This is a genomic window from Actinoplanes couchii, assembly GCF_016862075.1.
Taxonomy (GTDB): Bacteria; Actinomycetota; Actinomycetes; order Mycobacteriales; family Micromonosporaceae; genus Actinoplanes; species Actinoplanes couchii.
On the sequence record NZ_BOMG01000023.1, the window covers coordinates 1 to 57671 of the forward strand.

Genomic DNA, 57671 nt, shown 5'->3' on the forward strand with positions numbered 1-57671 from the left:
ACCTAGGACCGCGCAAGGCTAGGACCGCGCAAGGCTAGGACCGCGCGGGAGTGGGTCGGGGGCGGGTGGGGGAAGGGGGCGTGGTCAGGGCGCCTGGCGGGGGCGGGACTGGTGGTGGGCTGTGTAGGCCTCTCGGCGTTGGGGGTCGGTGGCCAGTGTCACCGCGGTTCGGGCCAGCAGCTTTGCGGCGTGCAACAGGGCCTCGTCGGCCTGTGGGGTGGCCGCCTGGGTCGTGAACTCGTGGGTGTGGGGCATTGCCGTCACTCCGCGTAGGGCGATCATCGGGTGGATCGACGGGACCACGTGGCTGATGTTGCCCATGTCCGTCGATGCTGTTGTCAGGCCGCCGGGCAGGGGCACCGGGGTGCGGCCGAAAGCGGGCAGGTGGGACGCGTACGCCGTGATCAGCCAGGGGTCGTTGTGCAGGTTCAGGTAGTCCGGTTCGGTGCGGCGGAACTCCACGGTGGCGCCGGTGGCCAGGGCGCCGGCCTCGAAACAGGCCCACACCCGGCGGCGCAGGGCGGTCAGGTCGGCGGCTTCGGGGGTTCGTACCTCGTACTCGAGAATGCTCTGCTCGGGAATGATGTTGGTCTTCTCGCCGCCGGAACGGACGAAGCCGGCGATCCGGTGGTCCGGCGGGATCTGCTGGCGGAGCAGGCCCACCGCCACCTGCGAGACCACTGCCGCGTCGGCCGCGTTCACCCCGTCCCAGGGTGCGCCGGCCGCGTGCGCCGGACGGCCCCGGAACGTCACCTCGAACCGGGTGCACGCCTGGGTGGTCTCCCCCGGCGCGGCCCGGTCGGCGGCCGGGCCGGGATGCGCCATCATCGCCACCGTCACGTCGTCGAACGCGCCGCGCTCCAGCATCAGCTGCTTGCCGCCGCCGCTCTCCTCCGCGGGGGTGCCGAGCAGTTTGATCCGGAACCCCCACCGGTCGGCGGCCGCCCGCAGTGCGACAGCGGCACCGGCCGAGGAGGCGCAGATGATGTTGTGGCCGCAGCCATGACCGATTCCGGGCAGCGCATCGTATTCAGCGCAGACACCCACGGTCAGATCGCCTTCGCCGTACGTCGCGGTCAGCGCCGTGGCCAGGCCGCAGGCGCCCTCCTCGACGGTGAACCCGGCCGACCGCATCAGCTCCGCCAGTTTCGCCGCCGAGGCGTGCTCGGCGAACGCGACCTCGGGCTCCGCATGCAGGCTGTGACTGAGCCCGAGGAGCCGGGCCTGCCACTCGTCGACCGCGGCGTCGGTGTCGGGTTCCACACGACCGAAACTATCAGCGCCCGGCGCCGGAACGCCGGGCGCTGACATCGGGATCAGCGGTTCGACGGACGCCGGCGGCGGGTGACCAGCAGGGCGATCAGCCCGGCCAGGATCAGGCCACCACCCGCCCAGCCGTAGGCGGTCACGTTCGCACCGGTCAGCGCGAGCGTGTCCCGAGCCGGAGCCGGGGCCGGATCGGCGACAAGCGTCGGAACGTCGATCGACCGGCTGACCGACGGCGACGGCGTGTCCCCATCGGGAGTGCCGTTCGGGGAGTCGCCATCCAAGTCCGGAGAATCCGAATTGTCCGAGTCATCAGGAGAAGAGTCATCAGGAGAAGAGTCATCAGGAGAAGAGTCGTCGGGAGAATCGGCGTCGTCCTGATCGCCGGAAGAGGTGTCCTGGTCGTCGTCGTCATCACCGGGGAAGGGCCGCGGCCGATCCCCACCACCGGGCCGAGGCCGATCCCCACCGGAAGCAGGCCGATCCCCGCCGACACCCGGCCGGTCACCGCCACCGATCCCCGGCCGGTCCCCGCCGGTGCCAGGACGGTCCCCGCCGCCCTGCCGAACCGCGTCCGGCGCACAGGCCTCGACCACGAGACTCCCGAGCGCCACATCGAGCAGCCGGCTGCCGCCCAGGCGTACCTCAATCCGCAGGGTTTCCGCCTCTGCCTTGACCTGCAGACCCTTGACCTTCTGCCGAACCCCGCCGAGCGAGACCCGAGCCTCCAGAGGCGACGGCTTCCCGGGTTCGAGACCGCCGAGCAACCCCACCGAGACGTCGGCCCCGGCATCCTTGAGCAGCCGCGCGGGCTTGCCGGCGGCCTTCACTTCGAGAACCGCCGGCCGGTACGTGACCGCGGGCCGCCCCCGCTCCCCGCCGGAGATCGCCTCCAGGGTCGGCTGACTGACCACCCGGATCGTGACCTGCTGCGCAGTGCCGGCGAAGAGGGCCAGCTCCGTGAGGGCGACACCGGCCCCGGATCGTACGCCCAGTCGCCCTCGTCCGAGATCGATCAGATCGGTGGCGCTCTGCGCGGAGCCGGCCGGCCCGATCCGCAGGAGACTGGTGCGCTGACCACCGGCGTGCATGCCGTCCAGGATCGACAGTCCGGCGAGCATGGTCGCGGACCGGGTGAGTGGTCCGGTGCGCCCACAGCGGTAGTCGTCGTCCCAGGTGGCGTGGGCGGTGGACCGGCCGGTGCCGGTGGTGGCGAGCCCGGCGGCGCGGAAGCTCGCGAGGTCTTTGGTGGACGGCGCCTGGCGGCTGGGTTCGCCGTGGAAGGCGCCGGCGCCGCCGGAGGGCAGGCCGAGGACGCGGGCGTCGGCGTGCCGGCCGCTGGCGACGCTGCGGTACGGCTGGGCGTCGCTGTCCACGGTGCCGGTGGCCGACGCGAGCCGGACGTCGGCGAGGGCGGGCAGTCCCCTGGTGAGCGGGCCCGGGTTGAGGACCGCGATCCGGGCGAGGTCGGCCTGGGAGTGTGCCGTGAAGTTCCCGACGGCGCAGTCGCGGGGCGTGGCGGCGGCCGGCATCGCGGGTGCGGCGGGGATCGTCAACGCTGCGGCCAGTAGGCCGTATAGGACGGTCGGCATGAGGTCCCTTCCGGGGCGTGGAATGTCCGACCTTTCATCGCAACGCACGCTTTATCAGCTACGGGGCCCCGGAACCTCACTCACGATGAGCACGTACGCGCAAAGCCGACAACCAGCGCTTTAACCTCAGACCTCAACGATCGGAACGATCCTCCGGATAGCTCGCGCCACCTGTGGATTCGCTGGTGAGCGGCCGCGCCCCGCCCTCCGGCGGCCCGGCGGCCGACTGTCCACCGGCCGCCAGCTGTGGAAACTTCTCGTCGAAGGCGGGCCGCTCGGACCGGATCCGCGGCATCCGGTCGAAATTGCGTAGCGGCGGCGGACTCGACGTCGCCCACTCGAGCGAATTGCCGTGACCCCACGGATCGTCGAGAGCCGTCACCTCGCCCACCCGGTACGACTTCCACACGTTGTAGAGGAACGGCAGCGTGGCCGCGCCGAGCACGAACGAGCCGATGGTGGAGAACGTGTTCAGGAAGGTGAACCCGTCGGCGGCCAGATAGTCCGCGTACCGCCGGGGCATGCCCTCGTTGCCCAGCCAGTGCTGCACCAGGAAGGTGGCGTGGAACCCGAGGAACGTCAGCCAGAAATGCACCTTGCCGAGCCGTTCGTCGAGCATCCGCCCGAACATCTTCGGGAACCAGAAATAGACGCCGGAGAAGACCGCGAACACGATCGTCCCGAACAGCACGTAGTGGAAATGGGCCACCACGAAATAGCTGTCGTGCACGTGGAAGTCGACCGGCGGCGAGGCCAGCAGCACCCCGGTCAGCCCGCCGAGCAGGAACGTCACCATGAACCCGACCGCGAACAGCATCGGCGTCTCGAACGTCAGCTGCCCCCGCCACATGGTGCCGATCCAGACGAAGAACTTCATCCCGGTCGGAATCGCGATCAGATAACTGAGCAGGCTGAAGAACGGCAGCAGCACCTGGCCGGTGGCGAACATGTGGTGCGCCCACACACTCATCGACAGCATGGTGATCAGAATGGTGGCGGCGACCAGTGTCTTGTAACCGAAGACCGGTTTACGGCTGAACACCGGCACCACCTCGGTGATGATCCCGAAGAACGGCAGCGCGATGATGTAGACCTCGGGATGACCGAAGAACCAGAACAGGTGCTGCCACAACATCGGCCCGCCGGTCGCCACGTCGAACACCTGCGCGCCGAGCACCCGGTCCGCGGCCAGCGCGAAGAGCGCGGCCGCCAGGAACGGGAAGACCAGGATGACGAGTACGCTGGTCAGCAGGATGTTCCAGGTCATGATCGGCATGCGGAACATGGTCATTCCCGGCGCCCGCAGGCACAGGATCGTGGTGATCATGTTGACCGCGCCGAGGATCGTGCCGACACCCGACAGCGCCAGCCCGACCACCCACATGTTGCCGCCCACCCCCGGCGAGTGCTGCCAGGTGCTCAACGGCGTATAGGCGGTCCAGCCGAAATCCGCGGCCCCGCCCGGCACCAGGAAACCCCCGAAGGCGATCAACCCCCCGAAGAGATACAGCCAGTACGCGAACCCGTTCAGCCTCGGGAACGCCACATCGGGCGCGCCGATCTGGATCGGCACCACGAAGTTGGCGAAGGCGAACACGATCGGCGTCGCGAAGAACAGCAGCATGATCGTGCCGTGCATGGTGAACAGCTGGTTGTACTGCTCCGGCGACAGCATCTGCATGCCCGGCCGGGCCAGCTCGGCGCGCATCACCAGCGCCATCGCGCCACCGATCACGAACCAGGCGAACGCCGTGGCCAGATACATGATCCCGATCTGCTTGGCGTCCGTGGTGCGGATCGTCCGGGCCAGCCAGGAACCTCTGACCTGTCGCCGCGCCGGCCAGGGCCGCGCTTCCACCGGGCGGGGGCTTACAGCGGTCATCGAATGTCCTCCCTGGACGTTCGTACCGCTGTCCGGCGAGGTTCGCAGTCCGGGCGAAGGGTCGTGCATCATCCGCACAGTCCCGCCGCCGTTCTTGCGCCGCCGCCGGGACTGTGCCCACCCGGTGATCGACATTGAGGGGCGGTGTCACCCTGGCCCCACACGGTTGGGGGGCCGTCATGCAGATCATCGAATTCACCGAATGGGGCGTACGGTCGGCGGCGCTGCGGTTGCGGCGGCCGGGGACGCCGATGAGCTACGTGATCTATCCGATGATCCATATGGCGGAGGTGTCGTTCTACGCCGACGTGAGCCGGCGGCTGCGTACCGCGGACGTGATCGTCACCGAGGGCATCCGGGACGACGACGGAGTTTGCGCGACCGTGACGAGCGGCTGCTGCGGACCCTCTGCCGCTTGCACGAGGAACGCGGCGGCGAGGACATCGAGGTCGCGGTCGTCTACGGGGCCGGCCACGTCGCGGCGATCGTCCACGGCCTGTGCCACCGCTACGGGTACCGGCCCCGCTCCGCCGAGTGGCTGACCGTCGCGTCCCTCTGACCCCGAACCCCCGCCCCCTGACCTTTGTCCCTGACCTTTGTCCCTGAACCGGAAACGACCGGCGAGGCCGGGGCGGTAGAAGGATGGAAGATCTGGAACCACTGACATGCGTGGGGAACGGCATCGAGGATCAAGCGCATGACATTCCGCGGGCTGACCGGCGCGGCCATGGTGATGGTGCTGGCCACGGCCGGCGCCGCCTGCGACCACGACGACGGTGCTGACGGCGGCGGCGGTGAGCCGGCGACGGTGCCGGTGGTCGGGGCTCGGTCGTCGGCGGCAACGGCGGTCGGGGGGCGGTCGTCGGCGGCGCTGGAGGTCCACGCCGCGTGGTCGTCCTGCGCCGAGGAGCCATCGGTGCGGTTCGGCGACGAGGCCGGCGCGGAGCTGCTGACGCTTCCGTTGCTCGACTCCGCATACCAGGCCTCGGCAGTCGTCTTCTGCCGGCAGCGACCGGCCGAGGACGGAAAACCGGCCGGGGACGGTGGCGGTGGACTCCGGCTGGTGGTGCGTGAGGAACGCACCGGGTACGTCACCGCCCTGGTGCGCGCGATGCGGACACCCGACGAAACCGCGGCCGGGACGCCGGGCCTCGCCGGTGGGGCGGTGCCGGCGCAGTGCGACCTGGTGAAGGTGGACGTGCCGTGGATCGCCGTGGTCGGTGCCGACGGAGGATGGGTTCACCCGGGTCTGCCCAGGGACACCTGCGGCTCGGTGCCGCACGCGGTGATGGCGGAGATCCGGGGCGCCCTGTTGCACAGCACGGTCATTCCGGACCGCGGTCCGCCTCCGACTCGGAAGACGGGATGACCCAGTCGGGCGGGTCGGCGGCCTGCAAATGAGGGTCGTCGACGAAGAACGTGCGGACCCTGCCGATCGGGGTGTTCGGCCCCTCGAAACGGACCGTGACCCGCCCGATGCCGCTGCCGTGCACCCATCCCGTCCCGTGCTCGTCGTGCCGCACGTCCTGCCCCGGCCGCCACACCCGCACCGCCGCGGAGGAGGTGGCGAGGGAGGAAGGCCCGGCGGCGAGGGAGGCTCCGGAGAGGGCGGGAGGAGCAACGGAGGAAGGGCCGGAGGAGAAGGAGGTCTCGGGCGACGAAGCCGAACCCGAAGAAGGGGCGGGTGCGGAAGGCGACGTCGCGAGCGCGGCGGAGAGACCGGGCGAGGTGGACGAGTCAGCGGGCGGGAACGGGGTCGGGTCGTCCGGGAAGTCGAGGGTGGGTGGGTCCTCGCCGGCGGCGGTGAAGAGGTCGTCCTGGGCGAAGTCGTACAGCGTGGAGACTCCGACGCCGAGCAGGCGGATGCCTCCGTACGTCGGGATCTCGGCCAGCAGGCGGCGGGCCTGGGCGGCTATCAGCTCGCCGTCGTCGGTGGGCTGGTCTCTGGTGAGTGCCCGGGTGACCGTGGTGAAGTCGGGGTGGCGAACCTTGATGTTGACCGTGCGGCCGGTCAGGCCGGAGCGGCGCAGCCGGGCCGCGACCCGGGCGGAGAGCAGGTCCAGCTCGTGGATCAGCCGGGCCGGGTCGGTGACGTCGATGTCGAAGGTCTCCTCGGCGGACACCGATTTCGTCTCGCGCGAGCTGACCACCGGGCGCGGGTCGTCGGCGCGGGCCAACCGGAACAGGCCGTGGCCGTGTGCGGTGCCGAACCAGTCGACCAGATCCTCCAAGGGGACGGCGGCCAGCTCGCCGACCGTGCGGACGCGGGCCCGGTGCAGGCGCTGCTCGGTGGCCGGGCCGACCCCGCCGAGGCGCCGGACCGGCATCGGGTGCAGGGTGGTCAGCTCGTCACCGGGGGCGACGACGGTGAGCCCGTCGGGCTTGTTCAGATCCGAGCCGATCTTGGCGAGGAGTTTGCTGGAGGCGGCGCCGATCGAGCCGGTGACACCACCGGTCGCGGCGGCGATGTCCGCTTTCAACCGGCGGGACAGAGCGGTGATCCCGGCGACGCTGAGGTCGTGGTCGGTGGCGGCCAGGTCGACGAACGCCTCGTCGATGGAGACCTGCTCGACCAGCGGGGAGACGCCGGCCAGCAGCTCCATGACGACGGCGCTGGTCCGCTGATAGGCCGGGAACCGTGGCGACAGGTAGGCGGTGTTGGGCGGGCACAGCCGCCGGGCCTGGGCCATCGGCATCGCCGAGTGCGCGCCGAAGGCCCGAGCCTCGTAGGACGCGGTGGACACCACGCCCCGCCCGGCCACCCCGCCGACGATCACCGGCTTGCCCCGCAGCGAGGGTTTGTCGCGCTGCTCGACGGCGGCGAACATCGCGTCCAGGTCGACGTGCAGAATGCTGGCTCTCCCCCTCACGATCCGCAGCGTAGGCGCGGGGTACGACAAATGTGCCGTGGGAGCGCTACCAGGAGCAGGTTTACAGCCGGCGAAACACTGTGCCACCATCGGCTCGCGCTCCGGCGGAACACGACGCCGGTCGATGCACGTGAACGACGCCGAGCGGAGGAAGCGGACGGTGCCGGAGAGTCGGACCGCGGTCGTACATGCCGTCCCGGGGCTGGTCCGGGACGCTCAGCGGGGTGACACCGGCGCGCGGGACCGGCTGTTCGCCGACCACCTCCCGCTGGTCTACGACGTCGTCGGGCGGACGCTGCCCGGGCACCCGGACGTCGACGACCTGGTGCAGGACACCATGCTCCAGGCGATCAACGGGCTGGCCGGCCTGCGTGACCCGGAACGGTTCCGGTCGTGGCTGGTGGCGATCGCGTACCGCCGGGTCCAGGCCCATCTGCGGACCCAGCGGACCGCCCGCCGGCGGCGGCACCACGCGGAGCCGGTGGACCTGCCCGACCCGGACGGCGACTTCGCCGAACGGACCACCGCCGAGATGGTCGTCACCGGCCAGCGGCGTGAGCTGGCCGAGGCCACCCGCTGGCTGGAGGACGCCGACCGCGAACTGCTCGGGCTCTGGTGGCAGGAGGCCCGCGGCGACCTGTCCCGGGCCGAGCTGGCCGACGCCCTGGGGCTGCGCCCGAACCACGCCGCGGTACGGGTCCAGCGGATGAAGTCACGACTCGAACTGGCCCGTGGGGTGGTGCGGGCGCTGCGGGCCCGGCCGATCTGCCCGGAGCTGTCCAGCACGATCCGGTTCTGGGACGGCACCGTCGACTCGGTGTGGCGCAAACGTCTCTCCCGGCACGTGCGGGACTGTCCGAAGTGTCACGTCTACCAGGCCGGGATGGTCTCCCCGGAGCGGCTGCTGCTGGGCACCGTCGCGTTGCCGGTGCCGGTCGCGCTCTGGGCCGGGATCCGGACGGCGGCCGAGGCCGGAGTGGCCCCGCCGGTCGTGGCGGTGGGCCGGACGCTGCCCTGGAAGGCGGTCGCGGCGATGGTGACGGTGGCGGCCGGGGGCGGGCTGATCTTCGCGGTGCTGCACGACCCGGCTGCCCCGCCGGCCCCGGTGGCGATCGATCCGCCGGTGGCCAGCGCTCCGGCCCGGCCGTCCCCGACGGTGGGCGCGAGCGTGAGCCCGGCCGCCGAGAGGACGGAGCGGGTCGCCGGGAACGCCACGGGAAGCCGCATCGTGGTGGCGCCGGACGGCTCGGACGACGGTGACGGCAGCCTCTCCCACCCGTACCGGACGATCAAAAAAGCAGTTGATCTGGTGAAACCGGGGCAGAGCATCGTCTTGCGGGGCGGAACACACCGTCCCACCTCGACGATCGAGATCGACACCGACGGATCGGGAGACAACCGGATCACGATCAGCGGGTACGACGGGGAACAGGCGGTCATCGACGCCTCGGGCATTCCGGCGGGACAGTGGGCGATCGTCCAGCGGGGCTCCCACTGGACCGTCCGCGATCTCGAGGTGACCGGCGCACGGGCCGCCACCTGGACCTGTCTGGCCTGTGTGGACAACGTCTTCCAGCGGCTGAACCTGCACGACAACGCGGGTGTCGGGCTGATGCTCCGGGATCCCGGAACCGCCGGGAACCAGGTGCTGGACAACGATTTCCGCGCCAACCAGGGCTCCGGGCTGTCGGTGCAGTTCGGGTCCGGGGACGGCAACCTGGTCCGGGGCAACCGGGCGTCCGGCAACGCGCGCGACGGCATCGATCTGGGCGCGTTCCAGAGCCGGGTGGCGCTGGAGTACAACTGGTCGTACCGCAACGGTGGCAACGGGTTCGCCCTCGGCGGCGGTGATCAGAAACTGCACGCCACCCATCATCTGCGGCACAACGCGGCGTGGCTCAACGCCGGAGCGGGATTCACCGACGAGGGGAACACCGCCGGGATCGAACTGGGCAACAACACCGCGTACGACAACGAGGGTCTGGGTTTCGCCTTCCGCACCGCCCCCGCGGTGATGCGCAACAACGTGGCGATCGACAACGGCCGGGGTGAGCAGAGCCTGTCGACCGCCGCGAGTCAGAACAACAACAGCTGGCAGGAGCCGGGGGTCACCCTGCGGTCCACCGATCCGGCGGAGGCCGAGGGGGCCCGCAACGCGCGTGGTGGGCTGCCCGGGACCGCGTTCCTGCAGACCGGCAACGGGATGGGCGCGTCGATGGCGGGGTCTTCCTGAAGCCCGGCTGAAAACGGATGGCCGGGCCGGACCACGAACGCCAGACTGTCCGACCCAACGCCTCAGGTGACGCGCCAGTCGGGCCAGGGTTCGTCCTCGGCGGCTCGGTGGGGGCCGCCGGCCGCGGTGGTGCGCAGCAGCAGGGAGGTGCCGTCGGCGCAGACGATGCGGAGGCCCCGGGGGGCCTTGCCGCGTTCGCCGGGTGGGCCCAGGTCGGCCAGGGCGACCAGCTGCCAGGCCCGGAGGGCGGGCGGCCGGTGTGCGTCCAGCAGCATCGCGGCCAGGACGGCCAGGCGGTCGGGGCGGCGGCCCGCGGGCGGCGGCAGGCGGTCCGGCACGGGCAGGTCGGTCTCGCCGGGCCAGATCGCGCCCCAGAGGTAGGCCAGCGCGCCGTCGGTGTAGCGGACGCGGATGCCGGCCGGGGACGGTCCGCCGGGTGCGGTGTCCGTTCCGTACCGTTCCACCGCCTCGATCTCCGGGTGTCCCGAGGCCGTGAGCAGTGTCTCTACGACGTCGAGTACCTGGGCCAGCTGCACGAAGCGCTCCGATCACTCTCTGTGAAACACAGTGAGTCAATCGTCTTTCGGAGCGTGCCTGCCGCCCCCGCTGTGCGACGCACGGTAGGTTCTCGGTCATGGCTCGTGTACGCGCCGCACTGTACCTGGACTTCGACAATGTGTTCAGTGCGTTGATCCGGCAGGACCCGGACGTGGCGATTCAGTTCGCCGAGGAACCGGGTGCCTGGCTGTCCCGGTTGACCACCTCGCTGACCGTCGACGGTCCGCGACGGTGGCTGATCCTGCGCTGTTACATGAATCCGGGCGGCTGGGTGCCGCATCCGGATCCGGCGAGCGGCCAGCAGCGGTTGTACTACTCGCGCTTCCGGCCGTACTTCGTGAACGCCGGTTTCGAGGTGATCGACTGCCCGAGGCTGACCCACACGAAGAACGCCGCGGACATCCGGATGGTGGTGGACGCGGTCGACGCGCTGGCCGATCCGGTGACGCACGAGGAGTTCGTCATCGCCTCCGGCGACTCGGACATGACCCCCCTGCTGGTACGCCTGCGCCGTGCCGACCGCCGCACCACGATCGTCTCCCCGGCCGACGCGGCCCTCGCCTTCACCTCGGTCGCCGACCGGCTCATCGTCAGCCAGGAGCTGCTGGAGCTGGTGCAGGGCGAGCCGGTGGAGAGCGACGAGGACCAGGTGGTGGTCAATCCGCCGGGTGAGGAGCACGCCGAGGCCTCCTACGACCAGTTCCGTGACCTGGTGACCTGGCGGTTCACCGCGGCGCCGAGTCCGCTGAACCTGGCGTCGCTGGCCCACGATCTGCGGCGTCAGCTGGGCACCGGCGTGGACGAGTCGAACTGGTTCGGTTTCGGCGGGTTCGTGCGCGCGCTGGAGAGCCTTCGTCTGCCGTACGCCAAATTCTCGAATCATTTCGTCTGGGACGACAGCCGCCATGGCCCGCCGGAGACGACCGGCACCACCGGTCCGGCCCCGGAGCCGATCGTGCGGCTCAGTTCCCCGCTGGGGCTGCCGCGGCTGCCGCGGGAGATGTGGCCGCCGGTCTACCGGGCGCTGGCCGACTATGCCGCGTCGCATCATTTCAACCTGACCGAGGCGACCCGCTGGGCCCGGGACCGGCTGGCCGAGCAGGGTGTGGACGTGAGCCGTTCGGCGATCGCGTTCGTCACCCGGGGCACGGCGTTCGGCGGGGCCCCGCTCTACCGGCAGCCGTCGCCGGACGCGGACGAGATCGCCGCGGCGTTCGCCGACAACGTGCTGAACCGGGCGGACGCGGCCGCGATCGCCCTGACCGAGGACGAGTGCGCCGAGGTGCGTTTCTGGCTGGGAGCGGTGGACCCGAAGGCCTGAAAGGGCCCGGAATCCGGGGCCTAGAAGAGCCGGGCGGCCGCCGCCTCCCAGGCTTTGACCAGGTCGAACGTCGAGGGTTCACGCAGCCACTGGATCTGCAGGCCGTCCATCATGGCGACGACCTGCACGGCGAGCCCGTGCGGGTCGGTGACGCCGCTGTCGGCGAGCCCGGCGAACTGGTTCAAGGTGGTGCTCTGCCGCAGGCGGAAGTAGTCGTAGGCGGGGTGCCCGGGGGCGAGCGACTCGGCTTCCAGCACCGCGAACAGCCGGACGATCTCGGGTTGCCCGGCGTTGCGCGCGACGACGGCGGTGCACACCTCGGGCAGGGTGATCCGCCCGTCGCTCCAGAGCTGGTGCACGGGCCGCCCGAGTTTCTCGGCCAGCGACAGCGCGTCCTGTTCGTCGCGGTATTCCAGGACGGCCACCAGCAGGCTGTCCTTGGAGCCGACGTGGTGCAGCATGCCGGGCACGGTGAGCCCGCAGCCGTCGGCGACGTCCTGCATCGACAGCCCCCAGAAGCCGCGCTCGGCGATCAGCTTGGTGGTCATCTCGAGGATCTGGCGGCGCCGTTCGGCGGCCGGCAGCCGGGATCTGTCACGTCTCTGCACAGCTCTTTCCTACCAGCAGCCCCTTGCGAGACCCGTTCTGAGCTGGCTATGTTTCGAGGTAGTTAATACCTAGTAGGTACTCAGTAAGGGTGGGGACATGGCACTCACGACCTCGGAACAAGCGGCGATCACCAGCGGCAACGACATGTGGCACACCGAGGCCGTCGAGTCCGCCGGCCTCCCCTCCGTGATCGTCACCGACGGCCCGCACGGCGTGCGGGTGCAGGCCGAGGGCGACGACCTGCTGGCCGGTGTTCCGGCCACCTGTTTCCCGCCGGCCGTGGCCAGCGCCTCCACCTGGGATCCGGAGCTGCTGCACCGGATGGGTGAGGCGCTCGGCGACGAGTGCCGCGCCCAGGACATCGCGGTGCTGCTCGGCCCGGGTGTCAACCTCAAGCGCAGCCCGCTCGGCGGCCGCAACTTCGAGTACTTCTCCGAGGACCCGCTGCTCTCCGGATACCTCGCCACCGAGTGGGTCCGCGGCCTGCAGAGCCGGGGTGTCGGCGCGTCGCTGAAGCACTTCGCGGTGAACAGCCAGGAGACCGACCGGATGCGGATCAGCGCCGACGTCGACGAGCGCACGCTGCGGGAGATGTACCTGCGCGCCTTCCACAAGGTGGTCACCCGGGCCCAGCCGTGGACCGTGATGTGCGCGTACAACAAGATCAACGGGGTGTACGCCAGCGAGCACCACTGGCTGCTCACCGAGGTGCTGCGCGGCGAGTGGGGCTTCGAGGGCCTGGTCGTCTCGGACTGGGGCGCCGTCGTCGACCGGGTCGCGGCGATCGCCGCCGGTCTCGACCTGACCATGCCCGGCCCGGATCCGGTCGGTGACCGGGCACTGGTGACCGCCGTCGAGGCGGGGCGGCTGGACCCGGCGGCGCTGCGGCGCAGTGCGGAGCTCGTACAGAAGCTGGTGGAGAAGGCCGGGGACCGGCCGGCCGGGACCTATGACGCCGACGCCCACCACGCGCTGGCCCGGGAGATCGCCGGCCGGGCGATCGTCCTGCTGAAGAACGACGGTGGCCTGCTGCCGCTCAACGACCAGCAGTCGGTCGCCGTGCTCGGCGAGTTCGCCCGCACCCCGCGCTACCAGGGCGGCGGCAGCTCGCAGATCACCCCGACCCGGCTCGACGACGCGCTCACCGCGATCCAGGCGTCCGGCGCGCCGGTCCGGTTCGCGCCCGGTTACACCGTCGAGGGCGACTCCGACGAGGGCCTGCTGGCCGAGGCCGTGGCGGTGGCCCGGGAGTCGGACGTGGCGATCGTGTTCGCCGGCAGCGTGCACGAGACCGAGGGCGCCGACCGGGAGTCGATCGACCTGCCGGCCACGCAGCTCGCGCTGATCGAGCGGGTCGCCGCCGCCAACCCGCGGACGATCGTGGTGCTCTCCAACGGCGCCGTGCTCGCCACCAAGCCGTGGGACGAGCAGGTGCCCGCCCTGGTCGAGGGCTGGCTGCTGGGCCAGGCCGGCGGCAGCGCCCTGGCCGACGTGCTGTTCGGCCGGGTCAACCCGTCCGGGCGGCTGGCCGAGACCATCCCGGTGAAACTCGCCGACCACCCGTCGTACCTGGACTTCCCGGGCGAGCACGGCCACGTCCGGTACGGCGAGGGCCTGCACGTCGGTTACCGGGGCTTCGACGCGCGCGATGCCGAGGTCGCGTACCCGTTCGGGTTCGGCCTCTCCTACACCACCTTCGGTTACGGTGCGGCCCGCGCCTCGGCGTCACCGTCCGGCGTCGAGGTGCGGGTCGCGGTGACCAACACCGGCGACTGGGACGGCCGTGAGGTGGTGCAGGTGTACGTGAGCCTGCCCGGTTCCCGGGTGCGCCGGGCGCCGCGGGAGCTGAAGGCGTTCGCCAGCGTCCCGATCACGTCCGGGGACACCACCGAGGTGACGCTGACCGTCGAGCGCGAGGACCTCGCCTACTGGGACATCCGTCTCGGCAGGTGGATCGTCGAGGACGGCGAGTACGTGATCGAGGTCGGCTCCTCGTCCCGGGACATCCGGGCCACCGTGACCGTGCACGTGGCGGGTGACCCGGCCCGGGTGCCGCTGACCGCCGACTCCAGCGTCGACGAGTGGCTGGCCGACCCGCGGGGCGCCGAGGTGCTCAAGACCGCGCTCGGGGCGACCGACCGGCCGCTGGCCCCGGAGATGCTGATGATGCTGGGCAGCCTGCCGCTGAGCCGGATGGCTGTCTTCCCGGGCATGCCGATCACGGTCGGCGACCTGGACAAACTGGTCGAGGCCGCCAACTGAGATCTACGTTCGCGCCCGCGTGAGCAGTGCCTGGATCCGGGACACCAGCTCGCGCGGGCTGAACGGCTTGGTCACGTAGTCGTCCGCCCCGGCGCTGAACCCGCCCTCGACGTCCTGCTCCTGCACCCGCGCGGTGAGCATGATGATCAGCATGCCGGCGGTGCTCGGGTCGGAACGCAGCATCCGGCACACGTCGATGCCCGAGAGCCCCGGCATCGAGACGTCCAGCACGGCCAGCGTGGGCAGCCGGGAACGCGCCGTCTCGACTGCGGTCTGACCGTCACCGACCGCCAGCACTTCCAGCCCGGCCTGCTCCAGCTTGAAGGCCACCAGGTCGCGGATGTCGGCGTCGTCGTCGGCCACCAGGACGGTCGTCACGCGGCTCCCCCCGATCGTTGCACTCTGTGCTCGGACCATATCCCGACATACCCGCCGGGTGGGTGGCTCTTCGGAAAGTACGCCGGTAAGCTTCCGGCCATGCGCGCACAGTTGACCAAGTGGTGGCCCGCCTGACCGGCGGCCCCCTCTCGCGCGTGTGACACCGCGGCCGCCTCCCCGAGGCGGCCGTTCGGCGTTCTCGGTGGGCGGCCCTCTTCTTTTCCGGAAAGAGGACCACATGCCCTACGCCCTGCTGCACCGCGACGGCGCCGACCACGTCGAGGTGCTCACCGGCGACGTCGTCACGGTCGCCCGGCTCGACGACATCCCGCTCGAACCGGGCACCCCGGTGCTCGCGGTCATCCCGTACCGGCAGATCACCGAACGTGGTTTCGACTGCGTCGACGACGCGGCTCCGCTGGAGTGCCTGCTGGTCCGGTCGGTCACGACCGAGCCGCTGAGCGCCTTCCCGCCCGGTGAGCTGACCCTGCGTGACGGCGGTTTCGACCTGTCCGACGACGAGTACGGCGCGGTGGTCGAGGAGGTGCTCCGCGACGAGATCGGGCACGGGGCGGGCGCCAACTTCGTCATCCACCGGGTCTACCGGGCGACCGTCGACGGGGACGTGCCGGCCGCCGCGCGGGCCGCGTTCGGGCGGCTGCTCGCCGGTGAGCAGGGCACCTACTGGACGTTCCTGGTCGACACCGGCAACCGGATCCTGGTCGGCGCCACCCCGGAACGGCACGTCAGCGTGCAGGACGGGATCACCATGATGAACCCGATCAGCGGAACCTTCCGCAACGGCTCCGGCGACATCCTCGACTTCCTCCGTGACCCCAAGGAGATCGAGGAGCTGTACATGGTCCTCGACGAGGAGCTGAAGATGATGGCCACCGTCGCCGAGCACGGCGGTCAGGTGGCCGGGCCGTACCTGAAGGAGATGTCCCGCCTCACCCACACCGAGTACCTGCTCGCCGGGCGGGGTTCCCGGGACGTGCGGGAGGTGCTGCGGGAGACGATGTTCGCGCCGACCGTCACCGGCAGCCCGATCGAGAACGCCTGCCGGGTCATCGCCCGCCACGAACGCCGCGGCCGTCGCTACTACGCCGGTGTCCTCGCGCTGCTCGACCACGACGTGGACGGCCGGCAGACCCTGGACGCGCCGATCCTGATCCGGACCGCCGAGATCACCCCGGACGGCTGCCTGCGGGTGCCGGTCGGCGCCACCCTGGTCCGGCACTCCACGGCGGCGGGCGAGGTCGCCGAGACCCACACGAAGGCGGCCGGCGTGCTGTCCGCGCTGGGCGCGGTTCCTTCCACAGCTGCTGCGGTACGCGGAACCATGCTCACCCCCGAGGTGCAGTCGATCCTGGCCGCCCGCAACGACGAACTGGCCCGGTTCTGGCTCGACTCCCGCGCCCTCGGCGCCCTGACGGTGGCCGCCCTGGCCGGCCGGCACGCGCTGATCGTGGACGCCGAGGACACCTTCACCGCGATGCTCGCCCACCAGCTCAAGGCTCTCGGCCTGACCGTGACGCTCGCCCCGTGGAACGCCCTGCCGGCGTCGCTCGACGCCGACCTGCTCGTGGTCGGCCCCGGCCCGGGTGACCCGTCGGACGGCGGCGACCCGAAGATGGCGCGACTGCACGCGCTGGTCACGGCGGCCCTGGAGGCGGGACGGCCGTTGTTCGCGGTCTGTCTCGGGCAGCAGATCCTCGCCTCGGTGCTGGGTCTGCCGCTGATCCGCCGGGAGTCGCCGTACCAGGGGCTGGCCCGTGAGGTGGACCTGTTCGGCACGGTCCGCCGGGTCGGTTTCTACTCCAGTTTCGCCGCCGCGGCCGGCCCCTCGGACACCCGGTACGGCCCGGTCGAGCTGGCCGTCGACCCGGCCGACGGCACCGTGCACGCCCTGCGCGGGCCGGGTTTCGCCGGGGTCCAGTTCCACCCCGAGTCGGTGCTGAGCCGGGACGGCGTGGACGTTCTCCGGGAACTTCTGCCGCCGTTGCTGTCCGGGGTGGTTAGCCCGGCGATTAGCGGGTAGCGAGACAGTGTCGGTGGTCCAAGGTGATCGAGAGCCTCACCTTGGGCCACCGGCCCGTTTCCGCTCCCCATCCGTCGCCGGGGTGAACCGGGTTTACCGGCGCCCGTTGTCCGGGTATCGGCTGGCCGTCATCGTGTCGCTGACCACCATCGGAGGCGAATCATGTCCGAGCCGCATGTCACCCTCGACCCGAGCGCGCTGTCCCCGGTGGAGCAGAAGCTGCGCGGCCCGCTGGAGGAGCAGCTCAGCTCCGCCCTGCAGGCCGCGACCACCAAGGTCGAGCAGCACTACTCCGGGGAGAACGTCGAACAGGTCACCTCGGAGTTGCTGGACCGGACGAAGGCCGGGCTGCACCCGGACATCGCCGCCGGTTTCCAGCCCGACAAGGCGCAGTTGCACCAGGTGGCCGAGGTGATCGTCGCCCGGTCCGACTCCCCGACCCAGGCCAACTAGGTCCTAACCCCGGCGCAGATTGAAGATCAGGTCGACGACCAGGGCGGTCCAGCCGGTCTGGTGCCACGCGCCGAGACCGGCCCCGTCGTCGCCGTTGAAGTACTCGGGGAAGACGACCAGGTCCTTCCAGTCCGGATGGTCCTGGAACAGGGCGGTGGCTCCGTAGATCGGCCGCCGCCCGGTCCCGTCCGGCACGAACAGCCCGATCAGCCGGCGGGACAGGTCGTCGGCGATCTCGGCGAGACCGGCCTTGTGCTGGGCTCCGGTCGGGTACTCCGCCTTCAGGTCGTCGCCGTAGAACTCGGCGAACTCCCGCAGCGCCTGCACGAGCAGGTAGTTCACCGGCATCCAGACCGGCCCGCGCCAGTTGCTGTTGCCGCCGAACAGGCCGCTGGTGCTCTCCGCCGGCTCGTAACCGACGGTGAAGTCCGAGCCGCCCAGCGACACCGTGAACGGCTTCTCCAAATGGGCCCGGGACAGGGTGCGTAACCCGTACGGGGAAAGGAACTCCTCGGGGTCCAGCAACCTGGCCAGGATCCGCAGAAGTTGATCCTGGCCGACCATGGAGAGCAGGCGCTGCTGGCGCCGGTCCGCGCCGCCGAGCCGCCGGGCGCTGATCACGTCACCGAACTCGCCCCGGTGGTGCAGCATCCAGCGGACCCGGGCGTTGATCTCGGGCAGCCGGTTGAGGGTCTCCGAGGTGAGCCGGGTGGTGGCCGCGAGCGGCAGCAGGCCGACGATGGAGCGGGCCTTGAGCGGCACCTTGTGGCCGTCCGGCAGGCGCAGCACGTCGTAGAAGAAGCTGTCCTCCTCGTCCCACAGCCCCTGCTGGTAGGCGGCCTCCGCGATGTACGTGAAGTGCTCGAGGAACTTGGTGGCCATGTCCTCGTAGGCCCGGTCGTGCAGCGCCAGGAGGATCGCCATGTCGAGCAGGTTGAGGGCGTACATCGCCATCCACCCGGTGCCGTCCGACTGTTCCAGCACACCGGCGACCGGCAGCGCCGCCGATCTGTCGAACGGGCCGACGTTGTCCAGCCCGAGGAAGCCGCCCTCGAACACGTTGTTGCCACCGACGTCCTTGCGGTTCACCCACCAGGTGAAATTGAGCAGCAGCTTGTGCATCACCCGGGACAGGAAGTCGAAATCGCGCCCGCCGTCGATCTTGAAGACCTGCAGGGCGGCCCACGCGTGTACGGGTGGGTTCACGTCCGAGAACGACCACTCGTACGCCGGGATCTGCCCGTTGGGGTGCATGTACCACTCGCGGAGCAGCAGCAGGAGCTGCGACTTGGCGAAACCCGGGTCGACGCGGGCGATGCTGACACAGTGGAACGCCAGGTCCCAGGCCGCGTACCAGGGGTACTCCCACGGATCGGGCATGCTGATCACGTCGAAGCTGTTCATGTGCCACCAGCCGTTGTTGCGCCCGTAGCGCCGGCCCGGTGGCGGTGGCGAGGTGCCCGGGTCGCCGTGCAGCCACTGCTTCACGTCGAAGTGGTAGAACTGCTTGCCCCACATCAGCCCGGCCACCGCCTGGCGGGCGACATCCTTCTCGGCGGCGGTCGCGGCCGCCGGCAGCATCTCGTCGAAGAACTCGCCGGCCTCCGCCTGCCGGGCCCGGACCACCTCGGCCCAGCCGTCCCCCAGGTCCGCGGGAGGCAACTGCTGGTCACTGCGGGTCAACCGCAATCTGATGGTACGGGTTTCGCCCGACCCCATCCACAGGCGGTAATGCAACGCGCCCTTGGTGCCGGTGCCGGCCGGGTTCACGGTCGGTGACCGGTGGATCAGGTGGTCGTTGATCCCGTCCTTCGGGTACGGGCTGCGCCCCGGCAGGCCCCACAGCCGCTGCGAGTTCGTCTCGTTGTCGCACATCAGCGCGGTCGGCGCGCCCTGCCCGTCCAGGGTGAGGTGGCCGAGCGAGCGGTGCCGGCCCGCCAGCCGCCCCGGGACGCCGGTCATCGACGGCACCTCCCGGTTCGGCAGGCCCCACGCCCAGGTGTTGCGGAACCACAGCGTCGGCAGCACGTGCAGCACCGCCGGGTCGGGGCCGCGGTTGCTGACGGTGATCGCGATGCACACGTCGGTCGGGCTCGCCTTGGCGTAGTCGACGGTGACCGCCCAGAACCTGTCGTCGTCGAAGATCCCGGTGTCGACCAGCTCGTACTCGCCCTGTTCCCGGGAGCGCTGCCCGTTGACCCGGACCAGTTCGTCGTACGGGAAGGGGGCCTGCGGGTAGTGGTAGCGCCAGCGCATCCAGGAGTGGGTGGGGGTGGAGTCCTGGTACCACCAGTAGTCCTTGGCGTCCTCGCCGTGGTTGCCGCCGTCGCCGCCGAGGCCGAACATCCGCTCCTTCAGGATCGGATCGCGCCCGTTCCACAGCGCCAGGGCGAAGGCGAACGTCTGCCGGTCGTCGCAGAGGCCGCCCATGCCGTCCTCGTTCCAGCGGTACGCCCGGGACCGGGCGTGGTCGTGCGGGAAGTAGTCCCAGGCGGTGCCGTGCTCGCTGTAGTCCTCCCGGACCGTCCCCCACGCGCGCTCGGCGAGGTAGGGGCCCCAGGCCCGCCACGGTTGCTCCCCGGAATCCGCCTGACCCAGCCGTACCCGCTCCGACAAGTCCGTCCTCACCTCCGCGATCGCCTCCCACAGTCGATCACCCCTGAGAGTGTCACGCCGATGTGTCGAACGTGTAAGCCTCCCGGCGATCCGGGGCCGGGCTCCTGCCGCCGGTCGTGTTTCCCCGGACCGGGCCGCTCGCTCGACCGCGGAATCTAGGCTCGCGGAGTGCCAGCTTCTGAATACGTGACCGAACTGCGCGGCAAGGTCGGCTCCGGTCTGCTCATGTTCCCGACGGTGTCCGCGGTGATCTTCAACGACCGCGAGGAGATCCTGCTCGCCCAGCGCAGCGACAACGGCCTGTGGACCCTGGTGGCCGGAATGATGGACCCCGGCGAACAACCGGCCGACACCCTGGTCCGGGAGGTGGCGGAGGAGACCTCGATCCAGGTGGAGATCCAGCGCCTGGCCGGGGTGGCCCTGCACGAGGTCACCTATCCGAACGGCGACCTGTGCCACATGGTCAACTCCTGGTTCCGCTGCCGGGCGACCGGCGGCGAGGCCCGGGTCAACGACAGCGAGTCCCTGGCGGTCGGCTGGTTCGCACTGGACGCCCTGCCGGACCTGAACCCCTACGCCCTGCACCGTATCCGCACGGCCCTGCCCGAGGAGGGCCCCGCCTGGTTCGCCGCCCCCGGCGACCGGATGATCGCCGGGATGTGACGGCAGGTTTCAACCGGCCAGCCACCCGGGACGGATCAGGCCGGCCTCGTAGGCCTGGACGACGAGCTGGGCGCGGTCCCGGGCGCCCAGCTTGATCATCGTGCGGCTGACGTGGGTCTTCGCGGTGGCCGGACTGATCACCAGGCGGGCGGCGATCTCGTCGTTGGAGAGGCCTTCGGCGACCAGCACCATCACCTCGCGTTCGCGGTCGGTGAGCTGGTCCAGCTCGCGGGGCGGCTCCGGTCGGCGCCCCCGCGCCGCCGAGGCCACGAACGACCCGATCACCCGCCGCGTCACGCTGGGCGACAGCAGGGCGTCCCCGCCCGCCACGGCCCGGATGCCCCGCAGCAGATCCACCGGCTCGGTGTCCTTCACCAGGAACCCGGACGCCCCGGTACGCAGCGCCTCGAACACGTACTCGTCGAGTTCGAAGGTGGTGAGGATGACCACCCGGGTACCGCCCAGCTCCGGATCGGCGGCGATCCGCCGGGTGGCCTCCAGCCCGTCCACCCCCGGCATCCGGATGTCCATCAGCACCACGTCGGGCCGCACCGCCCGGACCACCTCCACGGCCCGCAGCCCGTCCCCCGCCTCCCCGATCACGTCGATGTCCGGCTCGGCGTCGAGCAGAGCCCGGAACCCGGCCCGGACCAGCACCTGATCGTCAGCCAGCACCACCGTGATCATCGCTCCTCCGCCATCCCCGACCGGACCTTCCCCTCCGCACCGCCACCGTCCGCACCGCCACCGTCCGGATCACCGGTCCCCGTCCTCGGCGCCGGCAGCGTCGCGGTGACCTGGAAGCCGCCGGACGGGAGCGGGCCCGCGGCGACGTGACCGCCGAGGCTCTCCGCCCTCGCCCGCATGCCGGTGATGCCGTTGCCGCTCCCGGGACTTCTCCCGGCGGCGCGGGCGGGCGAACCCGGGAGCGGGGTGTCGGTGATCCGCAGGGTCAGGGTGGCCGGGGCGTAGGTCAGTTCCACCCGGACCGACGGGGACGGCGCCGCGTGACGGCGGACGTTCGTCAGGGCCTCCTGGGCTATCCGGTAAGCGGCCCGGTCCACCTCCGGCGGCAGTGGACGTGGGTCGCCCTCGATGTGGGTGGTCACCGGGAAACCCGCGTCCGTCGTCAGCGCCGGCAGGCGGTCCAGGCCGGGGGACGGCTCCCGAGGGGCCGGCTCGCCCTCGGTGCGCAGCACGGCCAGGACCGATCGGACCTCGCGCAACGCCTCGGCGCTGGCGGTCTTGATCGCGGTCAGGGCCTCCCGGGCCTGCTCGGGACGGTTGTCCATCAGGTGCAGACCCACCCCCGCCTGCACATTGATCAGGGACAGGTGGTGACCCAGGACGTCGTGCAGCTCCTGGGCCATCCGCAGGCGTTCCTCGGACTCCTGGCGGCGTTTCTGTTCGGCCTGGGCCCGGCGCTGTTCCTCCCTCGCCCTGGTCAGCGCCGCCAGATGCTCGCCCCGGGCCTTCGACACCGTGCCCAGCAGCACCGTGCCGGCCATCGCCGCCGCGCCCAGCATCAGCTCGCGCGGGCCGGGACTGATCGAGGGATCCAGGCCCAGTGGGCCGGCCAGGAGCACCGTCGTCGAGGCCCACACGGTCCAGGTGACGGCGGCGGCGATCGCGGCGGTGGTCCGGCGGCCCAGTCTGGCCAGGTGGAACAGGGCCATCCCGGGGGCCACCGCGTACATCCAGTGCGGTGAGCTGTAGATCGCGACGACCAGGGACGCCGTCGCGGACACCACGAAGACCGGCACCGGGAAACGCCGGCGCCAGAGCAGCGCGAGCGGCCCGATCAGCAGCAGGGCGACGGCCGCCGGGGTGAGCGCCAGGTGGGCGCCGCCGCGCTCGGCCAGCTGACGGGTGCCGGCCAGGTGGAAGATCGTCGCGACGATCGCCGCGCCGGGTGGCCAGTCGGAGTGCCGCCGCTTGCGCCGCGCCCAGGGCGGCCCGGACACCGGCTCGTCCCCCTCACCCCGCGACGCGGCCCACGGGACGGACGACGCACGCCACCGCGGCGCGGACCACGGGGCGTGATCGCCGGAATACCTCATGGGCCGAACGTACGTCACCGGCCGGCGCCCCGGCATCGGAGCAGGGTCGGGTCCCCCGCTACGACCCGGGGATGATCCGGCGTGCGGCGCGTACTCCGCCGGGCGTACCGGAAAGCAGGAAAGCGGCGCGGAATGCGCCGGACGGATGCCTCCCCGGACGGACGCGCGTGACCCCGGCGGACGGCCACTCTGGAGGACATCACCAGGGTGGACGTCACGACGGCGGACGACGTGACGGACCCGGAGCCAGAGGAGCACACCATGCCGATCACGACGACGACCCGTCTGCGCACCTCCGACGCCGAGCGGGAGCAGGTCGCCGAGATCCTGCGGGCCGCCACCGCCGAGGGCCGGCTGGACCTGAACGAGGGCGAGGAGCGGCTGGCCGCCGCGTACGCCGCGAAGTTCGCCGACGAACTGTCGGTGCTCACCCGGGATCTGCCGGGCGGTGGCCGGCAGGCGCTGGCCCGGACGCCACAGGCCCTCGCCGAGAAACGCCGCGCGCTGTCCCGGCATGCGAGTTTCCTCCTGATCGCGGCCGGTGTCCTGACCGGACTGTGGGTGCTCTCCGGCGCCACCTTCTTCTGGCCGGTGTTCCCGATCGCGTTCCTGGTCATCGGCTTCGTCAAGCACATGCGGTACGGCCGATGGCGCCCCGGGTACACGTTCGGCCACGGTCACCGGCACTGATCGATGGACTGTCGGGTGGCCGACCCCACGCGCGACACGCTCCCACAGACGTTGATCTTCATCCCGGGCTCTGCGACAGTTGCCGAGTTTTGTTCGGGGAGGGACAACGCAGATGATGGGTCCGTCGCACGCGCTCTCGGGGTCGGCCGCCTGGCTGGCCGGCAGTTGGGCGCTGTACCAGTTCGCCAACGTGAGCCAGTCGCCGCTGGAGGTGGCGGTCGGCACGGCGATCTGTGCGGGTGGCGCGCTCCTTCCCGACCTGGACATGTCCGGCAAGGTGACGAAGAACCAGGGTGGCGCGACGGTCGCCCGGACGTTCGGGGTGGCGTCGCTGTTCGTGGCCGAGGTGGTGGAGAAGTTCTCCCTCGGCGTCTACACGGCCACCAAGCTGAGCAAGGATCCGCGGCGCAACAACGGGCACCGCACGTTCACCCACACCCTCCCGTTCTGCTTCCTGATCGGCTGGGGCACGACCACGCTCGCGGCGAAGTACGGCGAGTGGGCGGTGGTCGCCATCGTCTTCATCATGTCCGGTCTGGCGCTGCGCGGCCTGTTCGACAAGTGGGCGGAGCGGGCCGGCTGGGTGATCGTGACCCTGGCGTCGGCGGTGATCGCCTGGTTCACCGCCGCGAACCTGTCCGGTGACCGCGGTTATCCGCTGCTGGGCATGGCCGTCGGCGTCGGCTGTTTCGTGCACATCCTCGGCGACATGATCACCAAGAACGGTGTGCCGATCCTCTGGCCGATCCCGATCAAACGTCGCATGTGGATGATGGTCGGCATCCCGAACAGCATGGCCGTGAAGGTCGGCGGCAAGGTCGAGGTGGTCGTCCTGCGCACCGCCTTCACGGTGATCTCACTGCTGTCGATCGCCGGCCTGTTCATCCCCAGCGTGCTGGAGAGACTGAACTCGGAGTTCTTCAAGTCCTAAGGCTTGAGGACGACCTTGATACAGCCGTCGTCCTTCTTCTTGAACATGTCGTAGGCGGCCGGCGCCTCCTCCAACGGAACGGTGTGGGTGACCAGGTCATCCACACCCAGCGGGTCGTCGAGCCCGGTCAGCAACGGCATGATCTCGTCGACCCAGCGCTTCACGTGCGCCTGCCCCATCCGCAGCGTGACACCCTTGTCGAAGAGATCCATCATCGGGAACGGGTCGGCGTTGCCCCCGTACACGCCGATGATCGAGATCGTGCCGGCCCGCCGGACCGCGCCGAACGCCGTCTCCAGGGCGGCCATCCGGTCCACCCCGATGGTCTCGGTGGCCTTACGGGCGAGCGGGTCGGGCAACATCCCGGCGACCTTCATCGCGGCCGACTGCACCGGCGATCCGTGCGCCTCCATGCCGACGGCCTCGATCACCCGGTCGGCGCCACGGCCCCGGGTCAGTTCCCGCACGGCCTCCGGGACATCCTTCACCGTACGCATGTCGATGGTCTGAATGCCGTTGCGCTCCGCCATCGCGAGTCGTTCCGGGACGTTGTCGACGGCGATGACCCGCTCGGCGCCGAGGTGCCGGGCGATCCGGGCCGACATCTGCCCGATCGGCCCGAGCCCGGTGACGAGAACGGTGTCACCGGGCTCGACGTCGGCGTACTTCACCGCCTGCCATGATGTGGTGAGCACGTCGGAGAGGAACAGGTAGCGTTCGTCGGGATGGCCGGCCGGCACCCGGATCGGCCCGAAGTGGGCCTGTGGCACCCGCAGGTACTCGGCCTGCCCACCCGGCACCTGGCCGTACAGCTTCGTGTAGCCGAACAGTGAGGCCCCGGTGCCCTGGGACTTCGTCTGCGTGGTCTCGCACTGGGCGTAGAAGCCGCGCGAGCACATCCAGCAGTGACCGCACGAGATGTTGAACGGCACCACCACCCGGTCGCCGGGACGAATGTGGGTGACTTCGGGTCCGACCTCCTCGACGATTCCCATCGGCTCGTGCCCCAGGATGTCGCCTTTTTCGAGATACATGCCGAGTACGTCGTACAGATGCAGATCCGACCCGCAGATCGCCGTCGACGTGACCTTGATGATCGCGTCGGTCGGCTCCTCGATCTTCGGATCCGGGACCGTCTCCACCGAAACCTTGCCGGTGCCCTGCCAGGTGAGTGCGCGCATACGTTCGCGGATGCCCGGAGGACGGCCGCTGAAACGACCCGCCGGGGCCGCTGGCGGACCGCTTCCCGGACGTGACCGCTCGGGTCGGCGTCGAGCGCGGCCGGCACCTCGCCCGGCTCCGGCATCAGGTGCCGGTGGTGGCGACCCGATGCCGGACCGGTCACCGACGGTGGCCGGGCCACTGAGGACAGCGGCCCGCACGGCACCGTCCGGATCCCGGGCCGGGGCCCGGATCCGCGGCTCGACACGCGGATCGTCGTCGGCGACCTCGGCGAGCGCCTTGCCCGCCCGCGCCCGCTTCCGGGCGTCGTGGTCGCGCGCGTCGAGGTGACGAGCGAGCTCAGCGGTCAGATCTGGTAGGCGAGGTTGGGGCGCAGCCAGCGCTCCACCTCGTCGACCGGGACGCCCCGGCGTACCGCGTAGTCCTCGATCTGGTCCTTGCCGAGCCGGCCGACGGTGAAGTACTTGGCCTCCGGGTGCGCGAAGATCAGGCCGCTGACCGCGGCGGCCGGCATCATCGCGAACGACTCGGTCAGGTGCACCCCGATCGCGGACGTGCCGAGCAGCTCGAACAGGTCACGCTTCTCGCTGTGGTCCGGGCAGGCCGGGTAGCCGAGGGCCGGCCGGATGCCCCGGTACCGTTCGGCGTGCAGGTCGGCCAGGACCGGCTTGGCGTCCGGCTCGAACCACTCCCGGCGGGCCTTGAGGTGCAGATATTCGGCGAACGCTTCGGCCAGCCGGTCAGCCAGCGCCTTGACCATGATGGCCCGGTAGTCGTCGTGCTCGGCCTCCCACTTGGCGGCCAGCTTGTCGGCGCCGTGGATGGCCACCGCGAACCCGCCCAGGTGGTCGCCCGCGCCGACGGGCGCGATGTAGTCGGCGAGGCACCGGTTGGCACGCCCGGCCGGTTTCTCGGTCTGCTGCCGCAGCATCGGGAACGATCCGCCGCCGTCCAGCACGATGTCGTCGCCGTCGGAGTGCGCCGGCCAGAACCCGTAGACGCCACGCGCCTGGAACGAGCCCTCGGCGATGATCTGGTCCAGCATCGTGTTGGCGTCGTCGAACAGCTCCCGGGCGACCGGCTGGTCCAGGATCGCCGGGTACTTGCCCTTGAGCTCCCACGCCAGGAACAGGAACTGCCAGTCGATCATGGCGCGCAGTTCGGCGATGGTGGGCGCGACCTCGCGTACGCCGGTGAACGAGGGTCGGGGGATTTCGCTGAAGTCGACGGTCTCCCGGTTGGCCCGCGCCGCCGCCACGCTCAGCAGCGGGGTGGCGTGCCGCTGCTCGTGCTGGATCCGCAGGCGCTCCTGGTCGGCCCGGTTGGACTCGTCGAGCTTCTTCGCGCGCTCCGGGTCGAGCAGGTCGGAGACCACACCGACGACCCGGGAGGCGTCCAGCACGTGCACGGTCGGCGACTCGTACGCGGGCGCGATCCGGACCGCCGTGTGCTGCTTGGAGGTCGTCGCCCCGCCGATCAGCAGCGGGATGGTCAGGCCGCGACGCTGCATCTCGGCGCCGACCGCGACCATCTCGTCCAGCGACGGGGTGATCAGCCCGGACAGCCCGATCGCGTCGGCGCCCTCGGCGATCGCGGTGTCCAGGATCTTCGCCGCCGGGACCATCACGCCCAGGTCGACGACGTCGTAGTTGTTGCAGCCGAGGACCACGCCGACGATGTTCTTGCCGATGTCGTGGACGTCGCCCTTGACCGTGGCGAGGACGACCTTGCCCTGGCCGCGACCGCCGGCGGCCTCCTTCTCGTCCTCCATGTACGGCAGCAGGTAGGCGACCGACCGCTTCATCACGCGGGCGCTCTTGACCACCTGCGGCAGGAACATCTTGCCGGAGCCGAACAGGTCGCCGACGACGCTCATGCCGTCCATCAGCGGGCCCTCGATGACGTCCAGCGGCCGGGGCAGGGTCTGCCGGGCCTCCTCGGTGTCCGCCTCGATGAAGTCGACGATGCCGTGCACCAGGGCGTGGCTGAGCCGCTTCTCGACCGGGGCATCCCGCCAGGACAGGTCGACCTCGCGCTTGGCGCCCGAGCCGGTGACCGTGGACGCGAACGTGACCAGCCGGTCGGTGGCGTCCTCACGCCGGTCGAAGATCACGTCCTCGACGAGTTCGAGCAGGTCGGCGGGGATGTCCTGGTAGACCGCGAGCTGGCCGGCGTTGACGATGCCCATGTCCAGGCCGGCCTTGACCGCATAGAACAGGAACGCCGAGTGCATCGCCTCGCGGACGATGTCGTTGCCCCGGAAGGCGAAGGACAGGTTCGAGATGCCGCCGCTGGTACGGGCCCCGGGGCAGCGCTCCTTGATCAGCGGGAGGGCGTCGATGAAGTTCTTCGCGTACCCGTTGTGCTCGGCGATGCCGGTGGCGACCGCGAGCACGTTCGGGTCGAAGATGATGTCGGTCGGGTCGAACCCGTCCTCGACGAGCAGGTCGTAGGCCCGCCCGCAGATCGCCACCTTGCGCTCGGTGGTGTCGGCCTGGCCCTGCTCGTCGAAGGCCATCACCACGGCCCCGGCGCCGAACGCCCGGATCTGCCGGGCGTGCTCCAGGAAGACCTCGGGGCCCTCCTTCAGGCTGATCGAGTTGACCACGCCCTTGCCCTGGACACATTTCAGGCCGGCTTCGAGTACGGACCACTTCGAGCTGTCGATCATGATCGGGATCCGGGCCACCTCGGGCTCGGTCGCGATCAGGTTCAGGAACGTGACCATCGCCTGCTCGCTGTCGAGCAGGTCGGCGTCCATGTTCACGTCGAGCAGGTTGGCGCCGCCGCGGACCTGCTCCAGGGCCACGTCGACGGCGGCCTGGTGGTCGTCGGCCTCGATCAGGCGGCGGAACTTGGCCGAGCCGGTGACGTTGGTCCGCTCACCGATCATCACGAAGCCGGTGTCCGGGCCGATCGCGAACGGCTCCAGGCCGCTGAACCGGGTGGTCGGCGCGGGCGGCGCGATCACCCGCGGGGCGGCGCCCCGGACCGACTCGGCGATCGCCGCGATGTGCGCCGGGGTGGTGCCGCAGCAACCGCCGACGATGTTGACCAGCCCGTCCGCGGCGAACCCGGCGAGCAGCTCACCGGTCTCGGCGGGCAGCTGGTCGTAGCCGCCGAACGCGTTGGGCAGACCGGCGTTCGGGTGGGCGGCGACGAAGGTGTCGGAGAACCGGGCCAGGTCGGCCACGTGCGGGCGGGCCTCGGCCGCGCCCAGCGCGCAGTTCACCCCGACGACGAGCGGTTTCGCCCGCTCCACCGAGCGCCAGAAGGCCTCCACGGTCTGGCCGGACAGGGTGCGGCCGGACAGGTCGACGATCGTCACCGAGATCCACAGCGGGATCTCCGGCGCCACCTCCCGGGCCGCCGCGATCGCCGCCTTGGCGTTCAACGTGTCGAAGATGGTCTCGATCATGAAGAGGTCGACGCCGCCCTCGGCCAGAGCCGACATCTGCTCCGCGTAGGTGGCCTTGACCTGGTCGTAGGTGACCGCGCGGTACGCCGGGTCCTCGACCTTCGGCGACAGCGACAGCGTCACGTTCAGCGGGCCGACCGACCCGGCCACGAACCGCGGCCGCCCGTCCCGCGCGGTCGCCTCCTCGGCGGCCTGCCGGGCCAGCCGGGCGCCCTGCACGTTCATGTCCCGCACCAGGTGCTCCAGGCCGTAGTCGGCCTGCGCGATCCCGGTCGCGGTGAACGTGTTGGTGGTGGTGACGTCGGCGCCGGCCGCGAGGTACTGCCGGTGGACGTCGAGGATCACGTCCGGCCGGGTCAGGATCAGCAGGTCGGGGTCGCCGGTGACGTCCTTCGGATGATCATCGGGGATCAGATCACCGCGATAGTCGGCCGGGGCGAGCTTGGCACCCTGGAGCATCGTGCCCCAGGCCCCGTCGAGGACCAGGACCCGCTCGGCCAGCAGGTCACGCAACTGGGTGACGGAATCGGTCATGGGCACACCTCCGAGTGAAGTCGGAGGCGCCCTTGCTCAGGGTGTTTCAGCGGCCGAGCGTGACGGGTCGCCCCGCTGCAGCGCCTCTCGGCCGTGAAACCACGATACCCACTTCCTCATTTCGCGTCGGCGTACGCACCAACCACTGAGACGTCCAGAGGAAACCGGACCGTGGTGTCGCCGAACAGCAGCCGTCCCGCCGATACCGCGCTCGCGTTCACCGCCTCGACCACCGCCTCGGCCTGCTCCGCCGGACAGTGCACCACCACCTCGTCGTGCACGAACAGGACGAGTTCGGCAGCGGTTCCGGCCAGCGCGGTCCGCAGCGTGGCGAGCAGCACCAGGGCCCACTCGGCGGCTGTGGCCTGAATCACGAAGTTGCGGGTGAAGCGCCCCCGGGCCCGGCCCGGCGGGGGTGCCACCTCGTCCGGCGGGTCCAGACCGGCGTCCCGCAGCGCCGACGACGACGGCGGGCAGGTGCGGCCCAGCCAGGACCGGACCAGGCCACCCGCCTCACCGGTACGGGCGGCGGCCTCCACGTACTCGAAGGCGGTCGGGTAGTGCCGCCGCAACACCGCCAGGGCCGGGGCCGCGTCCCCACCGGTCTGGCCGTACATCGCGCTGATCAGCGAGATCTTCGCCTTGCCACGGTCGCCGTCGAACGAGTCGGTGGCCAGCGCCGCGTAGAGGTCACCCTCGGCGGCGGCCCGCGCCAGCCGGGTGTCCCCGGAGACCGCGGCCAGCACCCGGGGCTCCAGCTGACCGGCGTCGGCGACCACGAACACCCAGCCCGGATCGGCGATCACCCCGCGGCGCACCACCTTCGGCACCTGCAGGGCCCCGCCGCCGCGGGCCGCCCAGCGCCCGGAGACCACACCACCGGGCACGTACTCCGGGCGGAACCGGCCGTCCCGGACCCAGGCGGCACACCAGGCCCAGCCGTGCGCCGTCCAGATCCGGTACAACTCCTTGAACTCCAGCAACGGCCGCACCGCCGGGTGATCCACCTTCCGGAGCACCCAGGCCCTGGTGTTGGGCACGTCATGACCTGCCCGGCGGAAGGCGCGGACCACCTCGGCGGGCGAGTCCGGGTGCAGGCCCTGGGTGCCGAAAGCGGCGTTGACCTCGGCAGCGAGCTCGGCCAGCCGGCGCGGCGGCCCGACCGGCTGCGGCGGCCCCAGCAGCTCCCGCAGCAGCTCGTCGTGCACGTCGGCACGCCACGGCAGCCCGGCCCGGCTCATCTCCACGGCGACCAGTGCCCCGGCCGACTCGGCCGCCACGAGCATCCGGAACCGCCCCGGATGCTCGACCTCGCGGATCCGGCGGGCCTGGTCCTCGTAAACGGTGATCAGGTCGTCGATCTCGACCGTGCCGGCCACCGGGGCCGCCTCGAAGAGCGCCACCTGGGCCAGGCCGGGCGGTTCGGTCTCGGGGCGCGGCCGGTCGGCCGGCACCGGAAGACCGCGCAGCCGCGCCAGGGCGGCGGCGACCGAGCGCGGTTCACCCCAACGCCCGGCCGACCCGGACAGCAGCGCCTCGGTCAGCTCCAGGTCGTGACAGCGCGCGACCCGCACTCCGGCCCGCAGCAGCGCCGGGTAGACGTCGGCGGTGCTGCTCCACACCCACCGCGGCTGATCGACGGCCTCCCGCTCGGCGACCGCGGCGGCCAGATCACCGGCATGCCGAGACGGACCGCCCGAGGTCAGGTCCGTCAGGACCCCTCCGCGGCCGTCGGGATCGGGAACGACCGCAACCAGCACAGGGACATCTTCACCCGGGGGTGTGACATAGCCGCGGAGGCACGACCCGATCGGCCACTTCACCGCGTCAATTGCAAATGGCCACCTGCCAGCACAACCACCCACAGGTGTGCTGGCAAGCATTAATGTTGGGGGTTTGCCAACAGAGGCCCCTGATTCGAAGGACGATGGGGAGACGGATTACTCTGACCCTCGCTCTCCGGGGAGTGAACAAGATCACAGCCTGACTGTTCATGGGCAGAGCACCGCCCCATCACCGAGGAAAGTGGACCGACGTTCGATGACCACGCAGCCGCGTGCCACCTATATCGAGACCACCATGGTCTCCCTGGCTGGCTACAGCCTCAGCGACCTCCGCTCGGACCAGAGCCGGGAGCTCGCCGACGCGGTGCGCCAGGTGCTGGGTCAGGTGTCCCGCCCGCGTGCGAACCTCGGTGGCAGCGGCCCTCCCGGCCGCGCCGACTGACCGCTTTCGCCCACGAAGCACCACCCCGGCACCGCTCGACGAGGAGCATCGAACGCCCGTGGACACCAAGGACGCCGACACCGCCGGGCCGCAACGGATCCGGCTCTCCGACGACGCCTTCCACCAGCTCGCGGCGGGCCGCGGCGGACCGGAGGTGATCCGCCGGCTCCAGGAGGGCCAGCGGAGCCGGCGTCTGGTGATGTTGCGGGCGCTGCTCGAGGCCGCTACCGGAGCGCCGGCGGCGGCCGGCCCGCTGCCGGCGGTGCGGGAGGCGTGGGACGCGCTGGAGGCCGTCCAGCGGAGTTCCCCCGGGGCCGTCGACGCCGTCCTGGCGCATCCGCAGATCGGCAGCTGGCTGTCGCACGCGCTCCGGCGGCATCACCGCGGGGACGACACCGGCGCCCCGGCCTGGACCGATTTCGGCCAGTTGAACGCCCTCGTGCTCGCCACCGCCGCCATCGCCGGGCTGGACCACCGCACCGTGGTCCCGCTGCGGGACGGCAGTGTGCTGATCCCCCGGTTCGGCATGGCCGTCTTCGACGGGTGCGAGCGCTGGGACACCGCGGAGGCCTGGGTCGAGGACGGCCGGATCCGCCTGCGCCACGGCGGAACCACCGTCGAGGTCCCGCACAGCGGTGACGCCGCGGGCTGGATGGCGCTCCGGACGGCCACCGCCCGGGCCGGCGATCTGACCCTGGCTGTCTACGTCGACGACCTGGACCCGTGGCGGGACCTGGCCGAGCCGGTCCGCCCGGCACGCCTCGGCGAGCACGAGTTCGGCGCCTGGACGCGACTGCTGCAGGACGCCTGGGCCATCCTGGTGAGCCACCACCGGCCGGTGGCCGAGGCCCTGGCCACCGGGTTCACCTCCCTGGTGCCGCTGCCGGCCGGAGACGGCTGGGACACCCGCAGCGCGTCGACGGGTGACGCCTTCGGCGCCATCATGTGCTCCCCGCCCCCGGACCCGGTGACCCTCGCGGTGTCGCTGGCCCACGAGTGGCGGCACATCGCCCTGGGCGGTCTGATGCATCTCGTCCCGCTCACCGAGGGGCCCGGCGAGCCCTGCCTGTACGCGCCGTGGCGGGACGATCCACGGCCCGCCGGCGGTTTACTGCAGGGGATCTATGCCTTTCACGGCATCGCCGCGTTCTGGCGGACCCAGCGGCTCGCTCCCGGCGGTGCGAACCCACAGCTGGACGATTTCGAGTACGCCTACAGCCGGGAACAGACCCGGGAGGCGATCGCCATCGCCCTGGCCGACGGCAACCTGACCGGGCGCGGCCGTGACTTCGTCCACCGGATGGCCGCCACCATGGACGACTGGGCCGACGACGATCTCGATCCGGAGGCGGCGGAGCTGGCCCGGCTGGTCGCCGACGCGCACCGGGCCGGCTGGCGCATCCGGCACCGTCGCCCCAGCGACCGCACGGTCACCGCGCTGGCGACGGCATGGCAGGACCGGGCCGCACCCGCGGTGGCGCCGGCCGCCGGCACCGTTCTCCCCGACCCTGCCATGCGGCACTGGTCCGGGCCACGGCTGGGGCTGGCCCGGCGCCGGCTGGTGGCGCCGGAGAAGTACTGGCAGGCCCGGGACACGAGCTGGGGAGCCGATCTCAGCGAGGCCGACCTGCGCCTGTTCGCGGGCGAACCCGACGAGGCCGCCCGCGGCTACCGGGCGGAGCTGGCCGGCGATCCGGCGGCGGACGACGCCTGGACCGGGCTCGGTCTGGCCCTGCAGCGCACCGGTGACACCCGCACCGGCAGGGTCCTGCTGGAACACCCGGATCTGGTGGCGGCCCTGCACCACGATCTGGCCGGAGCGGCCGATCCCGTCGAGATCGCCGGGTGGCTCACCGCATTCCGGGAAAAGTAACCATCCGCTGTCGATCTCCATCCGCGAATTGATCGGTGATACTGAGATTCCGCTGCACGCGGCAACTCCGTTCATTTGACCATCGCGGATGGAGCTGAGCATGTGGATGCCTTGATCGCTGAATACGAACGGCTCAAAGAAGAGCAGACCCAGCGCATCGGCACGCGCGACAATCTCATCTATGCCACGCTGGCCTCGATCGCGGCGATCTGCGCCGGCGCCCTGCAGACCGGAATCGACGACCTCCTGCTCACCATCGCGCCCTGCTGTGTGGTCCTGGGCTGGACATACCTGGTCAACGACGAGAAGATCTCGTCGATCGGCAGGTACATCCGCACTGATCTGAGCCCTCGCCTGTCCGCGGTGACCCATTCCGATCACCAGTTGTTCGGCTGGGATTCCTGTCATCGCGACGATCGCCGGCGACACACCCGCAAGGTCATTCAACTCGGCGTCGATCTTCTGGTGTTCTGCATTCCGGCATTTACCGGAATCGCTTTACGCATCTTGCGCGACGACGTGTCACTCTGGGCAGCAGGAGTGCTGACAACCGAGATTACGCTGGTTTTGATTCTCGCTTTCCAGATCGTCACCACCGCCGATCTGAACCGGAGATGATGGAGCAGGCCGATGCCCGCAGTGAAACCGAGCAGGGTGACGGTCGGCATCATGACCGCGCTTCCGGTCGAGGGCGCCGCCGTGCTGCGGCTGATGGAGTCGGCCGCCCCGTTCAGCCACCCGCACGACCAGAACGACTACGACGTCGGTCTGCTGCTCAGCAGCGACCCGGGACAGCCGCACGCGGTGGCGGTGCTGATCATGCCGCAGGACGGCACCCGGCTGGCGGCCAGCTGCTGTGCCAACATGCTGCGGACCTTTCCGAACATCCAGACGGTGATCATGGTCGGGATCGCCGGTGGCATCCCCCGGCCGGACGATCCCGACCGGCACGTCCGGCTCGGTGACGTGGTGGTGGCCACCGAGGGCATCATCGACTACGGCCACATCCGCGAGACCGACACCGGGCCGGTGCTACGGGGCCGGCGGGGCGGCGGCCTGATCGCGCCCCGGCTGCTGCGCGCGGCCACCCGGCTGCGGGCCGGCGAGCGCAACGGCTCCCGACCCTGGGAGGAGCTGCTCGGGCCCGCCGTGCCCGCGGAGTTCGCCCGGCCCGCGCCCGGCACCGACATCCTGCGGATCGGCACCCACCACATCGACCATCCGGCCCGCCCGGAACCCGCCCCGGGCGAGGACATGCCGCGGATCCACTACGGGTCGGTCGGCTCCGCGGACGTCCTGATGAAGAGCGAGCAGCGCCGCGACGCCCTGGCCGGCCAGTACTCGGAGATCGCCGCCGTGGAGATGGAGGGATCGGGGGTCGCCACCGCCACGGCCGACTGCGGCCGGAACTGGTTCATGATCCGCGGCATCGCCGATTACGCGGCCAGCGGTAAGAACGACATCTGGCACGCCTACGCGTCGTACACGGCCGCGGCCTGGACCCGGGCGCTGCTGGGCGTCACCCCGCCGCTTGTCGAACTGCGGGACGACGACCCGGCTCTGCCGCTGGTCGCCCCGGCCCCGGAGAACGACGTGGTCGCGCTGCTGGGCCGGGTTCCCGGTGACATCGATCTGCGGGCGGTCTGGGCGGGCGCCGTCCCCGAGCTCCCCGAGCCCGGACTGCCGCTGTTCGCCGACGTCATCGATCTCTATCACTATCTGGCCGGGATGAACGCCCGGCCCGGTGTCTCCCATCCGGCGTTCCGGTTCGTGGACTGGCTCGGTCACCTGCTGGCCGGTGATCCCGGTCCGGCGTTGCGCAAGTGGGCGTCGCGGCAGAGCCGGACCGGGGTCCGGGCGCCGCTGCCCACGCCGGGAACGCCGCCGGGACGCTCCGGCATGGCCCGGCCCTCGCTGACTCTGCAGATCACCGTCGACGGGCTGGACCGCGGCCTGTGCCGGATCACGCCCTACCTGCAGGTCGCCTCCGGGCCGTGGCGTCCCGAGCCGGACGAGCCGATCGTCACCCAGGTGGGCGGTCTCGCCGGGGAGACGGCGAAGCTGGTGGCCGCGGCGGAGACCCGGTGGCGCGGCGTGGCCGACCGGGCCGACATCGAGTTCCTGCTGCCGGTCGGCCTGCTGAACACCGCGGTGCAGTGGTTCGACGGCCCGGAGATCCTGGGCGAGTCGCGCCCGCTGTGCCTGGACTACTCGGTGTCGTTGCGCAGCCTGGAACGGATGCGGGAGGTCCGGATCCACCGGGCCTGGTCGCACCGGTGGCGGCAGATCGACCAGCAGCCGTTCACCGGGCGGGTGCTGTGGGGCCGGGGCTCGGCCGCACCGGACGATCTCCAGCGCTGGCGCCGCGAACTCGACGGCGACGCCCGGTACCTCGTGGTGGTCCTCAGCGAGCCACCCGGCACCACTGCCGGTGACGCGGAACTACGGGCGGCGCTGCGGGCCGGGGTTCCGGTGGTGCTCTGGGACCAGCGGATACCCCGCCCCGAGAGCGGCACCCTCGGGCTGGAGCATCTCAGCGCCGAACCGGGACGGTTGCCGGAACACACCCGTGCCGCCCGTCTCGACGCCGTCCAGGCGACTCCGGGTGGACGGGCACACTACGGCCGTACGGTCGCCCTGCTCTGGGACGACGCGGACCGGCCCATCTCCGAACGGGGGGCCGTGGCATGACCTCACCCACATCCGGATCCGCGTCCGGCGACCGGGCCGTGCCGGCGCTGGCCGATCAGGAGGCGCTGGCCGAGGCGCTGCGCCGGTTCGTCCCACACGTCTCGGCCCTGGCGATCGTGATCGACGACAGCCCGTCGATGGAGGTGTGGACACCGACCGTCGACGCGTTCCGGGAACTGGCGAACGCGGTCTTCGGGACCGTGAACGTCCAGTTGCTCGGGTCGTTCCGGGATCCGAAGGGACGGCCCGCCGCTCCGGACGGCGAACTGGTCATGGTGATCAGCGACGGGCTGGCCGGATTCTGGGCGCACAGCTCGGCCGATCAGGTGCTGCACCGCTGGGGTAAGCGGGTGCCGGTGGCGATCGTCAATCCGTACCCGGAGGACCTGTGGCACCGGTCGTTGCTGGCTCCGCGCAAGGTCCAGCTCTCCGCGCCCCGGATCATGTCGCCGAACGCGGAGCTGCGGGTCCGTGAGCCCTCCGAGTGGATCAGCCCGTTCGACGACCCGGTCCGCGCGACAGCGGTCGCGGTGCCCCTGCTCGAACTCGCCCCCCGGTGGCTGGCCTGGTGGGCGGCGCTGGTGGCCGAGTCGGCGACCGGCTGGCTCAACGCGGTGGCGCACATCGCCGACCCGGGCCGGCCCCACGAGATCACCGAACGGGCCGAACTGTTCGAGCCGACCCCGGCGGCCACCAGCGCGAACCGTCTGGTCCGGGACTTCCGGGCCGCGTCGTCGACACCCGCCTTCCGGCTCGCCGCCCTGATGGCCGCCGCACCGCCACGCGTGGATCTGGAGACTCTGCGGATCCTGCAGGGCGTGATGCTGCCCGCCTCCCGGCCGCTGCATCTGGCCGAGGTGGTGACCAGTCCGCTGCTGGTCACCGGCGCCGGTGGCGGGCCGTCGTTCCGGCCGGGGGTCCGGGAGGAGTTGCTGGCGCACACCACCCGGGACGACACGGTACGGGTGATCGAGCTGGTGGCGGCGTACTTCGGTGAGCGGTTCCCCCGGGCCCGGGCCCTGCTGCACGTGCTGCGCGCCCCGGACCAGCGCCCGCTGCCCACGGTGTCCGCCGGCACGCTGGAGGAGGACCAGTTCGAGCTGAACGTCCTCCAGGCACTGGCCGGGCCGTACGACGCGCGCGCGGCCCTTCTCGAGGAGGCTCTCAGCGTCCCCGGCATCGTGCCGGCCCCGTCGACGCCGCCGATGTCCACGGTGTCGCCCCTGCAGACCGGACCGCACCTGCTGGCGGGCCAGGGCGCCAGTCAGGCGGACCTCGACGCCCTGCTCCAGCCGGACGCCGAGTCGGCGGTCTGGGTCAACCTGCCGCCGCGGAACACCGACTTCACCGGCCGGGAGGATCTGCTGGAGATCCTCGACTTCCGGCTACGGCACGACCGGGTGGCCGCGGTGCTCTCGCACTCGCTGCACGGCATGGGTGGTGTCGGGAAGTCCCAGATCGCCACCGAGTACGCCTACCGGCATCTGACCCACTACGACGTCATCTGGTTCGTGCCGTCCGAACAGGAGAGCCAGATCCGCCGTTCGCTGATGGACCTGGGCGAGCGGCTGGACGTGCAGATGGACTCCGAACCGGGATCGGCCGTGCAGGCGGTGCTGGAGGCTCTGACCGCGGGTGCGCCGTACCCCAACTGGCTGTTGATCTTCGACAACGCGGAGAGCATCGAGACGGTCGAACGTTATCTGCCCCAGGGTGGCACCGGGAAGGTCCTGGTCACGTCCCGGAACCGGCAGTGGCACGACACCTCGGAGACGCTGGAGATCGACATCTTCAGCCGGGAGGAGAGCATCGCGCTGCTCCGCAAACGCAACCCGGACCTCTCCGCCGGGGACGCCGACCGGCTGGCGGACCTGCTGGACGATCTACCCCTGGCCATCGCCCAGGCGGCCACCTGGCAGGCCACCATGCCGATGCCGGTCGGCGAGTACATCGGACTGCTCGCCCGGAAACGGGACGAGCTGACCGGACGGAGGCAGGACCCGCACTACGAGATCGCGGTGGCGACCGCGTGGACGGTCGCGCTGGAACACCTCGGCGCCGTCAACCCCGGCGCGCTCCAACTGCTCCAGGCCTGCTCGTTCATGGCGCCGGAGCCGATCTCCCAGGAGATCTTCCGGGCCGCGCGCAACATCGGGTTCACCGAGGAACTGACCCAGATGCTGCAGAACCCGACCCTGCTCAACCGGGCGATCCAGGAGATCGAGCAGTACGGCCTGGCCCGCATCGACTACCGGGAACAGACCCTGACGGTCCAGCTTCACCGGCTGGTCCGCGAGGTGGTGGTGGACCAGCTGACCGCGGAGAACCGGGGCCGGATGCAGCACGTCGCCCACCTGCTGCTGGCCGGCGGCAACCCCGGCGACATCACCCAGCGGGCGCGCTATCACGCCCTGCTCCCGCACGTGCTCGCCTCCGACCAGGTCAGCTGCGAGGACGCGTGGGCCCGGGCGCTGGTGCTCGATCTGATCGCGTTCCTGCACTCGGTCGGCGACCACGAGGGCTGCCGCAGCCTCGCGGCCCAGGCGGTCGAGCGGTGGACGGTCATGCTCGGCCCCGACGACGACCAGGTTCTCAAGGGCGCCCGCTGGCTCGCGTTCATCATGGGTGTTCTCGGCGAGTTCACCGAGGCCGCCCGGATCAACGCCGACTGCCTGGAACGGCTGCGCGCCCTCAAGGGCCCGGAGGACGAGGAGACGCTGGACGCGATCAACCAGGTCGCCGTCGACCTGCGGGCGGCCGGCGACTTCTCCGGAGCCGTCCAACTGGGGCAGGGGGCGTACGAGGTGTCGCAGCGCATCTTCGGCCCCAACATCCCGCACACCCTCAACATGGCCCACGGCCTCGGCATCAGTCTCCGGATGATGGGCGACTTCCCGGCCGCCATGGCCCTGGACATGGACACGGTCCGCCGCCGGATCGAGGTGCTCGGCCCCCGGCACTTCCTGACCCTGCTCAGCCAGAACGGCCTCACCCTGGACCTGCGGGAACGCGGGGACTACATCGGGGCGAACCAGCAACAGGAACGGCTCTACGAACGGACGCAGCGGATCCTCGGCCTCAAGCACCCGCAGACCCTGATGGCGGCCCGTAACCTGGCGGTCTCCCTGCGCCGGGCCGGGTACCACGCCCGGGCCCGCAAGCTCGCGCTCGCGACCCTGACCGAACTCCGCCGCCGCTTCGGCGATCTCTACCCGGAGGCCATCGCCTGTGCCCTGAACTACGCCGTCGACCTGCGGGAGAACGACGAACTCGACGAGTCCCTCCTCCTCGCCGACCGGACCTGGCAGGAGTACCGGCAGGCGCTCGGGGACGCGCATCCCTACACCCTGTCGGCCCGGACCAACCTGGGCATCGTGCTGCGGCTGCTCGGTGACCTCGACACCGCCGTGGAGCACGACCGATCGGCCTACGAGGAGTTGCGGGACCTGCTCGGCTCCCGGCACGTGCTGACCCTGGCCGCCGCGACGAACCTGGCCAGTGACCTGTTCACCCGGGGGGATCCGGAGGAGGCCTACGCACTGGACGCCGAGACGCTGCGGCACTCCGGGGAGATCCTCGGCAGCGAGCACCCGTCCACCCTGGCCGTGGCCCTCAACATGGCGTTCGATCTGCGGGCTCTGGGGCGGACCGGCGACGGGGACCGGCTGTTCGGTGAGGTGATCGACGCCTATGACCGGGTGCTCGGGCCCCGGCATCCGGCGATCGCGGCGGCCCGGGCCGGCATGCGGGCCAACTGTGACGTCGACCCGATGCCGCTCTGACCGGGGGTTACTTCACCGCGCCGGCGGTCAGGCCGGCCTGGATCTGGCGCTGGAAGATGGCGTAGACGACGATCATCGGGATGATGCTCAGCGTCAGGGCGGCGAACAGCGTCGACCACTCGGCGTGGTAACCCGCCTGGGTGGAGATGTTGGCGATGCCCTGGGTGAGCACCCACTTCTGGTCGGCGCCCTGGCCCTGCATGATCACCAGCGGCAGGAGGTACTGGTTCCACTGGCCGACGATGTTGAAGATGGTGATGCTGACCAGGCCGGACTTCGCCATCGGCATCATGATCTGGAAGAACTTGCGGGTGTGCGAGGCGCCGTCCACGGTGGCCGCCTCGTCGATCTCGTGGGGCAGCGTCTTGAAGAAGGCGGCCAGGAAGAAGATCGTGAACGGCAGGCTGTACGCGATGTAGACCATGATCAGGCCGTGGTACGTGTTCAGCAGCCCCATGTTCTTGAGGATGTGGAACAGCGGGCCGAGCGCCATGAACGTGGGGAACGCCAGCCCGGACACGAACAGGTAGTAGACGATCCGGTTGCCGACGAACGAGTACCGCGCCAGCACGTACGCGGCCATCGACCCGAACAGCATGGTGCCGGCGGTGCTGACCAGCACCACGAAGACGCTGTTCAGGAAGTAGCGGCCGATGTGCGCCTGATCCCACGCCGACAGGTACGTCTCCAGCGAGAACGTGGACGGCAGCGCGAACGGCTCGCCCAGGAAGATCTCGGTGTTGCTCTTGAAGGACGCCAGCACCACCCAGAGCAAGGGGCCGGCCGTCACCACGGCCCAGAAGATCAGGGCGAGGTGGGCGAGGCCGTTGAAGGCCTTCAGCTCGCGGCGGGTCTTCTCCTGCGGGGCGGAAACCTTCACCGGGGCGTCCATGGTGGTCACGTTACTCATGGTCTCGCCTCTCAGACGGCGTCGCGGCGCGTGACCCGCAGGGTCAGGGCGGCGAAGGTCAGGGTCAGGAAGAACAGCACCACGCCGAGCGCGGACGCGTAGCCGACCTGGGAGTACTCGAAGGTGTTGCGGTAGATCATCATGGCCAGCACCGAGGTCGCCCCGTCGGGGCCGCCACGGTCCACGGTCATGATGTTGACCAGGGCGAACGCGTCGAACGCGGCGATGCCGAGGTAGACCCAGCCGGTCTGGATGGTGTTCCAGAGCAGCGGCAGGGTGATCCGGAAGAACAGGGTGACCTTGGTGGCGCCGTCCAGGGCGGCGGCCTCGTAGATCTCCTCACCGATCGAACCCATGCCGGCCGAGAAGAGCACCACGTAGAAGCCGACCGCCTGCCAGACCAGCACCACCAGGATGCAGGTCAGCGCCCAGCGGTCGTCGGCGAGGAAGAGCCACGGCTGCCAGGAGTCCGGGAACAGGCCGTTGAGCATGCCGCTCTTGTCCGAGGAGAACACCCGGCCGAAGATCACGGCGACGATGGCGAGGGCCATCAGCTGCGGGAAGAAGAAGATGACCCGATAGAGCTTGGAGCCGCGTACGCCCCGGGTCATCCCGCCCTTGGTCCCGCCGCCGACGTTGAGCAGGAACGCGAAGACCAGCGCGATCGCGATCGTCGCGATCGGCAGCAGGAGCAGCAGGAAGCCGTTGTGCCGCAGCGACTTCCAGAACAGGTCGTCGTTCCACAGCTTCTCGAAGTTCTCGAACCCGACGTACTTGATGACGCCGAACCCGGACCAGCTGGTGAAGGCCAGCTGGAAGGTCTGTACGTACGCCGCCACCACGAAGACGGCGTAGAGCGCCACGGGCACGGCGAGGAAACCGATGATGAAGGGATACTTACCGTGCCTCATGGCGCTCTACCTATCTGAAATCAGCTACGGGTCTGCTTCTGGACCGCGGAGTCCTCGGCGATCGCCTGCGAGGCGGCTTCCATCCGGTCGCAGAACTTCTGCGCGTCGCCGCCCTTGAACATCAGGTCGTTGACGGCGCTCAGCGACTCGTCGTTGAGCTTCTTGTACCAGGTGTCGAACAGGTAGCCCATGAAGACGTCCTTGCCGGCCTTGTTGATCGCGTCGTTGGCGCTGGTCAGGCCGGGGGAGATCTCGATGCCGTCGGCGGCGCCGGCCACCACGGTCAGGGACTTGGTGAGCTTGGTGAACTCGAGCGCCGCCTCCTTGGAGAGCATGACGCGCAGGTACTCCATGCCGCCGCGCGGGTTCTTGCCCTTCGACGAGGCGAAGTAGATCTCGCCCGCCGCGGCGTTCAGCGCGGTCGCCGGCAGCGCGTCCGAGGCGGTCACGCTCGGGTAGGCGGCCACCGAGTACTGGAAGCCCGGCGGGGTGTCCTTGGCCTGCTCGTTCTCCAGCCAGGAGCCGCACGGGTAGAAGGCGACCTTGTCCTGGTTCTGGCGCAGCTGGACCTCGGTGTGCTTGAGGCCGAGGAACGTCTTGTCCAGGTACTTGTTGCCGATCTCGCCCCAGGCCTTGGCGGCCTCGAGCACCGGCGCGGCGGTCCAGGCGCCCGGCTTCAGGTTGTCGATGTCCTTGAGCGCCTGCTCGCCACCGATCTTTCCGGCGCTGGTGAGCAGGGCACGGACCATGTAGTACGCGGCGTTGGCTCCGGCGTACCCGAAGGGAACGATGCCCTTGCCCTTGATCTGCTCGCACAGGGCGGTGAACTCGGCCCAGGTGGCGGGCACGGTCCAGCTGTTCTTCTCGAACAGGGCCTTGTTGTACCAGAGACCGAAGACGGTGTACGCGTAGTTCACCGCGTACGGCTTGCCGCTGTAGGTGCCCTGCTCGATGGCGCCGGGGACCAGCGTCTCGGCGACGGTCTTGCCGGCGATGTCGAACGACGGGGCGGCGAACAGGTCGGTGAGGTCCTGGGCCTGCCCGGCGGCGACGATGGCGCCGAAGTCCATCATCTTCGCGCCGGAGTTGTTGATCATGTCGGGCGCGTCGTTGGCGTTGAGCCGGGGCTGGATGACAGTCCCGATCTCCTGCGTCGCCGAGTAGTTGATCTTCGACTCGGGCCACTTCTTGGTGTAGATCGGAGTGTCCACGTCGGTGGCGTACTTGGTGCCCAGGCCGCCGTCGAAGATGACGATCTCGACAGGCGCCTTCGGGTCGATGCCGAGCGGGTTGTCCGCCGACTTGTCGCCGGTGGCCTGCTCGTTCGTCTCCTCGGCGCCGCCGCCGACACACGCGCTCAGCATGGTCACCGCGGGAATGGCGGCCAAGCCGACCGCACCCGCGCGGCGCAGCAGGCTACGACGGTCCAGCTCGGACTTAATGATTTCAGACATCGATATCCTTTCGGGTCAACCCTTGACCGCGCCGGCCGTCAGCCCGGTGGCGATATTGCGCTGGATGATCAGGAAGAACACCACCACGGGGATCGAGGTGATGATGGCACCGGCCATGAGGGGGCCCCAGGCGGTGCCGCGTTCGGTCTGGTTGTACAGCAGCCAGGCCATCAGATTCTGGTGGTTCGGGTCGTTCAGCGTGTTGATGATGATGAACTCGTTCCACGCCTGGATGAACCCGTAGACCGAGGTGGCGACCAGCCCGGGGCCGGTCAGCGGCAGGATGATGCGCCAGAACACCTGGGCCCGGGTGCAACCGTCGATCATGGCCGCCTCGTCCAGCTCCCGCGGGATGCCGGAGATGAAACCACGCAGCGTCCACACCGTGTACGGCAGCAGCAGAACCAGGTACACCAGGGCCACACCGACAAGCGTGTTGGTCAGGTTGACACCCTGCAACATGAGGAAGAGCGGGATCAGCAGGGCCAGGAACGGCACCAGCTGTACGGCCAGGACGACCAGGATGATCGCCTTGCGCCCGTAGAAGGCGAACCGGGCGATGGCCAGCGCGGCGAGGAAGCCCACCACCAGGGCGGCGGCCACCGCCATCGCGGTGATCACCAGTCCGTTGACCATGCTGGGCAGGAAGTGCTGCTCCCCCAGCGCCGACCGGAAGTTGTCCAGGGTCGGGTTCTCCGGCCAGAACGTCGGGGTGAAACTGCGTACCTCGGCGTCGGGTTTGAACGCGGTGTTCAGCACCCAGTAGACCGGGAAGATCATCACGAGCCCGAAGAGGATGCCCCCGGTGTTGGCGAAGACCGTGCCGATCCGGCTGCGTCCGACGGTGACGACGCCGTCGTCGTGGCGGGCCATCAGTCCACCTCTCCGATCTTGAACATCTGGCGGATGTAGAACACCATCACGCCGAGCATCAGCAGCACGGTGATCACCGAGATCGCCGAGCCGTAGCTATAGAGGGAACGACCGAACGCCTGCGTGTACGAGTAGGTCGCGAGTGTCTGGTAGACCGGCTCCGGGTGGCTGTCGCGCAGCGCCCAGTTCTGGGTGAACAGGCCGAAGTTCCAGATCACCGAGAGGGTGGTGACGATGGTGAGCAGCGGCTTCAGGATCGGCAGGGTGATGTTGCGCAGCGTCTGCCAGCTCGACGCGCCGTCCACCGTGGCGGCCTCGACCAGTTCCTTCGGCACCTGGGTCAGCCCGGCGCTCAGCGAGATCGCCAGGAACGGGATGCCCGCCCAGACCACCAGAGTGGTGATCACCGCCCAGCCCTCCCACGGGTTGACGAACCAGCTGTGGTTCAGCCACTCGTCCCCGAACACCTTGCTGAACAGGTAGTTCAGGACACCGAAGTCGGAGTCGGTGAGCCAGCGGAAGGCCTGTGCCGCGACGAGCTGGGGCAGTGCCCAGACGAACATCATCGCGACCATCATGAAGATCCGCACCTTGGCGTGCACCCGGCGCATCAGCAGGGCGATGCCGAGGCCGGCGGTCACCGACAGGGTGACCGAGACGACGGTGAAGGCGGCGGTCCGGGCGACGATGCCCCAGAAGACGTCGTCGGTCAGGGCCTTCGCGTACTGGTCGACGCCGGCCCACGGCGGGGTGGCGCCGCTGAACAGCTCCCGCAGCCGCATGTTCTGGAAGGACAGCACGATCATGCGGTACAGCGGGTAGCCCAGCATCCCGATCAGGATGATCAGGGTGGGCAGGGACAGCAGCCAGGCCGTCCGGGTGTCCCTTTTCCGGCGGGCCCCGGACCGGTCGGCGGTCTTCAAGGGGGCGGGCGCCTGGACGGGCCGGGAATCGACGGCTTGCATCATGATCCTCCAGTGCGGGGTGCCGCCTCCTCGCAAAGGCGGCACCCGGGCGTCGTCAGGCCTCGTTGAGCGTGGCGGCGATCTGCTCGTCCGCCCACTTGGCGCCGTCGGCCACCGTCTTCTTACCGGTCAGGATGTCCGTCAGCATGGTCTGCAGGATGCTGGCCTTCTCCACGTCGGCCCACTTCTCGGCGTTCGGCGGGAACCAGCTGTTCTTCGCCGACAGGGCGGCCGGGGCGAGCTTCGGGTTGTCGGCGGCGGCCTTGTCCATCAGCGACGAGGCGTTCGGCAGCGCGCTGGCCTTGACCAGGCCCTCCATCGACTTGCTGTCGGTGAAGTACTTGACCCACTGGGCGGCGAGCTCCTTGTTGGCGCTCTTCGCCGTCACGCCGAGGTTCGAGCCACCGAGGAACGACGGCACCTCGGGCAGCGGGGCGGCGGCCAGCTTGCCCTTGATCTTGGTGGGGACCAGCGCGGAGTTCGGGTCGTTCGGGTCCTTGCGGGTCTCCTCGGCGACACCCTGCTCCCAGCCGTTGCCGTAGAAGGCGCCGGCCGAGCCCTGCGCGACGATGCCGGCCTGCTCGTTCTCGTTCTTGGTCGGGTCGGCCTTCGAGTACTTCTTGGTCATGTCGACCCAGCGCTGCAGACCCTCCTGCGACTGCGGGCTGGAGAGCTGGCCGACCCACTTGTCGCCGTCCTGCTTGGCGATCTCGCCACCGGTCGACTTGACCCAGGACATCGCGGCGTACCAGTACTGGCCCGGCATGTAGAGCGCGCTGAACTTCTTGTCCGCGGCGTTGCCGGTCTGCACCTTGTCGAGGGCTGCGAGGAAGTCGGTGTACGTCTTCGGGGCTTCCTTGATCCCGGCCTTGTCGAACAGGTCGGTGCGGTAGATCATCACGCGGGCGCCGGCGTAGTAGGGCACGCAGTAGACCTTGCCCTCGGACTCACAGGCGCCGGACAGACCGGACAGCCAGGTGTCGGAGTTCTCGAAGTCGCCCTTGTTCAGCTCGGCGAACCCGCCGGAGAAGACGTACTTGGAGAACTCGGTGTTGCCCAGCTCCACCACGTCCGGCACGTCCGAGCCGGCCAGGGTGGCGTCCAGCTTGGTCAGGTGGTTCGCCCACTGCTGGTACTCCACGTTGACCTGCGCGCCGGTGGCCTCGGTGAACCGCTTCGAGGCGTCGTCGACGACGTCCTTCCAGCTCGTCTCGGCGTCCACCATCAGCCAGACCTTGATCGTCTTGCCGGCGCCGTCCACCTTGCCGGTGGCCGAGGTGGCGCCCTCGTCGGTGCCCCCGCCGCTGCACGCGGCCACACCGAGCAGTGACGCGGCGAGCGCCGCCGCGACCGCGATCTTGCGCTTCACATTTCCTCCCGAGGGATCTATCTGCATTGAGGGGGTTCAGCTGTCCTTCGCGGCCTTGTGCCCGTGCACCGCTTGCGCGGTGCGCTGGAACGCGGCGTGCGAACGTTCGTGGGTGCGTTGCGCGACGGCGACGTACAGCAGGTCGAGAACGACCAGCTGGGGGTGCCGGGCGCTGAGCGCGTCCGGGCGGAAGGTCGTCGCCTGGGTGGCGGTGAGCAGGACGATGTCCGCCAACTCGGCCAGCGGGGATCGGGGGAAGCTGGTGAGCGCGATCGTGGTGGCGCCCCGGCTGCTCGCCTCGGCGAGCAGCTCGATCGTCTCGCGGGTGTCACCGCTGTGCGAGACACCGAGCGCGACGTCGCCGGACCTCGACAACGCGGCGCTGGCCAGGCCGTTGTGCACGTCGGCCCAGGCCCACACCGGAATGCCGATGCGGTGCAGACTGAACTGCATCTCCTCGCCGACCAGCGCGCTTCCGCTGGCGCCGAAGATGTTCACCCGCGGCGCGGCGGCGATCGCCACCGCGGCCCGCTCCACCTCGCCCAGGTCCAGCAGGGTGGCGGTGTCGTGCATGGCCCGGGTGTCGGCCGCCATGATCTGGCCGAGGACCCGCTCCAGGGGGTCGTTCGGCTGGATCTCGCGGCCGATGTCCACGGTCCAGCCGGCCGAGCGGGCCCGGCCGGTCTCCGCCGCGATGCCGAGGCGGAGGTCCGCGTAGCCGTCGAAGCCGACCGCCCGGCAGAACCGGGTGATCGTCGCCGGCGAGGTGCCGCTGCGCTCGGCGAGCTCCACGATGGTGGCCCGGGAGGCGGCGGCCGGATCGGCGAGCACCTGCTCGGCGACCCGCTGCAGTGCGCCGGTGAAGTCCGGCAGCAGGGTGCGGACCCGGGCGAGCACGCCGTCGGCGGGTGCGCTGCCGGCCCAGGCCTCGTTGGTGTTCCTCATCAGGACGCCGCGCACCGGCGAGTCGGCGACCGCGGGCCCCGCGATGCCGTCCATCTCCGGCTCAACCATCGGACACCCTTTCAGGAAGGACTGTTTACTGTCGCGGTAAAAGTTCTTACTAAACGGGTGTCCCTGTCAAGGTTGTGAAGGAAGTTTTCAAACCGTTACCCGACCAGCGCGAATGAACGGATGTTTCCGGCGGCACGGATGACGACCATCGATCCGTAAATGTGTGTTACGACGTGGCCGCCATCACATGTCCGATTTGAGGATGATTTCTGCCGGTACGTTCAGGTGGTCGCCGTAGTCCGTTCAGCCCACACGAGGTCGTACTTTCGGTCAGGATTTGTGACGCGCCGAAACCTCTCCGTCACTTACGAAACAAGATCAAAAAAATTTCCGGGTACGCCGAGACCCTCCACAACCGCAGCCACACCCGGCCGTGGCCACCTGCCCGGCCGGGCGCGCCCCGAGACCGACCCGCACCCGCCGGGCGGATGCGGCGGTCACCGGTCGGGGGAATTCGCCCCTTTGGCGAGATTCAGCCCCGTCCCGTGGGAAGCATCAAACGGCATGCGACAGCTTCCCCTCCCCACCCCGTGCCCCCGCGCCGTCCACACCTCCGCCGTGGCCCGGACGGCCCTCGTCCTCGCCGGGGCGGTGCTCGCCGGAGGCCTCAGCGGCACCGGGCCGGCCGCGGCGACCGTCACCTACGACTTCGACACCGGCATCGGGTTCGTCGGCAGCGCGGACCTGATCAAGGGCTTCGGCTGGAAGGCCGGGCGGCTCACCCGCAAGGTCGCGGAGATCGAGTTCCAGGAGGGGATGTACATCGAGGAGATCTGGTCGGTGACGTGCCGCGCCGGAGCGGCCCCGTTCACCGCGAACCGCGCGCAGCAGGCCATGAAGGAGTTCCTGACGGCCACCGCCGAGCACGGCCCGAAGCGGGTGCTGACCGGTTTCCGGCTCAGCGGCGCCAAGGCGGCGATCTCCAGCACGACCGCGCCGTTCGAGGTGGGCGGCCCCTGCCCGGACCCGGCACAGGGCGACACCGTCCGGACCCTGCGCCAGACGGCCACCACCACGACCCGGAACCTGATCGCCGTGACCGACGACGAGTCCGCGACCCTCATCGAGACCCGGACCGGCACACCCCGGCCCGGCAGCACACCCCAGGCCGGCGGCACACCTCGGCCCGCGGGTACCGCCAAGCCCGGCAGCCCGTCCCGGTCCAGCGCGCAGCCCCGGCCGGGTGCTCCCCGGACCGGGCCCACCCGCTGACCCGGGGGCTCCGGGCCTCAGGTCAGGAGGCGGAGTCCCGGATCGACTGGGCGAACGCCTCGGAACGGTGCTCGAAGTTGCGGAAACGGCCGTAGCTCGGGGCCGCCGGGGAGAGCAGGACCACGCCGCCGACCGGGGTGATCCTGCGGGCCAGGCGGACGGCGTCGTCCAGGTCCTCGGCGGGCTCGGTGCGGACTCCGGGCAGACCGGACAGGGTCTCCAGGATGCGCGGGCCACTGTCCGGCAGGCCGATCACGGTGAGTTCCCGGGCGGCCAGGAAATCCCGTAGCGGAGAGTAGTCGAGACCGCGGTCGGTGCCGCCGACCAGCACGGTGAGTGGCCGGTTCTCGTACGCCTCGACGGCGTGCATCGCCGCGTACGGGGACGTCGACAGGGTGTCGTCCACGAACGTCAGGCCGGACGGGTCCTGGATCTCGGTCAGCCGGTGCGGCAGACCGGTGAACGACCGCACCGCCGCCTCGATCACGTCGCGCTGTCCGGGGACGTCGACGCCCATGCCGTCGAGGACGGTCAGCGCCACACACAGGTTGCTCTCGTTGTGCCGGCCCTTGAGCACCAGGGCGTCCCGCGGGAACAGCCGCTGGTCACGGCCCCGGACCCAGCCGTCCTCGATGCGGTACTCGGTACCCGTACCGGAAAGGACCGGTGGGTTTCCGGAGGCGTCGACGGCGTCACCCAGCTCGGCGCGGAGTCGCTCGTCGCCGCCGTTGACCACGATCATTTCCGGTCCGTACCGCAGGATGTTCAGTTTGTCGCGGTAGTACTCACGCTCGCCGCCGTGCGCGTCCAGGTGCTCGGGGAAGAGCGACGTGACCACCGCCACCCGCGGCGAATCGGTCAGGTCGGCGCACTGGTAGCTGGAGAGCTCCAGCACGTACAGCTCGGCCTCGGGCATGTCCAGCAGCGGCACCCCGATGTTCCCGCCGTACGCGTTGGGCCGCCCGACCGCGGTCAGCAGGTGGCTGATCAGGCTGGACGTGGTCGACTTGCCCTTGCTGCCGGTGACCCCGACGGTGCGGGCGGCGTTGTCGGCCATCCACAGCGCGCTGCCGCCGGTCACCGGGATGCCCCGCTCGCGCAGCTCCCTGACGTACGGATGGGTGGACGGCACACCCGGCGAGCGCACCACCACGTCCGCGCTGACCAGGGCCGCGTGCGCGTGCTCGCCACCGGCCAGCGGCGCCAGCGCGGCCAGCTCCCCGGTCCACTCCACCGACAGGTAGTTGGCGCTGTCCTCGACCACGATCAGGCGGGACGGCTCGTGCCGGGCGATCGCCGCCACCGCGGCCCGCCCCTCGCGCCCGGTCCCCCAGACCGCCACCGACTTGCCGCGCAGGTCTGCCAGCCGCACCGTGATCTCCTCGGGTCCATCGAACTCCAGACGAACTAGGCCCTGTGTGCCGGACCTCGCCGCGCTCCCGCGGGGTCCGGCACACAGGGCCTAATATTGCCCGTCGGCCTTATGACAGGAGTTTCCGGGTGCAGTTCGACGTCATGCGCTTCCCCTCGTACACGTTCGATCCGGCGACGGGGGTGGCGGCGTTCGACTATCTGCTGGACGGTCCGTCGCCGCTGCGCTTCACCGAGACGATCACGCTGCCGGTGCCCGCCGGCCCGCAGGTGCCGGACACGCTGCACCGGGTCCTGGACCTGCTGCACGTGGTGGCCGGCGTCAGCTACTTCAAGGTCGGCGCGCCGGCCCGGGTGGTCACCCCGAAACCGCTGCCCCGCGCGGCCGTCGACTTCCTGACCGCGGTCTACACCAAGGGCATGGCGGAGTACGCGTACCGCAACAAGCTCCCGCACGTGCTCGAACTCACCGTGGAGACGCCCGGTGCGGTCCCGGCCGCCGCTCCGGCCGCGCACCAGGGCGGCCGGCCGCTGTCCGCGGTCGGCGGTGGCAAGGACTCGATCGTCACCCTGGAGATCCTGCGGGCCGCGGGGCTGGACCCGGTGCCGTTCTCGGTCAACCCGAACCACGTGATCGAGAGTGTGAACGCCGCCTCCGGCCTGACCGCGCTGGCCGCCCGCCGCAAGCTGGACCCGGTGCTGTTCGAGCTGAACAAGCAGGGCGCGCTGAACGGGCACATCCCGGTCACCGCGATCAACTCGCTGATCGCGATCGCCACCGCGGTGTGGCACGGGCTGGGCCCGGTGGTGATGTCGAACGAGCGGTCCGCCTCCGACCCGAACCTGATCTGGAACGGTCACGAGGTCAACCACCAGTGGTCCAAGGGCGTCGAGGCGGAGGGGCTGCTGCGGGATGCCGTGGCGGCGTACGCGGGGCTGACCGACCCGTACTTCTCGCTGCTGCGCCCGCTGTCCGAGCTGCACATCGCGCAACTGTTCGCCGGTCACACAGCGTACGACGACGTGGTCACCAGTTGTAACCAGGCGTTCAAGCTGCACGACCCGACGGCGCGCTGGTGCGGTGACTGCCCGAAGTGCCGTTTCGTCTTCCTGGCGATGGCCCCGCACATGCCCCGGGAACGACTCGCGCACATCTTCGGCGTCGACCTGTTCACCGACGAGAAGCAGATCCCCGGCTTCCTGGAACTGCTCGGGGTGGACGCACACAAGCCGTTCGAGTGTGTCGGCGAGGCCGAGGAGTGTCTGGTGGCCCTCGCCCTGCTGACCGACGACGCACCGGTCCTGGTGGCGTTGCGGGCGGCGGTGCCGGACTCGGCGTGGGCCGACGCGTCGCACTCGAACGTCTTCACGCCGGGCGGTCCGCACCACATCCCGGCCGGGTACCGGAAACTGCTCGACGAGGCGACCGCCACTGCCTGACCGGCCCCGGCACCCCGCGGGTTGCATTCTCACCAGAAGTGAGACATGTGACTCTGTGTGGTTTCTGTGAACCTCCCGTGAACGTGCCAGGCCCGGTGCGAGACGGCCGTCCGCCTGCTCAGGTCCCGCCAACATCGCTGCGGTGACGACCTTGAGGGGGTTCCCGATGCCGCGACTTACCGTCGTCGTTCCGGTTTACAACGAGCAGGACGTGCTGCCGCTGTTCGCCGAACGGATCCGGCCCGTGCTCGACGGCCTGCACGTCAGCTACGAGGTGCTCGCCGTCGACGACGGCAGCCGGGACGCCACCCCGGTCGTGCTGGAGTCGCTCCGGCGGCAGTGGCCACAGCTGCGCACCGTGCGGCTGCGCAGCAACAGCGGGCACCAGAACGCGCTCGCCGCCGGACTGCACCGGGCCGGCGGCGAGTACGTGGTCAGCATCGACGTCGATCTGCAGGACCCGCCCGAGGTGATCGGCGACATGCTGCGCCTCGCCGAGAGCGCGAACCTGGACGTGGTGCACGGGGTGCGGGCCGACCGCAGCACCGACACCCCGTTCAAACGCGGGACCGCCGGGCTGTACTACCGGCTGATCCGGCGGATCGTCGGCACCGAGGTCCCGCACAACGCCGGCGACTTCCGGCTGCTCAGCCGTACCGCCGTGGACGCGCTCACCGCCCTGCCCGAACACCAGCCGGTCTACCGGTTGCTGGTGCCCTGGCTGGGGCTGCCGAGCGGGGAGATCACCTACACCCGGGCGGTACGGGCGGCCGGGCAGTCGAAGTATCCGCTCGCCAAGATGATCCGGCTCGCCCTGGACAGTGTCGTCGGGTTCTCCGCCGCGCCGCTGCGGGTGGCGACATGGCTCGGCCTGGGCGGGATCGTGCTGTCCACGGTGCTGGCCGTCGCCGGGCTGGTGGCCTGGATCCGCGGCGACGTGGTGCCCGGGTGGACGTCGATGATCGTGGCCGTCGGGTTCCTCGGCGCCCTGCAACTGCTCTGCCTCGGACTGCTCGGCGAGTACGTGGCCCGGATCTTCACCACGTTGCAGGCGCGGCCGGCGTTCGTGGTGGCGTACGACTCGGCGTCGGAGGCGGACCTGTGCAAGCTCTGATCACCGCGCCGGCGGCCGTCGTACCGGAAAAGGGTCAGTGGTTCTCGTCCTTGCGGGCCGCGGGCGTCGTCTGGGGTGTCTTCACCGTCCTGCACCTGGCCGTCAGCGCGTTCACCAAGCGCGGCGCCGGGCTGGACGCGGTGCTGCTGGGCTGGAACAACTGGGACGCCGGGCACTACGTACGGATCGCCGAGAGCGGGTACGGGATCGGCCCCGGCTTCCCGGCGTTCTTCCCGCTCTATCCGCTGCTCATCCACCTGCTCGGCGGCGGCATCGGCGCGGCGCTGGTGGTCGCCAACGCGGCCGCGTTCGGGGCCCTGGCCGTGCTGCACCGGCTGGCCGCCCACGAGTTCGGCGAGGCGGTCGCCCAGCGCTCGGCCTGGTATCTGGCCGCGTTCCCGATGGGGTTCTTCCTGTTCATCGGCTACAACGAGTCGCTGTTCCTGCTGCTCGCCGTCGGCGCCCTGTACGCCGGGCGCCGCGGGCACTGGTGGCTGGCCGGCGCCCTCGGCGCGCTGTCCTCGGCGACCCGGCTGTTCGGGCTGCTGCTGATGCTGCCGCTGGCCGTCGAATACCTGCGCCAGACCGGCTGGACCCTCCGCCGCCTGCGAGCCGACGTGCTCGGCATCGCGCTGGTCCCGCTCGGTGTGATCGCGTACGCCGTCTACTGCATGATCGAACTGGGCAGCCCGCTGGCGTTCAGCATCGCCCAGGACCAGTGGGGGCGGCGCTACACGTTTCCCGGCGGCGCGTGGCTCACCGCCGTCCAGCAGGTCCAGGGCCCGCTGCACCCGGCCACCCTCGGCACCCTGATCGACGCCGGCACCACCCTGGTCGCGGTGGTGCTGCTGGTCCTGTGCGTGGTCGGCCCGTGGAAGTTCCGGCGCGACCAGATGTACCTGGTGGTCCAGGGCGCGATCACCCTGCTGATGCTGATGTCGACGGAGGTGGGTGGCCGCTCGATGCAGTCGGCGGCCCGCTACTGCATGGAGGCGGTCGCGATCCTGCTGCTCCTGGCCCGGATCGGCGCCGACCCGCGCTGGGACCGCACCGTCCTGGTGCTCGGTGTCTCCCTGCACGCGGCCCTGCTCGCCGTCTTCATGACCGGCACCTTCCTGGTCGCCTGACGGGCGGTAGCGTCTCGCGGCATGGGTGTGGAGATCTATGTGGGTAACGCCGATCCGGACGCTCTTGCGGATCGGGGGTGGCTTCTCGGGCACTTCAAGCCGGCCGGAGATCCTCGGCACAGTGCCGATGTGGAGATCAAGTGGGGGCGGCATCCGAAAGGGGATCGGCGGGCCGAGTGGGTTCGCGGGGAGGACCGGACCGCACTGCTGGTGCTGATCAGCGGGTGCTTCCACATGGAGTTCCCGGAGCGGACCGTGGTGCTCGACAAGCAGGGCGACTACGTGGTGTGGCCGCGCGGGGTGGACCACTCCTGGTTCGCGGCCGAGGAGTCGACGGTGCTCACGGTTCGGTGGCCGTCGATCCCCGGGTACGCGGTGCCGCTGGAGTGACCACCGCATCCGCCCGGCGGGCGCGGGTCGGCCGTGAGTCGCGCCGGCCTCGCGGGGGACCGACAGGGCGGGCCGCCTGCGGTTGTCGGGCCGTCGGGCGTACGAGAAAAGGTCATTCGGGTGGGTCGTGATGCAGTTGATCCTGTTTGATGCCCAGGCGTGACAGGGACGCTGTGGTCTTCGCCAGCATCAGGGGCGGGCCGGCCAGGTAGATCTCGTGGCGGGACCAGTCGCCGTAAGCGGCGATCGCGTCGGTGACCGGGCCGGACATGTACGGGCCGGACGGGCCGTCGGCCACCACCGGGATCACCGTCGCGCCGGGGATCCTGGCCACCAGCTCGGTGAGAGCCTCGATGTCGTAGAGCTCGGTCAGGTCGCGGACACCCCAGAACAGCACCGCGGGGCGGGCGTCGCCCAGGGCCGCCAGCTCGGTGAGGATCGCCTTCATCGGGGCCACCCCGGTGTCGCCGGCGATCATCAGGATGCCTCGGCCGGGGGCGTCCGGCAGGCCCATGTCGCCCTCCGGCTTCGTCATCCGCAGGCGGGCTCCGGGCCGGATCCGGTGGACCAGGGCGCCGCTCACGCCGGACCCGGATTTCGCGCGGACGTGCAGCTCGATGCGCTCGTCCCGGTGCGGGGCGCCGGCCAGTGAGTACGGCCGCCAGACGCCGGGGACGCCGGGGACCTCGAAGCGGGCGTACTGGCCGGGGCGGAACGGGGTCGGCAGGAACGTGCGCAACGTCAGCACGGCCAGGTCCTCGCGGCGCTGCTCGTGCGTGACCACCTCGACGTCCCAGATCGTCGGCTGGTACGCCACCAGCGTGCCGCCGTGCACGATCCACTCGTAGGTGTGCTGCCACGCCCAGCGCCACGCCTGGTCGAAGTCCTGCCGCCAGGAACCGGGCGGCATCCCGGCCCGGGTCGCCTCGGCCAGAGCCGCGCCGACCAGCTGCAGCCGGTTCCACTGCAGGCCGCATTCGGCGAGCACCGCGCCCAGCCGGGCACAGCCGTTGACCAGCGCCGGCGGGTCGGCCAGGTGGTGGACCAGCCAGGTCAGGGCACGGGCCAGGTCGCCGCGCTGGGTCGCCGCGCTGCCGGGCAGTGACGAGAGCAACGCGGGCTGCGCCTGATGCAGGGCCTCCCACAGTCGTTCGGCGACGTCGTCGACACCGCCGGCGAAGGTGATGCTGGTGCTCAGGTTGCGCTGGGTGTCGCGGAGCGCGGCGTCGTCGGCCGGATCCATGCCGTCCCGGCCGGCGGCGTGCCGCAGCGGGCCGGTGCCGGCCTTGGGGCGGCGGGTCGGGAACGAGCGCTGCGGGATCTGCGGCGGGAAGTCCATGCCCGACGGCTCGGGCGGGCGCGGGCCCTCCAGACCGGGGATCGGTGGCACCGGAGTGGTCGGGCCGGACGGGGTGATGCCGCCGATCGGCGGGATGCCACCGCGGGCGGCCCGCAGATTCGACCGGCCCATGACCGCGCTCGGATCCCCGCGCCAGAGCAGGCTCGCCGACTCGCCGGCCGGTTTCTCCGGCGCCCGGTGCTTGCTGAAGTACGGCGGGGTGCCGGAATCGGATGCCGGGGTGTGATCGGCCACCTGCGCGTCCTTCTTCTTCCGGGCGATCTCGGAGAGCGCCGCGGCGGTGTCGGCCTCGCCTGCGGCAGCGGCGTCGGGTGCGCTCTGCCGCAGCCGGATGGCTCGCAGCAGGGCGAGAAGATGCGGGTCGGACACGGACACCCCCTCCTCGACCCTAGCCACCGGCGGCTCGCCGCGACGGCGGAAATCGTGACCCGGCAGAATGCCGGTGTGCCTGCTCAGACCATCACCAGCCCGGACGATCCGCGGATCGGCGACTACCGGGCCCTCACCGACGTGGAACTGCGGACCCGATGGGAGCCGCCGAACGGGCTGTTCATCGCCGAGGGCGAGTTGGTGATCTCCCGGGCGTTGCGGGCGGGGTACCGGATGCGGTCGGCTCTGGTGGACGAGAAGCGGGTCGCGCAGTTGACCGACCTACCAGCATATTGCCCGATTTATGCGGCAAATCAGGAAGTTTTGGAGTCGATCACCGGTTTTCACGTGCACCGCGGCGTCCTGGCGTCGTTCCACCGTCGCGAAATTCCGGATATGTCGGAAATGCTGGGGAATGCGACGCGGATCGCGGTGCTCGAAGGACTCAACACCCACACCAACCTCGGCGCCCTGTTCCGCTCCGCCGCCGCCCTCGGCATCGACGCCGTGGTGCTCTCCCCCACCTGCGCCGACCCCCTCTACCGCCGGGCGGTCCGGGTCAGCATGGGCGAGGTGTTCGCCATCCCGTACGCGAAGTCCGACGACTGGCCGGGCACCCTGACGGCGATCCGCGAGGCCGGCTTCACCCTACTGGCGCTGACCCCGGGCGAGGGCGCGATCCCGATCGGTTCGCTGACCCCGCAGCAGCGCGAACGCCCGGCCCTGCTGCTCGGCGCCGAGGGCCCGGGGCTGACCGGGGCCGCGATGGACGCCGCCGACGCCCGGGTGGTGATCCCGATGCACAACGGTGTCGACTCGCTGAACGTGGCGACCGCCGGGGCGCTCGCCTTCTACGAGATCGGCCGCTGAGCAGCGGGTCAGGAGCGGGGCACCAGCCGCCCACCGGTCCAGGCCAGCCCCATCCCGGCGGCGAGCAGCAGCAGCGCCCCCACGGTGGGCACCGGCGAGTCGGCGACGGTCCCGGCGCCCATCGCGATCGCGGCGAGCATCAGCAGCACCCCGTCCGCCGGGTTGACCAGCTTGGACCGGAAGACCGCCCAGCCGAGCAGCAGCAGCCCGGTGCCGGAGATGACGGCGGCGGCGGTGAGCAGCTCCGCGGTCCGCCCGCCGGCGATCGGGGTGGTCGCCACCAGGACCTCCTCCGGCATGGCGGCCAGCGGCACCAGCATCGTCGCGCCGGCCAGGGTGATCAGCAGCCCGGCCAGGGCGCACCGCCGGGTCCGGGATCCGGCGAGCAGCCCGGCCAGCGCGATCAGGGCGACCATCGCGAGCCATCCGGCGAGCAGCCCGACGACGAGCGGGCCGGGCGGGCTCTCCACACCGAGGGTGAGCCAGCCGTAGAGCACCGCCGCGGCCGGAAGCGCCCACAGGGCGAGCCGGGCGTAGATCCGGACCGACCAGATCCAGACGGCGTCCCGCACCGGCAGTAGGTGGCCGTCCGGCTCGGCCTGGGCCGGCGCGCCGACCCAGGCGGGGGCGACCCGAAGGGGCCGCCCACTCGCCGTCTGACGATGGCTGATGCTCATGGTTCCGCCTCACTGGCAGGGGCAACAAGCCGAGCGGCCGGGGGCACCGGTCGGAATCCTGCTGCGAGCATGCCAAATGCCCTGCCGTGGTGTGGCGGATCCCACAAACTCAGC

At 70.6% G+C, this 57671-nt stretch carries 45 protein-coding genes (1 of these 45 running past the window's edge); 21 read left to right on the top strand and 24 right to left on the bottom strand.

Annotated features, from left to right (window positions below):
• Positions 1-84: 84 nt before the first annotated feature.
• The 3 genes from Aco03nite_RS05120 to ctaD all read right to left on the bottom strand — a co-directional run bounded on the left by Aco03nite_RS05120 (position 85) and on the right by ctaD (position 4740).
• Positions 85-1263: a M20 family metallopeptidase gene (locus tag Aco03nite_RS05120; RefSeq protein ID WP_239144923.1), complete on the bottom strand. Its 1179-nt coding sequence runs from the start codon at positions 1261-1263 to the stop codon at positions 85-87.
• Positions 1264-1316: 53 nt separating this feature from the next.
• Complete coding sequence (locus tag Aco03nite_RS05125) at positions 1317-2858, bottom strand: hypothetical protein (RefSeq protein ID WP_203793530.1); 1542 nt, start codon at positions 2856-2858, stop codon at positions 1317-1319.
• A gap of 133 nt (positions 2859-2991) precedes the next feature.
• On the bottom strand, positions 2992-4740 hold the full coding sequence (gene ctaD / locus Aco03nite_RS05130) for an aa3-type cytochrome oxidase subunit I (RefSeq protein WP_203793532.1): 1749 nt from the start codon (positions 4738-4740) through the stop codon (positions 2992-2994).
• 373 nt (positions 4741-5113) lie between these two features.
• Here ctaD and Aco03nite_RS52655 point away from each other — a divergent pair, with 373 nt between their 5' ends.
• A complete protein-coding gene (locus Aco03nite_RS52655) occupies positions 5114-5299 on the top strand; it encodes a hypothetical protein (RefSeq protein ID WP_239144924.1) in 186 nt (61 codons plus the stop codon).
• A 138-nt stretch (positions 5300-5437) separates the two neighbouring features.
• Positions 5438-6109 carry a hypothetical protein gene (locus Aco03nite_RS05140; RefSeq protein ID WP_203793533.1) on the top strand — a complete coding sequence of 224 codons (672 nt, stop codon included), beginning with the start codon at positions 5438-5440 and terminating at the stop codon, positions 6107-6109.
• Here the strand turns inward: Aco03nite_RS05140 and Aco03nite_RS05145 are convergent.
• The gene (locus Aco03nite_RS05145; RefSeq protein WP_239144925.1) at positions 6066-7610 is read right to left on the bottom strand and encodes a DNA polymerase IV; all 1545 of its coding nucleotides are present in this window, start codon (positions 7608-7610) and stop codon (positions 6066-6068) included. The two genes, Aco03nite_RS05140 and Aco03nite_RS05145, sit on opposite strands and share 44 nt — an antisense overlap.
• 160 nt (positions 7611-7770) lie before the next feature.
• Here Aco03nite_RS05145 and Aco03nite_RS05150 point away from each other — a divergent pair, with 160 nt between their 5' ends.
• Positions 7771-9843, top strand: a complete 2073-nt coding sequence (locus Aco03nite_RS05150) for a sigma-70 family RNA polymerase sigma factor (protein ID WP_239144926.1) — start codon at positions 7771-7773, stop codon at positions 9841-9843.
• Positions 9844-9905: 62 nt separating this feature from the next.
• Here Aco03nite_RS05150 and Aco03nite_RS05155 read toward each other — a convergent pair whose 3' ends face one another.
• Entirely contained in the window at positions 9906-10379 is a 474-nt protein-coding gene (locus tag Aco03nite_RS05155) for a hypothetical protein (protein WP_203793539.1), read from the bottom strand.
• Positions 10380-10477: 98 nt separating this feature from the next.
• Here Aco03nite_RS05155 and Aco03nite_RS05160 point away from each other — a divergent pair, with 98 nt between their 5' ends.
• The gene (locus tag Aco03nite_RS05160; protein ID WP_203793541.1) at positions 10478-11722 is read left to right on the top strand and encodes an NYN domain-containing protein; all 1245 of its coding nucleotides are present in this window, start codon (positions 10478-10480) and stop codon (positions 11720-11722) included.
• Between the two features lie 20 nt (positions 11723-11742).
• On the opposite strand, the gene Aco03nite_RS05165 is transcribed toward Aco03nite_RS05160, so the two are convergent.
• Positions 11743-12330, bottom strand: a complete 588-nt coding sequence (locus tag Aco03nite_RS05165; protein WP_239144927.1) for a TetR/AcrR family transcriptional regulator — start codon at positions 12328-12330, stop codon at positions 11743-11745.
• Between the two features lie 97 nt (positions 12331-12427).
• On the opposite strand from Aco03nite_RS05165, the gene Aco03nite_RS05170 reads away from it, so the two are divergent.
• Positions 12428-14593 carry a glycoside hydrolase family 3 C-terminal domain-containing protein gene (locus tag Aco03nite_RS05170; protein WP_203793543.1) on the top strand — a complete coding sequence of 722 codons (2166 nt, stop codon included), beginning with the start codon at positions 12428-12430 and terminating at the stop codon, positions 14591-14593.
• A gap of 3 nt (positions 14594-14596) precedes the next feature.
• Here Aco03nite_RS05170 and Aco03nite_RS05175 read toward each other — a convergent pair whose 3' ends face one another.
• Positions 14597-14971 carry a response regulator gene (locus Aco03nite_RS05175; protein WP_203793544.1) on the bottom strand — a complete coding sequence of 125 codons (375 nt, stop codon included), beginning with the start codon at positions 14969-14971 and terminating at the stop codon, positions 14597-14599.
• Between the two features lie 238 nt (positions 14972-15209).
• On the opposite strand from Aco03nite_RS05175, the gene Aco03nite_RS05180 reads away from it, so the two are divergent.
• Both Aco03nite_RS05180 and Aco03nite_RS05185 read left to right on the top strand, forming a co-directional pair.
• On the top strand, positions 15210-17012 hold the full coding sequence (locus tag Aco03nite_RS05180; RefSeq protein WP_203793546.1) for an anthranilate synthase family protein: 1803 nt from the start codon (positions 15210-15212) through the stop codon (positions 17010-17012).
• A 162-nt stretch (positions 17013-17174) separates the two neighbouring features.
• Positions 17175-17465 (top strand): hypothetical protein, encoded by a 291-nt coding sequence (locus Aco03nite_RS05185; RefSeq protein ID WP_203793548.1) that lies wholly within the window; start codon positions 17175-17177, stop codon positions 17463-17465.
• A 3-nt stretch (positions 17466-17468) separates the two neighbouring features.
• On the opposite strand, the gene Aco03nite_RS05190 is transcribed toward Aco03nite_RS05185, so the two are convergent.
• Positions 17469-20081: an MGH1-like glycoside hydrolase domain-containing protein gene (locus Aco03nite_RS05190; protein WP_239144928.1), complete on the bottom strand. Its 2613-nt coding sequence runs from the start codon at positions 20079-20081 to the stop codon at positions 17469-17471.
• 168 nt (positions 20082-20249) lie between these two features.
• Here Aco03nite_RS05190 and Aco03nite_RS05195 point away from each other — a divergent pair, with 168 nt between their 5' ends.
• A complete protein-coding gene (locus tag Aco03nite_RS05195) occupies positions 20250-20744 on the top strand; it encodes an NUDIX hydrolase (RefSeq protein WP_203793552.1) in 495 nt (164 codons plus the stop codon).
• Between the two features lie 9 nt (positions 20745-20753).
• Here Aco03nite_RS05195 and Aco03nite_RS05200 read toward each other — a convergent pair whose 3' ends face one another.
• Both Aco03nite_RS05200 and Aco03nite_RS53990 read right to left on the bottom strand, forming a co-directional pair.
• A complete protein-coding gene (locus Aco03nite_RS05200) occupies positions 20754-21431 on the bottom strand; it encodes a response regulator (RefSeq protein ID WP_203793554.1) in 678 nt (225 codons plus the stop codon).
• Positions 21428-22804: a sensor histidine kinase gene (locus tag Aco03nite_RS53990; protein ID WP_203793556.1), complete on the bottom strand. Its 1377-nt coding sequence runs from the start codon at positions 22802-22804 to the stop codon at positions 21428-21430. The genes Aco03nite_RS05200 and Aco03nite_RS53990 overlap by 4 nt, the downstream gene beginning before the upstream one ends.
• Positions 22805-23065: 261 nt before the next feature.
• Here Aco03nite_RS53990 and Aco03nite_RS05210 point away from each other — a divergent pair, with 261 nt between their 5' ends.
• A complete protein-coding gene (locus Aco03nite_RS05210) occupies positions 23066-23494 on the top strand; it encodes a DUF1707 SHOCT-like domain-containing protein (RefSeq protein WP_203793558.1) in 429 nt (142 codons plus the stop codon).
• A gap of 112 nt (positions 23495-23606) precedes the next feature.
• Positions 23607-24425, top strand: coding sequence for a metal-dependent hydrolase (locus Aco03nite_RS05215; protein ID WP_203793560.1), 819 nt, complete (start codon positions 23607-23609; stop codon positions 24423-24425).
• Here the strand turns inward: Aco03nite_RS05215 and Aco03nite_RS05220 are convergent.
• From Aco03nite_RS05220 to Aco03nite_RS05230, 3 genes are all read right to left on the bottom strand, one after another.
• Positions 24422-25606 carry a zinc-dependent alcohol dehydrogenase gene (locus tag Aco03nite_RS05220; protein WP_203793562.1) on the bottom strand — a complete coding sequence of 395 codons (1185 nt, stop codon included), beginning with the start codon at positions 25604-25606 and terminating at the stop codon, positions 24422-24424. The two genes, Aco03nite_RS05215 and Aco03nite_RS05220, sit on opposite strands and share 4 nt — an antisense overlap.
• Before the next feature lie 347 nt (positions 25607-25953).
• Positions 25954-29559, bottom strand: a complete 3606-nt coding sequence (gene metH, locus Aco03nite_RS05225; RefSeq protein ID WP_203793570.1) for a methionine synthase — start codon at positions 29557-29559, stop codon at positions 25954-25956.
• Between the two features lie 116 nt (positions 29560-29675).
• Positions 29676-31319, bottom strand: a complete 1644-nt coding sequence (locus Aco03nite_RS05230; protein WP_203793571.1) for a bifunctional 3'-5' exonuclease/DNA polymerase — start codon at positions 31317-31319, stop codon at positions 29676-29678.
• Between the two features lie 319 nt (positions 31320-31638).
• On the opposite strand from Aco03nite_RS05230, the gene Aco03nite_RS05235 reads away from it, so the two are divergent.
• The 5 genes from Aco03nite_RS05235 (at position 31639) to fxsT (ending at position 40131) form a co-directional block, all read left to right on the top strand.
• A complete protein-coding gene (locus Aco03nite_RS05235; RefSeq protein ID WP_203793573.1) occupies positions 31639-31785 on the top strand; it encodes a hypothetical protein in 147 nt (48 codons plus the stop codon).
• A gap of 58 nt (positions 31786-31843) precedes the next feature.
• Positions 31844-33658 (top strand): HEXXH motif domain-containing protein, encoded by a 1815-nt coding sequence (locus Aco03nite_RS05240; protein ID WP_203793579.1) that lies wholly within the window; start codon positions 31844-31846, stop codon positions 33656-33658.
• 102 nt (positions 33659-33760) lie between these two features.
• Positions 33761-34276, top strand: a complete 516-nt coding sequence (locus Aco03nite_RS05245; RefSeq protein WP_203793598.1) for a hypothetical protein — start codon at positions 33761-33763, stop codon at positions 34274-34276.
• Positions 34277-34327: 51 nt separating this feature from the next.
• Positions 34328-36349, top strand: a complete 2022-nt coding sequence (locus Aco03nite_RS05250; protein ID WP_203793600.1) for a VMAP-C domain-containing protein — start codon at positions 34328-34330, stop codon at positions 36347-36349.
• The gene (fxsT, locus tag Aco03nite_RS05255) at positions 36346-40131 is read left to right on the top strand and encodes an FxSxx-COOH system tetratricopeptide repeat protein (RefSeq protein ID WP_203793602.1); all 3786 of its coding nucleotides are present in this window, start codon (positions 36346-36348) and stop codon (positions 40129-40131) included. Before Aco03nite_RS05250 ends, fxsT begins: the two co-directional genes overlap by 4 nt.
• Before the next feature lie 7 nt (positions 40132-40138).
• Here the strand turns inward: fxsT and Aco03nite_RS05260 are convergent, their stop codons facing one another.
• The 7 genes from Aco03nite_RS05260 to Aco03nite_RS05290 are packed head-to-tail and all read right to left on the bottom strand — an operon-like array spanning position 40139 to position 47627.
• Complete coding sequence (locus tag Aco03nite_RS05260; RefSeq protein ID WP_203793604.1) at positions 40139-41041, bottom strand: carbohydrate ABC transporter permease; 903 nt, start codon at positions 41039-41041, stop codon at positions 40139-40141.
• Between the two features lie 11 nt (positions 41042-41052).
• Complete coding sequence (locus tag Aco03nite_RS05265; RefSeq protein ID WP_203793606.1) at positions 41053-41952, bottom strand: carbohydrate ABC transporter permease; 900 nt, start codon at positions 41950-41952, stop codon at positions 41053-41055.
• Positions 41953-41972: 20 nt separating this feature from the next.
• Positions 41973-43406 carry an N-acetylglucosamine/diacetylchitobiose ABC transporter substrate-binding protein gene (gene ngcE, locus Aco03nite_RS05270; RefSeq protein WP_203793608.1) on the bottom strand — a complete coding sequence of 478 codons (1434 nt, stop codon included), beginning with the start codon at positions 43404-43406 and terminating at the stop codon, positions 41973-41975.
• 15 nt (positions 43407-43421) lie between these two features.
• Positions 43422-44279, bottom strand: a complete 858-nt coding sequence (locus Aco03nite_RS05275) for a carbohydrate ABC transporter permease (protein WP_203793610.1) — start codon at positions 44277-44279, stop codon at positions 43422-43424.
• Positions 44279-45244 carry a carbohydrate ABC transporter permease gene (locus tag Aco03nite_RS05280; RefSeq protein WP_239144929.1) on the bottom strand — a complete coding sequence of 322 codons (966 nt, stop codon included), beginning with the start codon at positions 45242-45244 and terminating at the stop codon, positions 44279-44281. The genes Aco03nite_RS05275 and Aco03nite_RS05280 overlap by 1 nt, the downstream gene beginning before the upstream one ends.
• A gap of 55 nt (positions 45245-45299) precedes the next feature.
• Positions 45300-46613 carry an extracellular solute-binding protein gene (locus Aco03nite_RS05285; RefSeq protein WP_203793614.1) on the bottom strand — a complete coding sequence of 438 codons (1314 nt, stop codon included), beginning with the start codon at positions 46611-46613 and terminating at the stop codon, positions 45300-45302.
• 36 nt (positions 46614-46649) lie between these two features.
• Positions 46650-47627: a MurR/RpiR family transcriptional regulator gene (locus tag Aco03nite_RS05290; protein WP_203793616.1), complete on the bottom strand. Its 978-nt coding sequence runs from the start codon at positions 47625-47627 to the stop codon at positions 46650-46652.
• A gap of 504 nt (positions 47628-48131) precedes the next feature.
• Here Aco03nite_RS05290 and Aco03nite_RS05295 point away from each other — a divergent pair.
• The gene (locus tag Aco03nite_RS05295; protein WP_203793617.1) at positions 48132-48839 is read left to right on the top strand and encodes a hypothetical protein; all 708 of its coding nucleotides are present in this window, start codon (positions 48132-48134) and stop codon (positions 48837-48839) included.
• A 22-nt stretch (positions 48840-48861) separates the two neighbouring features.
• Here Aco03nite_RS05295 and murD read toward each other — a convergent pair whose 3' ends face one another.
• Positions 48862-50211, bottom strand: coding sequence for a UDP-N-acetylmuramoyl-L-alanine--D-glutamate ligase (gene murD / locus Aco03nite_RS05300; RefSeq protein ID WP_203793618.1), 1350 nt, complete (start codon positions 50209-50211; stop codon positions 48862-48864).
• A gap of 143 nt (positions 50212-50354) precedes the next feature.
• Here murD and Aco03nite_RS05305 point away from each other — a divergent pair, with 143 nt between their 5' ends.
• The 4 genes from Aco03nite_RS05305 (at position 50355) to Aco03nite_RS05320 (ending at position 54281) form a co-directional block, all read left to right on the top strand.
• Positions 50355-51650: a MurL-like N-terminal domain-containing gene (locus tag Aco03nite_RS05305; RefSeq protein ID WP_203793716.1), complete on the top strand. Its 1296-nt coding sequence runs from the start codon at positions 50355-50357 to the stop codon at positions 51648-51650.
• 142 nt (positions 51651-51792) lie between these two features.
• Positions 51793-52764: a glycosyltransferase family 2 protein gene (locus Aco03nite_RS05310; RefSeq protein ID WP_307837629.1), complete on the top strand. Its 972-nt coding sequence runs from the start codon at positions 51793-51795 to the stop codon at positions 52762-52764.
• Positions 52752-53891: a mannosyltransferase family protein gene (locus Aco03nite_RS05315; protein WP_203793619.1), complete on the top strand. Its 1140-nt coding sequence runs from the start codon at positions 52752-52754 to the stop codon at positions 53889-53891. The genes Aco03nite_RS05310 and Aco03nite_RS05315 overlap by 13 nt, the downstream gene beginning before the upstream one ends.
• A gap of 21 nt (positions 53892-53912) precedes the next feature.
• Entirely contained in the window at positions 53913-54281 is a 369-nt protein-coding gene (locus Aco03nite_RS05320) for a cupin domain-containing protein (RefSeq protein WP_203793620.1), read from the top strand.
• Positions 54282-54393: 112 nt separating this feature from the next.
• Here the strand turns inward: Aco03nite_RS05320 and Aco03nite_RS05325 are convergent, their stop codons facing one another.
• Positions 54394-56010 carry an FAD-binding oxidoreductase gene (locus tag Aco03nite_RS05325; protein ID WP_239144930.1) on the bottom strand — a complete coding sequence of 539 codons (1617 nt, stop codon included), beginning with the start codon at positions 56008-56010 and terminating at the stop codon, positions 54394-54396.
• A gap of 75 nt (positions 56011-56085) precedes the next feature.
• Here Aco03nite_RS05325 and Aco03nite_RS05330 point away from each other — a divergent pair, with 75 nt between their 5' ends.
• Positions 56086-56880: a TrmH family RNA methyltransferase gene (locus Aco03nite_RS05330; RefSeq protein ID WP_203793621.1), complete on the top strand. Its 795-nt coding sequence runs from the start codon at positions 56086-56088 to the stop codon at positions 56878-56880.
• An 8-nt stretch (positions 56881-56888) separates the two neighbouring features.
• Here Aco03nite_RS05330 and Aco03nite_RS05335 read toward each other — a convergent pair whose 3' ends face one another.
• Together Aco03nite_RS05335 and Aco03nite_RS05340 are read right to left on the bottom strand one after the other, a co-directional pair.
• On the bottom strand, positions 56889-57557 hold the full coding sequence (locus tag Aco03nite_RS05335; RefSeq protein ID WP_203793622.1) for a hypothetical protein: 669 nt from the start codon (positions 57555-57557) through the stop codon (positions 56889-56891).
• A gap of 109 nt (positions 57558-57666) precedes the next feature.
• Positions 57667-57671, bottom strand: partial view of an SPFH domain-containing protein gene (locus tag Aco03nite_RS05340; RefSeq protein ID WP_203793623.1) — the 3' end only. It continues 1084 nt past the right edge of the window; 5 of the gene's 1089 nt are visible here — the last part of the coding sequence; the start codon falls outside the window, past its right edge — the gene reads right to left on this strand; it ends in the stop codon at positions 57667-57669.

Coding starts and splice junctions, on each gene's coding strand:
- Aco03nite_RS05320 (WP_203793620.1), top strand. CDS start 53,913: ATGGGTGTGGAGATCTATGTGGGTAACGCCGATCCGGACGCTCTTGCG.
- Aco03nite_RS05140 (WP_203793533.1), top strand. CDS start 5,438: ATGACATTCCGCGGGCTGACCGGCGCGGCCATGGTGATGGTGCTGGCC.
- Aco03nite_RS05290 (WP_203793616.1), bottom strand. CDS start 47,627: ATGGTTGAGCCGGAGATGGACGGCATCGCGGGGCCCGCGGTCGCCGAC.
- Aco03nite_RS05250 (WP_203793600.1), top strand. CDS start 34,328: ATGACCGCGCTTCCGGTCGAGGGCGCCGCCGTGCTGCGGCTGATGGAG.
- Aco03nite_RS05200 (WP_203793554.1), bottom strand. CDS start 21,431: ATGATCACGGTGGTGCTGGCTGACGATCAGGTGCTGGTCCGGGCCGGG.
- Aco03nite_RS05220 (WP_203793562.1), bottom strand. CDS start 25,606: ATGCGCGCACTCACCTGGCAGGGCACCGGCAAGGTTTCGGTGGAGACG.
- Aco03nite_RS05180 (WP_203793546.1), top strand. CDS start 15,210: ATGCCCTACGCCCTGCTGCACCGCGACGGCGCCGACCACGTCGAGGTG.
- Aco03nite_RS05305 (WP_203793716.1), top strand. CDS start 50,355: ATGCGCTTCCCCTCGTACACGTTCGATCCGGCGACGGGGGTGGCGGCG.
- Aco03nite_RS05235 (WP_203793573.1), top strand. CDS start 31,639: ATGGTCTCCCTGGCTGGCTACAGCCTCAGCGACCTCCGCTCGGACCAG.
- Aco03nite_RS05185 (WP_203793548.1), top strand. CDS start 17,175: ATGTCCGAGCCGCATGTCACCCTCGACCCGAGCGCGCTGTCCCCGGTG.
- Aco03nite_RS05210 (WP_203793558.1), top strand. CDS start 23,066: ATGCCGATCACGACGACGACCCGTCTGCGCACCTCCGACGCCGAGCGG.
- Aco03nite_RS05335 (WP_203793622.1), bottom strand. CDS start 57,557: ATGAGCATCAGCCATCGTCAGACGGCGAGTGGGCGGCCCCTTCGGGTC.
- Aco03nite_RS05265 (WP_203793606.1), bottom strand. CDS start 41,952: ATGAGGCACGGTAAGTATCCCTTCATCATCGGTTTCCTCGCCGTGCCC.
- Aco03nite_RS05295 (WP_203793617.1), top strand. CDS start 48,132: ATGCGACAGCTTCCCCTCCCCACCCCGTGCCCCCGCGCCGTCCACACC.
- metH (WP_203793570.1), bottom strand. CDS start 29,559: ATGACCGATTCCGTCACCCAGTTGCGTGACCTGCTGGCCGAGCGGGTC.
- fxsT (WP_203793602.1), top strand. CDS start 36,346: ATGACCTCACCCACATCCGGATCCGCGTCCGGCGACCGGGCCGTGCCG.
- Aco03nite_RS05160 (WP_203793541.1), top strand. CDS start 10,478: ATGGCTCGTGTACGCGCCGCACTGTACCTGGACTTCGACAATGTGTTC.
- Aco03nite_RS05275 (WP_203793610.1), bottom strand. CDS start 44,279: ATGGCCCGCCACGACGACGGCGTCGTCACCGTCGGACGCAGCCGGATC.
- ctaD (WP_203793532.1), bottom strand. CDS start 4,740: ATGACCGCTGTAAGCCCCCGCCCGGTGGAAGCGCGGCCCTGGCCGGCG.
- Aco03nite_RS05260 (WP_203793604.1), bottom strand. CDS start 41,041: ATGAGTAACGTGACCACCATGGACGCCCCGGTGAAGGTTTCCGCCCCG.
- Aco03nite_RS05125 (WP_203793530.1), bottom strand. CDS start 2,858: ATGCCGACCGTCCTATACGGCCTACTGGCCGCAGCGTTGACGATCCCC.
- ngcE (WP_203793608.1), bottom strand. CDS start 43,406: ATGTCTGAAATCATTAAGTCCGAGCTGGACCGTCGTAGCCTGCTGCGC.
- Aco03nite_RS53990 (WP_203793556.1), bottom strand. CDS start 22,804: ATGAGGTATTCCGGCGATCACGCCCCGTGGTCCGCGCCGCGGTGGCGT.
- Aco03nite_RS05280 (WP_239144929.1), bottom strand. CDS start 45,244: ATGCAAGCCGTCGATTCCCGGCCCGTCCAGGCGCCCGCCCCCTTGAAG.
- Aco03nite_RS05215 (WP_203793560.1), top strand. CDS start 23,607: ATGATGGGTCCGTCGCACGCGCTCTCGGGGTCGGCCGCCTGGCTGGCC.
- Aco03nite_RS05170 (WP_203793543.1), top strand. CDS start 12,428: ATGGCACTCACGACCTCGGAACAAGCGGCGATCACCAGCGGCAACGAC.